Origin of the sequence: Streptomyces sp. ML-6 (assembly GCF_030116705.1) — a bacterium.
Classification (GTDB): Bacteria; Actinomycetota; Actinomycetes; order Streptomycetales; family Streptomycetaceae; genus Streptomyces.
This window is the reverse complement of the sequence record NZ_JAOTIK010000001.1, coordinates 1,445,001-1,500,746: the sequence shown is the minus strand read 5'-3', so window position 1 is coordinate 1,500,746 and position 55,746 is coordinate 1,445,001. Positions and strand designations below refer to the sequence as shown.

Annotated in this window: 56 protein-coding genes and 2 pseudogenes (2 of these 58 running past the window's edge); 35 read left to right on the top strand and 23 right to left on the bottom strand. The window is 72.1% G+C overall.

The window, feature by feature from the left end; all coding sequences use genetic code 11:
• From OCT49_RS06635 to OCT49_RS06625, 3 genes are all read left to right on the top strand, one after another.
• A protein-coding gene (locus tag OCT49_RS06635) for a class II aldolase/adducin family protein (protein ID WP_283850956.1) crosses the window boundary here: on the top strand, positions 1-428 show its 3' portion. Its footprint begins 232 nt before the window's first position; 428 of the gene's 660 nt are visible here — the last part of the coding sequence; its start codon lies off the left edge, out of view; it ends in the stop codon at positions 426-428.
• A gap of 221 nt (positions 429-649) precedes the next feature.
• Entirely contained in the window at positions 650-1,777 is a 1,128-nt protein-coding gene (locus OCT49_RS06630; protein ID WP_283850955.1) for an alpha/beta hydrolase, read from the top strand.
• A 185-nt stretch (positions 1,778-1,962) separates the two neighbouring features.
• Complete coding sequence (locus OCT49_RS06625; protein WP_283855692.1) at positions 1,963-3,261, top strand: hypothetical protein; 1,299 nt, start codon at positions 1,963-1,965, stop codon at positions 3,259-3,261.
• Between the two features lie 100 nt (positions 3,262-3,361).
• Here OCT49_RS06625 and OCT49_RS06620 read toward each other — a convergent pair whose 3' ends face one another.
• Positions 3,362-3,775 carry a VOC family protein gene (locus OCT49_RS06620; protein ID WP_283850954.1) on the bottom strand — a complete coding sequence of 138 codons (414 nt, stop codon included), beginning with the start codon at positions 3,773-3,775 and terminating at the stop codon, positions 3,362-3,364.
• A 121-nt stretch (positions 3,776-3,896) separates the two neighbouring features.
• Positions 3,897-4,787 (bottom strand): KPN_02809 family neutral zinc metallopeptidase, encoded by an 891-nt coding sequence (ypfJ, locus tag OCT49_RS06615; RefSeq protein ID WP_283850953.1) that lies wholly within the window; start codon positions 4,785-4,787, stop codon positions 3,897-3,899.
• 266 nt (positions 4,788-5,053) lie between these two features.
• On the opposite strand from ypfJ, the gene OCT49_RS06610 reads away from it, so the two are divergent.
• The 3 genes from OCT49_RS06610 (at position 5,054) to OCT49_RS06600 (ending at position 8,156) form a co-directional block, all read left to right on the top strand.
• Positions 5,054-6,652, top strand: coding sequence for an ABC-F family ATP-binding cassette domain-containing protein (locus tag OCT49_RS06610; protein WP_283850952.1), 1,599 nt, complete (start codon positions 5,054-5,056; stop codon positions 6,650-6,652).
• 341 nt (positions 6,653-6,993) lie between these two features.
• On the top strand, positions 6,994-7,215 hold the full coding sequence (locus OCT49_RS06605; protein WP_018518904.1) for a helix-turn-helix domain-containing protein: 222 nt from the start codon (positions 6,994-6,996) through the stop codon (positions 7,213-7,215).
• 149 nt (positions 7,216-7,364) lie between these two features.
• Positions 7,365-8,156 (top strand): enoyl-CoA hydratase/isomerase family protein, encoded by a 792-nt coding sequence (locus OCT49_RS06600; protein ID WP_283850951.1) that lies wholly within the window; start codon positions 7,365-7,367, stop codon positions 8,154-8,156.
• A 123-nt stretch (positions 8,157-8,279) separates the two neighbouring features.
• Here OCT49_RS06600 and OCT49_RS06595 read toward each other — a convergent pair whose 3' ends face one another.
• A complete protein-coding gene (locus tag OCT49_RS06595; RefSeq protein ID WP_283850950.1) occupies positions 8,280-8,999 on the bottom strand; it encodes a hypothetical protein in 720 nt (239 codons plus the stop codon).
• A gap of 92 nt (positions 9,000-9,091) precedes the next feature.
• Here OCT49_RS06595 and OCT49_RS06590 point away from each other — a divergent pair, with 92 nt between their 5' ends.
• From OCT49_RS06590 to amaP, 5 genes are read left to right on the top strand one after another with little or no spacing between them, the layout of a single operon-like run.
• On the top strand, positions 9,092-9,568 hold the full coding sequence (locus OCT49_RS06590; protein WP_283850949.1) for an Asp23/Gls24 family envelope stress response protein: 477 nt from the start codon (positions 9,092-9,094) through the stop codon (positions 9,566-9,568).
• 32 nt (positions 9,569-9,600) lie between these two features.
• Complete coding sequence (locus OCT49_RS06585; protein WP_283850948.1) at positions 9,601-9,792, top strand: hypothetical protein; 192 nt, start codon at positions 9,601-9,603, stop codon at positions 9,790-9,792.
• Positions 9,789-10,151: a hypothetical protein gene (locus OCT49_RS06580; protein WP_391730204.1), complete on the top strand. Its 363-nt coding sequence runs from the start codon at positions 9,789-9,791 to the stop codon at positions 10,149-10,151. Before OCT49_RS06585 ends, OCT49_RS06580 begins: the two co-directional genes overlap by 4 nt.
• Positions 10,148-10,834 carry a DUF6286 domain-containing protein gene (locus OCT49_RS06575; RefSeq protein WP_283850947.1) on the top strand — a complete coding sequence of 229 codons (687 nt, stop codon included), beginning with the start codon at positions 10,148-10,150 and terminating at the stop codon, positions 10,832-10,834. The genes OCT49_RS06580 and OCT49_RS06575 overlap by 4 nt, the downstream gene beginning before the upstream one ends.
• A gap of 5 nt (positions 10,835-10,839) precedes the next feature.
• Complete coding sequence (gene amaP / locus OCT49_RS06570) at positions 10,840-11,418, top strand: alkaline shock response membrane anchor protein AmaP (RefSeq protein ID WP_502963449.1); 579 nt, start codon at positions 10,840-10,842, stop codon at positions 11,416-11,418.
• A gap of 178 nt (positions 11,419-11,596) precedes the next feature.
• Here the strand turns inward: amaP and OCT49_RS06565 are convergent, their stop codons facing one another.
• The 5 genes from OCT49_RS06565 to OCT49_RS06545 form a co-directional block, all read right to left on the bottom strand.
• Complete coding sequence (locus OCT49_RS06565; protein ID WP_283850945.1) at positions 11,597-12,352, bottom strand: SDR family oxidoreductase; 756 nt, start codon at positions 12,350-12,352, stop codon at positions 11,597-11,599.
• Between the two features lie 4 nt (positions 12,353-12,356).
• Entirely contained in the window at positions 12,357-14,156 is a 1,800-nt protein-coding gene (locus OCT49_RS06560; protein ID WP_283850944.1) for a glycoside hydrolase family 15 protein, read from the bottom strand.
• 111 nt (positions 14,157-14,267) lie between these two features.
• The gene (locus tag OCT49_RS06555; RefSeq protein WP_283850943.1) at positions 14,268-15,089 is read right to left on the bottom strand and encodes an SURF1 family cytochrome oxidase biogenesis protein; all 822 of its coding nucleotides are present in this window, start codon (positions 15,087-15,089) and stop codon (positions 14,268-14,270) included.
• Positions 15,090-15,191: 102 nt separating this feature from the next.
• A complete protein-coding gene (locus tag OCT49_RS06550) occupies positions 15,192-15,425 on the bottom strand; it encodes a metallothionein (RefSeq protein WP_078532401.1) in 234 nt (77 codons plus the stop codon).
• A 64-nt stretch (positions 15,426-15,489) separates the two neighbouring features.
• Complete coding sequence (locus OCT49_RS06545) at positions 15,490-16,488, bottom strand: DEDDh family exonuclease (protein WP_283850942.1); 999 nt, start codon at positions 16,486-16,488, stop codon at positions 15,490-15,492.
• A gap of 183 nt (positions 16,489-16,671) precedes the next feature.
• Between OCT49_RS06545 and OCT49_RS06540 the strand changes: the two genes are divergently transcribed.
• Positions 16,672-17,385 (top strand): VIT1/CCC1 transporter family protein, encoded by a 714-nt coding sequence (locus OCT49_RS06540; RefSeq protein WP_283850941.1) that lies wholly within the window; start codon positions 16,672-16,674, stop codon positions 17,383-17,385.
• Positions 17,386-17,399: 14 nt separating this feature from the next.
• On the opposite strand, the gene OCT49_RS06535 is transcribed toward OCT49_RS06540, so the two are convergent.
• Positions 17,400-20,495: an NACHT domain-containing protein gene (locus OCT49_RS06535; RefSeq protein WP_283850940.1), complete on the bottom strand. Its 3,096-nt coding sequence runs from the start codon at positions 20,493-20,495 to the stop codon at positions 17,400-17,402.
• Positions 20,496-20,643: 148 nt separating this feature from the next.
• On the opposite strand from OCT49_RS06535, the gene OCT49_RS06530 reads away from it, so the two are divergent.
• Both OCT49_RS06530 and OCT49_RS06525 read left to right on the top strand, forming a co-directional pair.
• Positions 20,644-21,555, top strand: a complete 912-nt coding sequence (locus tag OCT49_RS06530) for a sterol desaturase family protein (RefSeq protein ID WP_283850939.1) — start codon at positions 20,644-20,646, stop codon at positions 21,553-21,555.
• A complete protein-coding gene (locus OCT49_RS06525; protein WP_283850938.1) occupies positions 21,552-22,307 on the top strand; it encodes a lysoplasmalogenase in 756 nt (251 codons plus the stop codon). Before OCT49_RS06530 ends, OCT49_RS06525 begins: the two co-directional genes overlap by 4 nt.
• Positions 22,308-22,312: 5 nt before the next feature.
• Here the strand turns inward: OCT49_RS06525 and OCT49_RS06520 are convergent, their stop codons facing one another.
• A complete protein-coding gene (locus OCT49_RS06520) occupies positions 22,313-23,749 on the bottom strand; it encodes a CoA transferase (protein ID WP_283850937.1) in 1,437 nt (478 codons plus the stop codon).
• A 110-nt stretch (positions 23,750-23,859) separates the two neighbouring features.
• Complete coding sequence (locus OCT49_RS06515) at positions 23,860-25,395, bottom strand: S8 family peptidase (protein ID WP_283850936.1); 1,536 nt, start codon at positions 25,393-25,395, stop codon at positions 23,860-23,862.
• A gap of 308 nt (positions 25,396-25,703) precedes the next feature.
• On the opposite strand from OCT49_RS06515, the gene OCT49_RS06510 reads away from it, so the two are divergent.
• The 3 genes from OCT49_RS06510 (at position 25,704) to moaA (ending at position 28,872) form a co-directional block, all read left to right on the top strand.
• On the top strand, positions 25,704-26,072 hold the full coding sequence (locus tag OCT49_RS06510; protein WP_283850935.1) for a DUF485 domain-containing protein: 369 nt from the start codon (positions 25,704-25,706) through the stop codon (positions 26,070-26,072).
• Positions 26,069-27,709 (top strand): monocarboxylic acid transporter, encoded by a 1,641-nt coding sequence (locus OCT49_RS06505; RefSeq protein WP_283850934.1) that lies wholly within the window; start codon positions 26,069-26,071, stop codon positions 27,707-27,709. Before OCT49_RS06510 ends, OCT49_RS06505 begins: the two co-directional genes overlap by 4 nt.
• A 173-nt stretch (positions 27,710-27,882) precedes the next feature.
• Positions 27,883-28,872, top strand: coding sequence for a GTP 3',8-cyclase MoaA (gene moaA / locus OCT49_RS06500; protein WP_283850933.1), 990 nt, complete (start codon positions 27,883-27,885; stop codon positions 28,870-28,872).
• Positions 28,873-28,924: 52 nt separating this feature from the next.
• On the opposite strand, the gene OCT49_RS06495 is transcribed toward moaA, so the two are convergent.
• Together OCT49_RS06495 and OCT49_RS06490 are read right to left on the bottom strand one after the other, a co-directional pair.
• Entirely contained in the window at positions 28,925-29,182 is a 258-nt protein-coding gene (locus tag OCT49_RS06495; RefSeq protein WP_283850932.1) for a hypothetical protein, read from the bottom strand.
• A 240-nt stretch (positions 29,183-29,422) separates the two neighbouring features.
• A complete protein-coding gene (locus OCT49_RS06490) occupies positions 29,423-29,788 on the bottom strand; it encodes a DUF3099 domain-containing protein (protein WP_283850931.1) in 366 nt (121 codons plus the stop codon).
• Between the two features lie 243 nt (positions 29,789-30,031).
• On the opposite strand from OCT49_RS06490, the gene OCT49_RS06485 reads away from it, so the two are divergent.
• Positions 30,032-30,307: a GlsB/YeaQ/YmgE family stress response membrane protein gene (locus OCT49_RS06485; RefSeq protein WP_283850930.1), complete on the top strand. Its 276-nt coding sequence runs from the start codon at positions 30,032-30,034 to the stop codon at positions 30,305-30,307.
• A gap of 74 nt (positions 30,308-30,381) precedes the next feature.
• Here OCT49_RS06485 and tyrS read toward each other — a convergent pair whose 3' ends face one another.
• The 3 genes from tyrS to OCT49_RS06470 all read right to left on the bottom strand — a co-directional run bounded on the left by tyrS (position 30,382) and on the right by OCT49_RS06470 (position 34,715).
• Positions 30,382-31,647 (bottom strand): tyrosine--tRNA ligase, encoded by a 1,266-nt coding sequence (tyrS, locus tag OCT49_RS06480; RefSeq protein ID WP_283850929.1) that lies wholly within the window; start codon positions 31,645-31,647, stop codon positions 30,382-30,384.
• A gap of 67 nt (positions 31,648-31,714) precedes the next feature.
• On the bottom strand, positions 31,715-33,109 hold the full coding sequence (locus tag OCT49_RS06475) for a metallopeptidase TldD-related protein (protein ID WP_283850928.1): 1,395 nt from the start codon (positions 33,107-33,109) through the stop codon (positions 31,715-31,717).
• Between the two features lie 82 nt (positions 33,110-33,191).
• On the bottom strand, positions 33,192-34,715 hold the full coding sequence (locus tag OCT49_RS06470; RefSeq protein WP_283850927.1) for a TldD/PmbA family protein: 1,524 nt from the start codon (positions 34,713-34,715) through the stop codon (positions 33,192-33,194).
• Positions 34,716-34,956: 241 nt separating this feature from the next.
• Here OCT49_RS06470 and fabG point away from each other — a divergent pair, with 241 nt between their 5' ends.
• From fabG to OCT49_RS06455, 3 genes are all read left to right on the top strand, one after another.
• The gene (gene fabG, locus OCT49_RS06465) at positions 34,957-35,676 is read left to right on the top strand and encodes a 3-oxoacyl-[acyl-carrier-protein] reductase (RefSeq protein ID WP_283850926.1); all 720 of its coding nucleotides are present in this window, start codon (positions 34,957-34,959) and stop codon (positions 35,674-35,676) included.
• Positions 35,677-35,681: 5 nt separating this feature from the next.
• Positions 35,682-36,449 carry an enoyl-ACP reductase FabI gene (gene fabI, locus OCT49_RS06460; RefSeq protein ID WP_283850925.1) on the top strand — a complete coding sequence of 256 codons (768 nt, stop codon included), beginning with the start codon at positions 35,682-35,684 and terminating at the stop codon, positions 36,447-36,449.
• Positions 36,450-36,634: 185 nt separating this feature from the next.
• Positions 36,635-37,012, top strand: a complete 378-nt coding sequence (locus OCT49_RS06455) for a hypothetical protein (protein WP_283850924.1) — start codon at positions 36,635-36,637, stop codon at positions 37,010-37,012.
• 121 nt (positions 37,013-37,133) lie between these two features.
• Here OCT49_RS06455 and OCT49_RS06450 read toward each other — a convergent pair whose 3' ends face one another.
• Positions 37,134-37,808: a FadR/GntR family transcriptional regulator gene (locus tag OCT49_RS06450; RefSeq protein WP_283850923.1), complete on the bottom strand. Its 675-nt coding sequence runs from the start codon at positions 37,806-37,808 to the stop codon at positions 37,134-37,136.
• Between the two features lie 278 nt (positions 37,809-38,086).
• Here OCT49_RS06450 and OCT49_RS06445 point away from each other — a divergent pair, with 278 nt between their 5' ends.
• From OCT49_RS06445 to OCT49_RS06430, 4 genes are all read left to right on the top strand, one after another.
• Positions 38,087-39,397: a CynX/NimT family MFS transporter gene (locus tag OCT49_RS06445; protein ID WP_502963340.1), complete on the top strand. Its 1,311-nt coding sequence runs from the start codon at positions 38,087-38,089 to the stop codon at positions 39,395-39,397.
• Positions 39,398-39,423: 26 nt separating this feature from the next.
• Positions 39,424-39,534: an SGM_5486 family transporter-associated protein gene (locus OCT49_RS06440; RefSeq protein ID WP_283855689.1), complete on the top strand. Its 111-nt coding sequence runs from the start codon at positions 39,424-39,426 to the stop codon at positions 39,532-39,534.
• Between the two features lie 174 nt (positions 39,535-39,708).
• The gene (locus tag OCT49_RS06435; protein ID WP_283850922.1) at positions 39,709-39,921 is read left to right on the top strand and encodes a hypothetical protein; all 213 of its coding nucleotides are present in this window, start codon (positions 39,709-39,711) and stop codon (positions 39,919-39,921) included.
• A gap of 140 nt (positions 39,922-40,061) precedes the next feature.
• On the top strand, positions 40,062-40,580 hold the full coding sequence (locus OCT49_RS06430; RefSeq protein WP_283850921.1) for a SixA phosphatase family protein: 519 nt from the start codon (positions 40,062-40,064) through the stop codon (positions 40,578-40,580).
• 243 nt (positions 40,581-40,823) lie between these two features.
• Here OCT49_RS06430 and serB read toward each other — a convergent pair whose 3' ends face one another.
• The gene (serB, locus tag OCT49_RS06425; protein ID WP_283850920.1) at positions 40,824-42,080 is read right to left on the bottom strand and encodes a phosphoserine phosphatase SerB; all 1,257 of its coding nucleotides are present in this window, start codon (positions 42,078-42,080) and stop codon (positions 40,824-40,826) included.
• Positions 42,081-42,532: 452 nt separating this feature from the next.
• Between serB and OCT49_RS06420 the strand changes: the two genes are divergently transcribed.
• Positions 42,533-45,109, top strand: coding sequence for an ABC transporter ATP-binding protein/permease (locus tag OCT49_RS06420; RefSeq protein WP_283850919.1), 2,577 nt, complete (start codon positions 42,533-42,535; stop codon positions 45,107-45,109).
• A 99-nt stretch (positions 45,110-45,208) separates the two neighbouring features.
• On the opposite strand, the gene OCT49_RS06415 is transcribed toward OCT49_RS06420, so the two are convergent.
• Complete coding sequence (locus OCT49_RS06415) at positions 45,209-46,006, bottom strand: transglycosylase SLT domain-containing protein (protein WP_283850918.1); 798 nt, start codon at positions 46,004-46,006, stop codon at positions 45,209-45,211.
• Positions 46,007-46,567: 561 nt separating this feature from the next.
• On the opposite strand from OCT49_RS06415, the gene OCT49_RS06410 reads away from it, so the two are divergent.
• From OCT49_RS06410 to OCT49_RS39805, 3 genes and pseudogenes are all read left to right on the top strand, one after another.
• Positions 46,568-47,713 (top strand): GAF domain-containing sensor histidine kinase, encoded by a 1,146-nt coding sequence (locus OCT49_RS06410; RefSeq protein WP_283850917.1) that lies wholly within the window; start codon positions 46,568-46,570, stop codon positions 47,711-47,713.
• Complete coding sequence (locus tag OCT49_RS06405; protein ID WP_283850916.1) at positions 47,706-48,350, top strand: response regulator; 645 nt, start codon at positions 47,706-47,708, stop codon at positions 48,348-48,350. Before OCT49_RS06410 ends, OCT49_RS06405 begins: the two co-directional genes overlap by 8 nt.
• Positions 48,351-48,360: 10 nt before the next feature.
• Positions 48,361-48,614, top strand: a pseudogene (locus OCT49_RS39805) (chaplin).
• Positions 48,615-48,776: 162 nt separating this feature from the next.
• Here OCT49_RS39805 and OCT49_RS06395 read toward each other — a convergent pair.
• Positions 48,777-49,568, bottom strand: coding sequence for an Rv1486c family protein (locus OCT49_RS06395; protein ID WP_283850915.1), 792 nt, complete (start codon positions 49,566-49,568; stop codon positions 48,777-48,779).
• Positions 49,569-49,711: 143 nt separating this feature from the next.
• Here OCT49_RS06395 and OCT49_RS06390 point away from each other — a divergent pair, with 143 nt between their 5' ends.
• From OCT49_RS06390 to OCT49_RS06375, 4 genes are all read left to right on the top strand, one after another.
• The gene (locus OCT49_RS06390) at positions 49,712-50,509 is read left to right on the top strand and encodes an ABC transporter ATP-binding protein (protein WP_283850914.1); all 798 of its coding nucleotides are present in this window, start codon (positions 49,712-49,714) and stop codon (positions 50,507-50,509) included.
• 189 nt (positions 50,510-50,698) lie between these two features.
• Positions 50,699-51,127, top strand: a complete 429-nt coding sequence (locus tag OCT49_RS06385) for an NfeD family protein (RefSeq protein ID WP_283850913.1) — start codon at positions 50,699-50,701, stop codon at positions 51,125-51,127.
• A 145-nt stretch (positions 51,128-51,272) separates the two neighbouring features.
• On the top strand, positions 51,273-52,208 hold the full coding sequence (locus OCT49_RS06380; RefSeq protein WP_283850912.1) for an SPFH domain-containing protein: 936 nt from the start codon (positions 51,273-51,275) through the stop codon (positions 52,206-52,208).
• 93 nt (positions 52,209-52,301) lie between these two features.
• Positions 52,302-53,069: a sulfite exporter TauE/SafE family protein gene (locus OCT49_RS06375; protein ID WP_283850911.1), complete on the top strand. Its 768-nt coding sequence runs from the start codon at positions 52,302-52,304 to the stop codon at positions 53,067-53,069.
• Positions 53,070-53,141: 72 nt separating this feature from the next.
• Here OCT49_RS06375 and OCT49_RS06370 read toward each other — a convergent pair whose 3' ends face one another.
• The 3 genes from OCT49_RS06370 to OCT49_RS06360 all read right to left on the bottom strand — a co-directional run bounded on the left by OCT49_RS06370 (position 53,142) and on the right by OCT49_RS06360 (position 55,183).
• Entirely contained in the window at positions 53,142-53,648 is a 507-nt protein-coding gene (locus tag OCT49_RS06370; RefSeq protein ID WP_283850910.1) for an HNH endonuclease, read from the bottom strand.
• Between the two features lie 146 nt (positions 53,649-53,794).
• Positions 53,795-54,334, bottom strand: a complete 540-nt coding sequence (locus OCT49_RS06365; RefSeq protein WP_283850909.1) for a YbhB/YbcL family Raf kinase inhibitor-like protein — start codon at positions 54,332-54,334, stop codon at positions 53,795-53,797.
• 66 nt (positions 54,335-54,400) lie between these two features.
• Positions 54,401-55,183 (bottom strand): sporulation protein, encoded by a 783-nt coding sequence (locus OCT49_RS06360; RefSeq protein WP_283850908.1) that lies wholly within the window; start codon positions 55,181-55,183, stop codon positions 54,401-54,403.
• A gap of 75 nt (positions 55,184-55,258) precedes the next feature.
• On the opposite strand from OCT49_RS06360, the pseudogene OCT49_RS06355 reads away from it, so the two are divergent.
• Both OCT49_RS06355 and OCT49_RS06350 read left to right on the top strand, forming a co-directional pair.
• Positions 55,259-55,516: pseudogene (locus tag OCT49_RS06355) on the top strand (DNA-3-methyladenine glycosylase); the annotation flags it as partial.
• A 14-nt stretch (positions 55,517-55,530) separates the two neighbouring features.
• Positions 55,531-55,746, top strand: partial view of a DNA-3-methyladenine glycosylase gene (locus OCT49_RS06350; protein WP_283850907.1) — the start only. 396 nt of this gene lie beyond the right edge of the window; 216 of the gene's 612 nt are visible here — the first part of the coding sequence; it begins with the start codon at positions 55,531-55,533; its stop codon lies off the right edge, out of view.

Genomic DNA, 55,746 nt, shown 5'->3' with positions numbered 1-55,746 from the left:
CCAGCGAACTCCCGCTCCACCTCGCGGTCTACCGGAACACCGACGCGTCCGCCGTCGTGCACACCCACGCGGTGCACGCCACGGCCGTCTCCACCCTGGTCCCCGAGGTCCCGCCGGTCCACTACGCCGCCGCCATGCTCGGCGGGACCGTCCGGGTCGCGGCCTACGCGCGCTACGGCACCGACGAACTGGCCGCGAACATGCTCACCGCGCTGCGGGACCGCACGGGCTGCCTGCTCCAGAACCACGGCACGGTCACCCACGGCGCCACCCTGGACGAGGCCTACGACCGCACCGCCCAGCTGGAATGGCTCTGCCGGCTCTGGCTCGCCGCGAGCTCCGTGCCCGGCCGCACCCCGAGCCTGCTCTCCCCGGCCCAGCTGAGCGACGTCCAGGAGGCGCTCAAGGGATACGGACAGCCGGGCTGACCCGCCGCGCCCGACCCGCCACGCCCCTGCCCACTCGCCCAACCCGCCACGCCCCTGCCCACTCGCCCGACCCGCCACGCCCGGCCTACTCGTCCGGACCCGTCCGGCCCCCTCCGCGCCCTGCCCGCTCGCCCGAACCGGGCCCGCCCGGACCGGGCCCGCCCGGACCCGGACGGCCCCGTCCGCTGGCACGGTGCCGCGCCCCCCACGACACTGGAGCGGTGCGCCCGGCAACAGTTACGGCAGCAGCCGTCACCACCATCCTCGGCATCGGTGCGGCAGCGGTCGCGGCCGGCCGGTACGCCAGCGACGCCGCCCTCAGGGCGCCGTCCGGACGGCCCCTGCCCGCCGACCGCAGACTCACCGTGCACGCCACGGCGGCCGGACAGGTCACCCTGACCCGTTCCTTCGCCGCGCTGCGCCCCGGCACGTACGGCCTGGTGGGCAAGGACGTCCATGCCGTCGTCGGCCCGGTGCTCGAGAACGCCCACCACGCCCCCGACACCGTCGTCCGTCGGCTGGAACGCGTCAGCCGGGGCAGCCTGGAACCCGGCATCAAGGTCCGGATCACCCCACAGCTGCACAGCGGCGACCCCCGGTCCGCCCTCGGTCTCGGCCACGACGAGGTCGAGATCCCCGGCGAACTCGGCGCCCTGCCCGCCTGGTTCCTGCCCGGCCACCGCGACACCTGGGTCATCACCGTGCACGGCCTCGGCACCACCAGGGAACACCCCATGAACCTCATGAGGTTCCTGCACGGCCTGCGCCTGCCCGTCCTCGACCTGGCCTACCGCGGCGACGCCGGAGCCCCGCGGCCCCCCGACGGCCTCGCCCATCTCGGCGAATCCGAGTGGCGCGACCTGGACGCCGCGATCCGCTTCGCCGTGCGGTACGGAGCCGAGAAGGTCGTCCTGCACGGCTGGTCCACCGGCGCCTCCATGGCCCTGCACGCGGCCGTCAACTCCGCGCTCCGCGACCGGATCTGCGGCCTCGTCCTCGACTCACCGGTCCTGGACTGGGCCACCACGCTGCGCGCCCTCGCCGTCGCCCGCGGGGTCCCCGCCGCGCTGCTGCCGCTCGCCGTCCGCGCCGCCCAGGGGCAGACCGGACTGCACGGCGCCCGGCTCCTCGACGGCTCCCTGGCCGCCGCCCTGCGCGCCCCGGCCGTGATCTTCCACGGACCGGACGACCGGCTGGCCCCCTGGCAGCCGTCCCGCGACCTCGCCGCCCGCCGCCCCGAGCTGATCGCCCTGCACACCGTGGAGCAGGCTCCGCACGCGGCGATGTGGAACGCCGACCCGGACCGCTACGAGGAGACGCTGCGCCGTTTCCTGACGCCCCTGATGTGACCCGATGGGAGGGATCGGGCGTTTGGTTCCCGATCCGGCCCGTCACCTCCTCCACCGGGAATCCGGACTCCGTTTGGGCTTTCGGGCGGTCAGGAGCAAGACTGCTCCCCGTGACGTCCCGTACCCCGCGCGACTCCAGGCTGCGACTTGTCCGCCCGCGACCCCTTGCCACTGCGCGCAAGGCCGTGACCACCCGGCGCACCAGGCCGGCCCCCCGACCACCGGAGGGCACCCCGCCCCGGTCCGAACTGGCCCGCCAGGCCAGGACGGTTCTCGCCGATGCCGTACGGATCGCCCGCTGGGCGGCCGACGGCGCGATTCCCGGCGCGCCACCGCTCGCCGCCCAGGCTCTCGAACGGGCCGCGACGGCCCTGGAGTTGTCCCCGGCCCAGATCCGCTCCGGCTGGGACCGGGCCAGACTCGCCGGCCTGGTCGAACTGCACGGCGACACCGCGCGCCCCGGCTGGCGGCTGCGCGCCTGGGACCGCGACGACTCCGCCGTCCTGCGCGGCTGGGTGGCGCTGTTCGACGCCTGGTCGCTCGTCCACCCGGCGCCCGAGGACATCGAGTCCACCGCGGTCGCCGAGGCCGTCGAGGCCGTGCCGCAGGTGCTCTCCCTCCTCCAGCTCTCGGCGGGCCCGGTCACCGTGCCCGCCCTGCTGGACCTGCTCGGCCAGCGCGTCGCGGAACTCCGCGAGGAACGCTGCGAGGTGCCGTACGGGCCGCAGCCGCTGCCCGCACCGGCCGAGCCCGCCCCGCCCGCCGACCCCGCCGCCCTGCTGGACTGGGCCCTGGAGGGACTGGCCGCCGTCGGCGCCCTCACCCTCGGCACCGGGCACGCCACCCTCACCCCGCTCGGCAACTGGGCGGTCTGGGTCAAGCTGGAGCAGATCTGCGTCGCGGCCCAGAGCCCGGCCGGGAACATCGAGCAGTCCGCCGCCGACATGCTGCTCGGCTGCGCCCGGCTCACCCCCGGACCGGCCCGCGACGAGTACCGGGCCTGGCTGGCCGCCCGCCCCGTAGGCAGCGCCGTCGCCGAACTCCTCGCCGTCGCCCGCGGCGAGGACGCGCTGCTGCGGGGACTCGCCTTCGAGGCGCTCCGGGTCGTCGGCGCCCCCGCCGAGCCCGAGGTGCGCGCCGTCGCGGACGACCCCTCGCTGCGCCCCTACGCGCTGCTCTGGCTGGCCGAGTACGACGGGGCCGACCCCGAGGACGCCCAGGACGTCCTCAGCCGGGAGGAGGCCACCTGGCTCTGGGTCGACACCGCGGCGGCCGTCGCCGACCACGGCGAGACCGGACTGCTGGTCCGGCACCTCGACTCGGCCGTCCAGGGCACGGTCCCGGCCCTGCTGGACGAGGTACGGGCCGTCGGCCACCCGCGCACCGTGCAGGTGCTGGTGGCGCTGGCCGCCGCGCACCCGGACCCCGCACTGGCCAAGGCGGTGCGCCGGGCCGCGTTCCAGGTGCACACCGGGGGCGCGTGACCCGGCGCGTGCCGCGCCCGGCCCGTGTTCCACGGGAGCGGGTGCGGCACGGGCCGGCCCGGCAGCGGCCCCGTCCCGCTCCCGGAGGCCCGCCCGGCGGTCAGTCCGCCGACCCCGGCGCGTACGTCCCGAAGGTCCACACGTTGCCCTCGGCGTCCCGCGCCGTGTAGTCGCGCGAGCCGTAGTCCTGGTCGGTGGGCGGCATCAGGATCTCCACCCCGTGCTCCACGGCACGCGCGTGGTGCGCGTCGACCTCGTCCACCACGACGTAGACCCCGACCGGGCCCGCATCCCGCAGCGCCTCCGCGAAGACGCCCGAACGGCCCTTGGAGCCCAGCATCACCCTGCCGTTCCCGCAGGACAGTTCGGCGTGCAGGACCTGGCCGCCCGCGCCCTCGTACACCGCCTCCTCGGTGAAGCCGAGCCCCTCCGTCAGGGTTCTGATCGCCGCTCTCGCGTCGTCGTACAGAATCGCCGGATAGATCGTCGGAACTCCGGCCGGTGCGCCAGCCATGACGTTCACCCCTTTCCGTGCCCTCTGCCCCGATTTCTGTGATCCGTGTCTCAGTCTTCCACCGGCCACCGGCAGCGGCCCGGCCACCGGTGGCGCCCCGTCCCGACGGCCCGCCCGGGGCTCAGCGGAAGGTGTTGCAGTCGGCCATGTCGCCGCTGCGGAAACCGGTGGTGAACCACTGCTGCCGCTGCGCCGCCGAGCCGTGCGTCCAGGACTCCGGCGTGACCCGGCCCTGGAACTTCTCCTGGATCCGGTCGTCGCCGACGGCGGCCGCCGCGTCCAGCCCGTCCCGGATGTCCGCCTGTGTCAGCGAGGTGATCGGCGGCCGCCCGGTCGACTCGTCCGGGGTGGTCGTCGCGTGGTGCGCCCAGACCCCGGCGTAGCAGTCCGCCTGCAGCTCGACCCGGACCGCGTTGCTGTCCGCGCCGGTCCGCCCGTCCTGCGACCGCTTCAGCGTCCCCATCAGGTCCTGCACGTGGTGCCCGGACTCGTGGGCCACGACGTACGCCTGGGCGAACGGGCCGCCACTGGAGCCGAACTCCGTCCGCAGCTCGTCGAAGAACCCCAGGTCCAGGTAGACCTTCCGGTCACCGGGGCAGCAGAACGGCTCGACCGCCGAGGTCGCGGAGCCGCAGGCGGTGCCGATCCGGTCGGCGAACAGGATCGTCCGCGAGGGCGTGTACGTGCCCTGCCGCCGCCGGAACTCCTGCTCCCAGTAGTCCTGCACGCTGTTGACCACGGCGACCGTCCGGCAGTCCTCCCGGGTGTTCGCGTCCTGCCCGGTCCGGCAGTCCTCCTCCACCTGCGCCGCCGACGAGGCGGCCGGCGTCGCGTCGGGGTCGCCGGACGACAGGCCGAGCTGTTCGGGACCCACGCCGAGGAACAGCCCCAGGGCCGGCGCGATGAGGCCGACGATGCCGCCGCCCACGGTGGCCCTGCCGCCCGGGATGCGACTGCCGCGCACGTCCTGGACCTCGGACGTGTCCAGATCGGCGTCGTCGTCGAACTGCATGGGCACCGCCCTCCGCTCCGGCCGCGGCGGCCTCACCACCTCCGTCGAGTATCGGGCGGTTCGTCCGGCAATGCCCTTTTACGTCGCGCGGTGGAGTGGGGCGGTGACGCCGCGCGAGACGGCGGCGAGGGGACGGGCGCGGGCGGAAAAGCAGTTGCACACCCCCAGTAGAATGGCCCGTATGGCAATTCTCCCTGTGCATTGAGCGGCGTCGAGACACCTCCGCCCTCGTCCCGTCCGCCGTCCTACCGCCCCGGAGTTTTACCGTGATCACCGCTTCCGGCATCGAGCTGCGCGCCGGCGCCCGCATCCTCATCGAGTCCGCCTCCTTCCGTATCGCCAAGGGCGACCGCATCGGCCTCGTCGGCCGCAACGGAGCGGGCAAGACCACCCTCACCAAGTGCCTCGCGGGCGAGGGCAATCCGGCCGGTGGCACCATCACCCGCTCCGGCGAGGTGGGCTACCTCCCGCAGGACCCCCGCACCGGCGACCTCGACGTGCTCGCCCGCGACCGCATCCTCTCCGCCCGCGGCCTCGACGAGATCCTGCGCAAGATGCGGGAGAACGAGGACCGGATGGCGAACGGCAAGGGCGCCACCCGCGAGAAGGCGATGAAGAAGTACGAGCGCCTGGAGACGGAGTTCCTCACCAAGGGCGGATACGCCGCCGAGGCCGAGGCCGCCACCATCGCCGCCGCGCTCAGCCTGCCCGACCGGGTGCTCGGACAGCCGCTCCACACGCTCTCCGGCGGTCAGCGCCGCCGCGTCGAGCTGGCCCGCATCCTGTTCTCGGACGCCGACATCCTGCTGCTCGACGAGCCGACGAACCACCTGGACGCCGACTCGATCGTCTGGCTGCGCGAGTACCTCAAGACCTACCGCGGCGGCTTCATCGTGATCTCCCACGACGTCGAACTCGTCGAGACGGTCGTCAACAAGGTCTTCTACCTCGACGCCAACCGCTCGCAGATCGACGTCTACAACATGGGCTGGAAGCTCTACCAGCAGCAGCGCGAGGCCGACGAGAAGCGCCGCAAGCGCGAGCGGCAGAACGCCGAGAAGAAGGCCGCGGCCCTCAACTCGCAGGCCGACAAGATGCGCGCCAAGGCCACCAAGACCGTCGCCGCCCAGAACATGGCCAAGCGTGCCGAGCGGCTGCTCTCCGGCCTGGAGGCGGCCCGCGTCGCCGACAAGGTCGCCAAGCTGCGCTTCCCCGAGCCCGCGCCGTGCGGGAAGACCCCCCTGATGGCGGAGGGTCTCTCCAAGTCCTACGGCTCGCTCGAGATCTTCACCGACGTCGACCTCGCCATCGACAAGGGCTCCCGGGTCGTCATCCTCGGCCTCAACGGCGCGGGCAAGACCACCCTGCTCCGGCTCCTCGGCGGCGCCGAGGAACCCGACACCGGCCAGATCATCCAGGGTCACGGACTCAAGCTCGGCTACTACGCCCAGGAGCACGAGACCCTGGACCCGGACCGCACGGTCCTGGAGAACATGCGCTCCGCGGCGCCCGACCTCGACCTCGTCGACGTCCGCAAGACCCTGGGCTCCTTCCTCTTCTCCGGCGACGACGTCGACAAGCCCGCCGGGGTCCTCTCCGGCGGCGAGAAGACCCGTCTCGCGCTGGCGACCCTGGTGGTCTCCTCCGCCAATGTGCTGCTCCTGGACGAGCCGACGAACAACCTCGACCCGGCCAGCCGCGAGGAGATCCTCGGCGCGCTGCGCACGTACAAGGGCGCCGTCGTCCTCGTGACGCACGACGAGGGAGCCGTCGAGGCACTCCAGCCGGAGCGCATCATCCTGCTGCCGGACGGCGTCGAGGACCTCTGGGGCGCGGACTACCAGGACCTGGTCGCCCTGGCCTGAACCGGCCCGGCGCATGTTTGATCCACTCCGTCTGGATCATTCGGCCCATGCGCGCTCCGTCATCTGTGTGACGGCGTCTCGTACCCCGGCACGGTGCCCGGCAGATGCCTGCCGGGCACACCCATTCGGCCCCCGGAAAACCCGTGCGGCCCTGACCTGCTGATTCGCCCCGCACCCCGCCCCACCCGCCCCCGCAGCCCCACGGAACAACGGATTCCGGAGGCCCGATCCCGTTCCCCGGGCGGCAATCCGGTTGCACGGACCTTGCCGAATGGGTGGCCAGGAAGCTGCCGAGGGGTGATCATGAGAGTCCAGAGCGCACTTCCCATGAGGAGGCACGGGTGGCCGAGACTCTGAAGAAGGGCAGCCGGGTGACCGGCGCCGCGCGCGACAAGCTCGCGGCAGACCTGAAGAAGAAGTACGACTCCGGTGCGAGCATCCGGGCGCTGGCCGAGGAAACCGGCCGCTCCTACGGATTCGTCCACCGGATGCTCAGCGAGTCCGGAGTCACGCTGCGGGGACGCGGCGGAGCGACACGGGGCAAGAAGGCCGCCACGGCCTGACGGCCACCGGCGGTCGGGACGGGTCGTGCGGCTGTCCCGAGGTTCACCGTTCCCGACGGTGGCCACCCGGTCGACCACCCGGTCGACCGGGTGGTTACTGTTCAGTCACTTAGCTCCACGTGCTGACTGAACGGACCCGGAGGCGCCCCATGACCTCGCTCGACCCCGTACTCGACAAGGACGGCGTACGACTCACCGTCGACGACGCGGTCGCCATGGTGACCCTCACCAACCCGGCCAGGCGCAACGCCCAGTCTCCCGCTCTGTGGCGGGCGTTGACGGAAGCCGGACGGGCACTGCCCGGCAGCGTGCGGGTCGTCGTGCTCCGCGGCGAGGGCAAGTCGTTCTCCGCCGGCCTCGACCGGCAGGCGTTCACCCCCGAGGGATTCGACGGCGAGCCGTCCTTCCTCGACATGGCGCGCGGCCCGCAGGACGAGCTCGACGCGATCATCGCCGAGTACCAGGAGGCGTTCACCTGGTGGCGCCGCAACGACATCGTGTCGATCGCGGCCGTCCAGGGGCACGCGATCGGTGCCGGTTTCCAGCTGGCCCTCGCCTGCGATCTGCGGATCGTCGCCGAGGACGTGCAGTTCGCCATGCGTGAGACCAGTCTCGGACTGGTCCCCGACCTCACCGGCACGCACCCCCTGGTGCACCTGGTGGGGTACGCCCGCGCGCTCGAGATCTGTGCCACGGGCCGCTTCGTCCACGCCGAGGAGGCCGAACGCACCGGCCTGGCCAACCTCGTGGTCCCCGCCGACGAGCTGGACGGCGCGGCCCGCGACCTGGCCGGCGCGCTGCTGGCCGCCCCGCGCGACGCGGTCGTGGAGACCAAGGCGCTGCTGCGCGGTGCGGTCTCGCGCGGCTACGAGGAACAGCGCGCCGCCGAACGCGCCGCGCAGGGCCGCCGGCTGCGCGACCTGGCGGGCATCACCGACTGATCCCGGGCGCTCGCGGCCCCGTGGGCGGAACCGGCCGGTCCGGTCCCGCCCACGGGTTCCGGGCGCCCGCGAACGCCCGGGCCGCCGTCGGCGGGAGGCGCACCGGTCCCGCCCGGCCCCCGTTCAGTCGAGTCCCGTCACCCGGTCGCGTTCCACCACTGCGGTGATCAGCACCGCGACCGAGGGGCGCCCCTCCACCGCGTCCGTCACCGCGCCCCGCACGGCGCGCGCCACGTCGAGCGCCCGGTGCGCGGGGTCCGTCGCCAGCTCGATCCGCACCCGCCCCGGGCCCGTGTGCACCGGGTGTCCCAGCGCCCGGGTCAGCGCCACCACGCCCGGAACCCCGGCGGCGGCCCGCCCCGCGTCCTCCGTCGCCCGCGCCCCGTGCACCTCGGGCGGTGCGGGAGGCGTCCGTTCGGGCGGTGCGTCCAGCAGCTCCGTCACCCGTACGTCCACCTCCGCCACCACCAGGCCCAGCCGGTCCCCGGCCGCCGTGAACAGGGCCGAACGCAGTGCGTCGGCGGCGGTCGGCAGCGGCCGGCCGGACAGGGCCGACATGGCCGCCTCGATCCGCAACGGCCCCGGCGGCAGGGCGCTCGGCGGCGGTTCCACCTCCGGTTCCGGGGCCGAATCCGGAGCGGCCACCGCGATCCTGAGCCGCCCGAGCAGCGCGCCCGGCTCCTGCCCCGCCACCGCCCCGCGCAGCACCGCGACCGCCGCCCGCTCGGCGATCCAGGCCCCGTCGGCCGGACCGCCCAGCGGGAGCAGCCGTCCGAGGCCGAGCCTCTGCCTGACCGCCGCCGCCCATTCGCCCGCCCGCTGCGGGCCCTCACCCGTCGTCATCCCCCCAGCCTGCCGTATTCACGGCGCAGGACGCGGCAACCCCGCCTAATGTGGGCAAAGAGGGGCGAATCATCCCGAAGGGAAGAGTGGCGATGACCGACACCACACAGCGGAACCGGCCCGAGAGCTCCGACCGGGAATCGAGTCCGCTCGTCAAGCGTGGCGGGGGAGCCCCCGCCACCCGCGGCCGCACCACCATCGCCGATGGCGTGGTCGAGAAGATCGCGGGAATGGCGGCCCGTGACGTGGTCGGCGTCCACGCGATGGGCAGCGGCCTGTCGCGCACGTTCGGCGCGGTGCGCGACCGGGTGCCCGGCGGGGGCGGGGGCAAGGCCGTCACCCGCGGGGTGAAGGCGGAGGTCGGCGAGTCCCAGACCGCCCTCGACCTGGAGATCGTCGTCGACTACGGCGTCTCGATCGCCGACGTCGCCCGCGACGTGCGGGAGAACGTGGTCGCGGCGGTCGAGCGGATGACCGGTCTGGAGGTCGTCGAGGTCAACATCGCGGTGAGCGACGTGAAGCTGCCCGACGAGGTCGACGACGAGCAGCCCGAACCGCGGCTCCAGTAGGTCTTGGGCACGAGGCAGGCGAGGAGCACACGATGAGCATGGCTGTGATCGGCATGGTGGCCGGCATGGCGCTCGGATTCGCCGGGTACTTCGGCGGATTCGGGGCCTTCCTGCTGGTGGCCGCGTTGGGGGCGGTCGGCTTCGTCGCCGGCCGCTTCGTGGAGGGCGACCTGGAACCCGGCGACTTCTTCCGGAGTCGCGAGCGCGGCGACCGACGCCGGTGACGACGGTGTCGGGGGTGAGCCGCAAGATCGCCGCCGGTGAACGCGGGGAGACCCGGATCGCCGACCGGGTGGTCGCGAAGATCGCCGCCCAGGCGGCGAAGGAGGCGATCGAGGAACCGCCGGAGGAGGGCGGCGCCCCGCGCGCCACGGTCACGGTGCACCGGGACGTCGCCCGGGTACGGGTGAGCCTGGAACTCCGCTACCCCTCCGACATCGGCCGCCAGTGCGGCGGGGTGCGCCGCCGGGTCGCCGAGCGGGTGAGGGAGCTGGCGGGGATGGACGTGCCCGAGGTGGCCGTACAGGTCGAACGACTGCATCCGGTCGGAGCGGGCGCCGGGACAGGGGTGAGGACCCGATGAGCGAACCCCTGGAACCGGAGCACGGGACGCGGCCGCTGCCCGCCACCGGCCCCACCGGGCACGGGGACGTGCTCGCACCCGACCGGTCCTCCTCGTCCCTCGCACCGGGCCCGGCACCCGCCCGGCGGCACGGCGGCCCCCGGGCGGGCCGCTTCTGGTCCGCGCGCCGCATCCCCGCGGCGGTCCTCGCCCTGCTGGTCCTCGGCGCCGCCGCCCTGCTGCTCTACGACGTGGCGGCGGTACGGGCCGACCGCCAGGCGATGCGGTGGCGCCGGGAGCTGGCCGGTGAACTGGCCGCCCGCCCGCTGGAGAACACCTGGGTCCTCGCCCTCGCCGCCCTCGCCGTGCTGATCGGCCTCTGGCTGCTCGTGCTGGCCCTCACCCCCGGACTGCGCGCCCTGCTGCCGATGCGCCGAGACCGCCCCGGCGTCCGGGCCGCCCTCGACCGGTCCGCGGCCGCCCTGGTCCTGCGCGACCGCGCCGTCGAGGTGGCCGGGGTGCAGTCGGTACGGGTCCGGGCGGGCCGCAGCCGGGCGGTGGTGCGCGCCGTGTCGCACTTCCGGGAACTCGACGACGTACGGGCCGACCTGGACACCGTGCTCGAGGACGCCGTCGGGGAACTGGGGCTGGCCCGGCCGCCGAGTCTGTCCGTGCATGTCCGCCGACCCACGAAGAAGGGGTGAGCCCGTTGCTCGGGACCGTCAACCGGGTACTGCTCGGCCTGGCCGGACTGGTGCTGCTCTGCGTCGGCGGTGCGGTGCTCGCCGCCGGGCTCGGCCTCTCCGTGCCGTCCTGGTGGCCCTGGTACGGCAGGACGGACGTGCTGCTCAGCGCGGCCGACCGGGAACGCTGGCGGGACCAGGGCTGGTGGTGGCCGACGGTCATCGCGGCCCTGGCCGTCATGGTCGTCCTGGCCCTGTGGTGGTTCCTGGCCCAGCTGCGCCGCGCCCGGCTCGCCGAGGTGCTGGTGGACAGCGGCGACGGCGAGGGGGCCCGACTGCGGGGCCGGGCCCTGGAAGGGGTGCTCGCCGACGAGGCGGGGAACCTGGACGGGGTGGCCCGTGCCCGGGTCGCGCTGACCGGCCGGCGCTCCGCGCCGCGCGTCCGGATCCGGCTGCGGATGGAGCCGCACGCGGCACCCGACGAGACGCTCGGCCGCCTCACCGACGAGGCGCTGGCCCACGCGCGGGAATCGGCGGGACTGGCCGAACTGCCGGCCGAGGTACGGCTGAGGGCGGTCGGGCACCGGGCGGAGCGGGTGAGCTGACGGCCCCGGGCCGGGCCCGGGCACTCTCCCGCAGCATGCCCGTGGGCGTGCTGCGGGAGCCCGGACGCCACCCGGCCGCCGGACGCCGGACGGTCGCGGCCCGGACGCCGGGAACGGAAAACGGAACCAGGAACGGAACCAGGAACCGAACCGGGCCCGGAAACCGTTCGGGAACCGCTCAGAAACCGTGCCGGTAACCGCCGTCGACCGGCACCATGATGCCCGTCAGGTACGAGGCCGCCGGCGACAGCAGGAACGCCGCGGTCCGCCCGAACTCCTCCGGCGTGCCGTAGCGCCGCAGCGGGATGCGCGCCTCGTTGGCGGCGCGGGAGGCCTCCGCGTCGCCCGAGAGCGCGTCCAGTTCGCGGACCCGGTCCGTGTCGATCCGGGCCGGCAGCACCCCCACCACCCGGATGCCCCGGGGCCCCAGCTCGTCGGCCAGGGACTTGGCGAAGCCCGCCAGACCGGGGCGCAGCCCGTTGGAGATGGTCAGCCCGGCGATCGGCTCGTGCACGGAACCGGAGAGCACGAAGCCGATGACCCCGCCCTCGCCGAGCGCGGCCGCCGTGGTCCTGGCCAGCCGCACCGCGCCCAGGAACACCGACTCGAAGGCCGACCGCCACTGCTCGTCGGTGTTGTCGGCGACGAAACCGGGCGCGGGCCCGCCGACGCTGATGAGGATGCCGTCGAGCCGCCCGAACCGCTCGTGCGCCGCGTCCACCAGACGCCGGGCGGACTCGGGGTCGGCGTTGTCGGCGACGAGGCCGAGCGCGTCCGGCCCCAGCTCGGCGGCGGCCTTCTCGACGCGCTTCTCGTCCCGCCCGGTGATGATCACCCGTGCGCCGTCGGCGGCCAGTGCCGCGGCGGTGGCGTTGCCCAGCCCGCGGGTCGCCCCGGTGACGATGTACACACGGTCCTTCAGTCCAAGATCCATGGCCCTATCCTGCCGTGTCGGTCTCCAGGGTGCCCTGCCCGGCCAGCGCCATGGCGGTGCCCACCAGGCCGATGTGGCTGAACGCCTGCGGGAAGTTGCCGAGTTGCCGCCGCTTGCCGGTGTCGTACTCCTCGGCGAGCAGCCCCACGTCGTTGCGGAGCGCCAGCAGCTGCCGGAAGATTTCCTCCGCCTCCTCGGCGCGCCCGGTCAGGCGCAGGGCGTCGGCCAGCCAGAACGAGCAGGCCAGGAAGGCCCCTTCGGTACCGGGCAGCCCGTCGACCGAGAAGCCGTCCGTGCTGTAGCGGCGGACCAGGCAGCCGCTGCCCAGCTCGGCCCGGACCGCGTCGACCGTCCCGATCACCCGGGGGTCGTCCGGCGGCAGGAACCCGGTGCGGGCGATCAGCAGCGTCGCGGCGTCCAGCTCCCGGGAGCCGTAGGACTGGGTGAAGGTGTTCCGCACCGGGTCGAACCCCTTCTCGCACACCTCCCGGTGCACGGCGTCCCGCATGGCCCGCCACCGGTCGGCGTCCCCGGCCAGCGAGGGGTTCTCCTCCAGGGTGCGCACGGCACGGTCCGCGGCGACCCAGGACATGACCTTGGAGTGCACGAAGTGGCGGCGCCGGCCGCGGATCTCCCAGAGTCCCTCGTCCGGCTCGCGCCAGGTGGACTCCAGGAAGCCGAGCAGGCTCAGCTGGAGGTTCCAGGCGTGCGGCTTGTCGTCCAGGCCCGCCTCGCGCGCGAGCCGCAGGGAGTCGATGACCTCGCCGTAGACGTCGAGCTGACGCTGGCGGACCGCCGCGTTGCCGATCCGGACCGGGGTGGAGTTCTCGTACCCGCGCAGCCATGGCAGCTCCGCCTCGGGCAGCCGCCGCTCGCCCGCGAGGCCGTACATGATCTGGAGGTCGGCGGGGTCGCCGGCGACCGCCCGCAACAGCCAGTCCCGCCAGGCCGCGGCCTCCTCCAGGTACCCGGCCGAGACCAGGGCGTCGAGGGTCAGCGTGGAGTCCCGCAGCCAGCAGAAGCGGTAGTCCCAGTTCCGTACGCCGCCGATCTCCTCCGGCAGCGAGGTGGTGGGGGCCGCGACGATGCCGCCGGTCGGCGCGAAGGTGAGCGCCTTCAGCGTGATCAGCGAACGGATCACCGCCTCCCGGTACGGGCCCCGGTACCTGCACCGCGAGGACCACTCGGCCCAGTCGGACAGGGTGGTCTCCAGGGCCAGGTGCGGGTCGACGAGGTCGGGGCGGGGCGAGTGCGAGGGGTGCCAGGTCAGGACGAACGCCACCTTCTCGCCCGCCGCGACGGTGAACGACGAGCAGGTGGAGAACTGCTGGCCCCAGGTCTTGACCGGCGGTTCGCTGCGCAGCCAGACCGAGTCCGGTCCCGCGACCGCCACCCGGTGCCCCTGCGAGCGGCGCACCCACGGCACGACGGAGCCGAAGTCGAAGCGCAGCCGGAGCACCGAACTCATGTCGACGCTGCCGCTGACGCCCTCGACGATCCGCATGACATCGGGTTCCCGGTCGCGCTGCGGCATGAAGTCGACGACCTTGACCGTGCCGGTACGGGTCTCCCAGACCGTCTCCAGGACGAGGGAGTCGCCCATGTAGCCGCGCCGGGTGCAGTTCTCCGCCCCCTTCGGGGCGATCCGCCAGTGGCCGTTCTCCTCGTCGCCGAGCAGGGCGGCGAAGCAGGCACCCGAGTCGAAGCGGGGCAGACAGAGCCAGTCGACGGAACCGTTCCTGCCGACCAGGGCGGCCGTCTGGAGATCGCCGATGAGGGCGTAGTCCTCGATGCGTGGGGTCACGTTCTGGCGTGTTCCCGGGCCGGGGCCCCGTTAAGCAACACCGGCACGCGGGTCGCCCGGTGGCGGACCGCCCCGCCCGGTGGCGCCCTCTCCCCGCCCGCGGACCCGGCGTCAGGCCGTCGCGGGCTCCGGCTTCCCGGGCCTGCCGGGCTCCTCCGGGTCGGAGCCGGACGCCTCCTCGGCCGCCGCCTGGGCCCGGTCGCGCTTCTCCCGGCGGGCGAGGACCACGTACCCGACCGGGACAGCGGCGGCGAACAGCCACCACTGCACGGCGTACGCCATGTGCGGGCCGATCGAACCGGAGTCGGGGGAGCCGATCAGCTCCGGGGAGCCGTCGACCGGCTCGGGTGCGGTCTGCTCGATGTAGCCGCCGAGCACCGGACGGGAGAGCCGCTCGGCCTCCTGGGCGCTGCTGATCAGCATCACCTGGCGGTCCGGCAGGTCCGAGATGTTCTTGATGCCGCTGGCGTCCGTCGTCTCGTCGGCCTTGAGCCGTCCGGTGACGGTCACCTCGCCCCGGGGCACGGGCGGCACGTCGGGGAAGTCGCGCTGGCTCGCGGCGGCGGGCACCCAGCCGCGGTTGACCAGGACCGTGCCGCCGCCCTTGAGGTCGAGCGGGATCAGCACGTGGAAGCCGACCCGGTCGTCGGAGGAGGTCCTGCGGCGCACGACCACCTGGTGCTCGGGGTCGTACGTGCCGGTGGCCGTCACCGTCCGCCAGTAGTCGGAGCGCGGCACCGTGTGACCCGGGGAGGTGAGCGAGGCGACCGGGACCGGCTTCGCCTTGAGGTTGCGGGAGATCAGGGCGTTCTGTTCGACCCTGTGCTCATGCCGGTGGAACTGCCAGAAACCCAGCTCGACCATCGTGGGAATCAGGACGAGGGCGAGGAGGGCGAGGAGAAGCCACTGCCGGGTCAACAGGAAGCGGTACACCCCACGACGGTACAACCGGGGTCGTGGGGTGCATCGCGCAGGGGTGGGGTGCATCGTGCCGGGGGCGGGTGGTGCAGGGGGAGGAAGTGCGGCGGCCGGCGGTCAGACCTTGTCGATGATGCCCACCTTCCCCTCGGCGCGGGCGCAGTGACCGCCGCAGAACCAGTGCCCCTCGACCTCGACGCCCTGGCCGATGATCTGGACCCGGCAGTGCTCACAGATGGGCGCCATGCGGTGGATGGCGCAGGAAAAGCAGTCGAAGACGTGCACCGCGCCCTGCGCGTGCACCTCGAAGGACATGCCGTAGTCGTTTCCGCAAACCTCGCAACGTGCCATGCGCCACAGGGTCGGACGCGAGGGCACCGGCGGGCGAGCGGTGGGCGGGCGAGTCGCCGCCGGTTCACTCCGATGACGGCGCGGCCGGCCGCACCGTCGCGGGGGCCACGTCGCGCAGCAGATGGGTGAAGGCGCTCTCGTCCAGGATCGGGGTGCCGAACGACTTGGCCTTCACCGTCTTCGACGTCGCCGAGTCCGGGTCGTTGGTCACCAGCAGGCTGGTGAGCCGGGACACACTGGTCGCCACGTGCAGCCCGGCCTCCACGGCCCGGTCCTCCAGCAGCTCGCGGTCGATGGAGGTGTCGCCGGAGAACGCCACCCGCATCCCCTGCTTGAGCGGCTTGTCCTTCTCGTACCGCCCCGGGTTCGGATACGGGCACGCCGGGCGCTTGCGCGGGGCCCGCCAGGAGCTCTGGCCGTACGAGGACCGGGGGCCGGACCGCGGGGTGACCGGGGAGTCCGACCACTCGGTCAGGGGCCGGCACTCCAGCAGCGGCAGCCGCACCCCGCCCCGCGCCGCCGCGTGCAGGCTCGGCCGGAACGCCTCGGCCAGGACCCGGGCGTCGTCCAGCGCGTGGTGGGCGCGCTGTTGCACGACCCCGAAGTGCGCGGCCAGCGACTCCAGCTTGTGGTTGGGCAGCGGGAGCCGCAGCTCCTTGGAGAGCGCGATGGTGCACAGCCGCTGCTGGACGGGGGCGAGGACCGAGGCCCGCGCGTACTCCCGGGCCAGCATCGACCAGTCGAAGGCCGCGTTGTGCGCGACCAGGACGCGGCCCGTGAGCCGCTCGGACAGCTGGGCGGCGATCTCCGGGAAGAGCGGGGCGCCTTCGAGGACGTCGCTGGTCAGGCCGTGGATCCAGACCGGACCGGGATCACGCTCCGGGTTGACGAGGGTGTACCAGTGGTCCTCGACGTCGCCCCGGGCGTCCAGACGGTAGACGGCGGCGGACACTATCCGGTCGTCCCGGGCGAGCCCGGTGGTCTCCACGTCGACGACCGCGTACCCCGGTGGGTAGGAGGTCGGCCATGGTGCTGCGGTCTGGCGGTCGTCGAGCATGGTCACAGAGAATACGGGCCGCGACTGACAGTCTCCTATTCCGGCCGTCCCCGGACTCCTCTCTTCCGGCCGGCTCCGGAGTCTCCTGTTCCGGCCGTTCCCGGACCCCCTCCTCCGGCCGTCCCCGGTTTCCCGTACACCCTGGTGTTTCCGCACGTCTGTGAGGGGGCGGGGTGAGACCATCCCCGGGTGACGGATTCCCGGACGCACCACGAACCGCACGGCAACGGGCTCGGCACCCGGCTGAACTGGCTGCGCGCCGCCGTCCTCGGCGCCAACGACGGGGTGGTCTCCACCGCGGGCCTGGTCGTCGGCGTGGCCGGTGCCACCGCGGACCGCGGCACCCTGCTCACGGCCGGCCTGGCGGGACTGCTGGCCGGGTCCATGTCGATGGCGGCGGGCGAGTACGTGTCGGTCTCCACCCAGCGCGATTCGGAGATGGCCGCGCTGGCGACGGAGAAGCAGGAGCTGATGGAGGCCCCGGAGGAGGAACTCGAGGAGCTGACCGGCCTGCTGGAGGGCAAGGGGCTGAGCCGCGAGGTCGCCCGCGAGGCCGCCGTCCAGCTCACCGAACGCGACGCGCTGCGCGCCCACGCGGCGGTCGAGCTGGGCATCGACCCGGACGAACTGACGAACCCGTGGCACGCGGCGGGCGCCAGCTTCCTGGCGTTCACGGTCGGCGCACTGCTGCCGCTGCTGGCGATCGTGCTGCCCCCGACGACGCTGCGGCTGCCGGTGACCGTGCTGTCGGTGCTCGCCGCCCTCGCCCTGACGGGCTGGTGGAGCGCCCGCCTGGGCGAGGCGGCGGCCGGGCCCGCGGTGCTGCGGAACATGGGCGGGGGAGCGCTGGCGATGGCGGTCACCTACGGGGCGGGGCAGCTGCTGGGGGCGGCGGGGGTGTGAGCGCTCCGGTCCCTTCAGCCGAGCCGTACGATCCGCTCGGGCGGGAAGAGCTCGGTGCCGGTGGCCACCGTCTGGCTGCCCATGTGGATCGTGAGGTTGTCGAGGTCGGCCAGGGGGGTCAGGTCGTAGGGGCCGTTCCCGGGCCGGGCGTGCAGCTGGAGTCGAGTCAGCGCGGGCAGTTCCCGCAGCGGTTCCAGTCCGTGCCGCAGGCGGCAGGAGATGAGCACGAGGGTGGGCAGGGTGGTCAGACCGGCGAGCCGGGCCAGTTCCAGGTCATCCAGCAACCCGAGGGTGAGCCGACGGAGGCGACGGAAGAACGGGGTCCGGCACACGTACTGAAGCTGCGAGAGACTTTCGACGCGGAGGTCTTCCAGCTCGGTCCACTGCTCGACCCCGTCCAGGCTCAGTTCGCGGGCATCCCTGATCAGGGAGAGTGACCTGAGCCGGCTGCTCAGCGCCAGTTCGCCGATGCTGTCGACGGCGAAGCGGTGGCCCAGGTGCAGGTCGCGGACCTCCGTGAAGGGCTCCAGCTGCTCCACCGGCACATCGGGATGCAGTTGGTTCAGGGACAACCAGGTGAGCGGAAGGTCCGACAGCGGGCTCAGATCGCGGACTTCGGGACACAGACTGAGCCCCACTTCCGTGAGCGATCGCATCGAGGCCAGCGGGGAGACATCGGTCAGTGCTTTGTTGTCGAAGACGAAGAGCCTCTCCAGTCCATGGCGCCGGACCAGCGGGGACAGGTCCGGGTGGTCACCCTCCAAGCGAATCCCCCGGGCCTCGGGCACATACCGCAGGGCCGCCAGCTCATCGGAGTTCGCCACGGAGACGCTGACTTCGGCCCAGGTCTGCGCCGCAAGCACCTCCCGGGCGTAGTCATCGGTGTCGAACGCCCCCCACGCGTTGGTCAGCTGGGCCGCCACCCACTCCCGCTCGTCGTCCCGGTAGCTCTTGACCACCTCGTACGCGGCCTCGCCGCCGATGAGTGCGGCTGTCAGCACCACGTCCCCCGCCGCGTACTCGTCCTCCACCTCCTTTGGCCCCGGCAGCAGTTCCAGCACCAGTTCGCCGACCTCGGCCAGCGCCTCCGCCTCCGCCCTGCCGCGCGGCGGCAGCAGCTCCGCCGTCCGCTCCTGGACCTCGGCACGCACCGCCGGGTCCAGTTCCGGCGCGTGTTCCAGACTCGCCGCCGCGAGCAGCACGAGCCGGTGCCGGTGCTTGCGGGTCTGGTCCGCGCGCTTGAGCAACCGCCGCAGCAGCCGGGCCCGTTCGTCGGGTCGGGCGTGGCCCACCGCCATCTGGACCACGTCGTGCCACTGGTCGTCGTGCGCGTGCTTGGCCAGGACGCCGAAGTCACGGGCCTCCACCGCGGCCTTCGCGCCCAGGTAGTCCTGGAAGGTCCGGTGCACGAACCCCACCGCGCCCGGGGCGGGTTCGCGCAGCAGACCGCTCCTTATCAGCAGGTGCGCGAACACCTGCTCCGGCGTCCCCCGCACCTGGGGCATCGCCGTCAGCCACTCGGCGACCATCGCCCCTGCCTCGTCGCGGTCCGCCTCCACCTGGCCGTTGCGGATCAGCCAGTACGCCAGCCGCTGGAGCAGCGCCGTCTGCTCCTCGCGGGTCAGGTCCACGCCCTCGACCCCGGTGATCTCGCGCTCCGTGTCCCGGCGCACCAGCAGCATGTCCAGCGCCGCGTCGTACAACTCCTTCCGGGCGCGCGGGAGCTGCATCCTGCGGTCCCGGTTGAGCGCGCACAGCAGGGCGCACATCAGCGGATTCGTCGCGAGCCGCGCCAGGTCGCGGCGCATGCCCACCGCGCGCCGCAGCGAGGCCTCGTACACGTCCAGTTGCTCGCGCTCCTCGGGGCCGTCGCACTCGGAGCGGGCCGCCGCGTGCCAGTGGTCGATGAACGAGCGGATGTCCCTCTGGTTCATCGGCAGCAGCGAGTGCGCCTCGAAGCCGGAGCCGGACAGCCAGCTCTCCGGCACCGCGGACGGGCGGGTCGTCACCACGTAACGGGCCCGCGGGTAGGCCGTGATCAGGTCCTTGAGCCAGCGCTCGGTCCGGTTGCGCAGCCGCGTCGGGACCTCGTCCACCCCGTCGACCAGGACCAGCGCCCGGCCCTCGGTCAGCAGCCGGTCCGCCCAGCCGGCGGGCGCCGCGCCGTGCAGCGGCACCCCGGCCGCGCGCAGGAACTCCTCGGGCGTGGGCAGGGCCCCGTGCGCGGTGAACGCGCGCAGCCGCAGGACGAACGGCACACAGCGGTTCCAGTCCGCCAGGCCGGTGCCGAACGTACGGCGGGCGGCGTTCACCGCGAGCCACTGCACCAGCGTGCTCTTGCCCGACCCGGCCGGGCCCCGCAGCAGCAGCCGGTCCGTCCCCGACAGCGCCTGCTCGACGGAGACCGTCACCGTGGCCGGATGCTCCGGCCCGCCCTGCCGGGCACCGCTCCCGCTCACCGTCAGGCTGATGTAGGCCGTCTCCAGCGGCCACTCGGCCGCCGACCGGCCCAGCGTCAGCCCGAACAGCCCCATCCGGCCGTGGGCCGCGGCCACGAACTCCGCGTACCGCTGCTCGAAGGCCGACGCCGCCGCGTCCGGGCGCGGGCCCACCCGCGCCTGCACCTCCGCCACCAGCTCCCGGGTCCGCTCCGTCGCGCGGGTCTGCTCCACGGCGGCCCGGGCCGCGAACGACGGATGGGCGGTCAGCTGCTCCACGGCATGCGCGCAGCACCGGCCGAGCAGCTCCTCGTACAGCTCGGCCGCACGCTCCGAGAGGCCCGCCGCAGGTGCCGACAGTGCGGCGCGCAGCCGCTCGGGCTCCAGGCCGACGGCGAACAGCCGGTCCGCCGTCAGCTCGCCCGTCGCCGCGAAGGTGTCCCGCACCGCCTCCACGGCGGCCAGCCGCTCGTGCTCGGGCAGCCCGGCGTACGACTCCGTCAGCCGTCCGCCGAGCACCTTCGCCAGCCGGTCCGGTTTCGCCGGGCGGGGGAGCGGGCGCACCGGGTCCCCGACCAGGCCCGCTCCCGGCCGCGGCGCGACCAGTGACCTGGCCACCGTGCCGATGACCGTCGTCGCCAGCCGGACCAGCGCAACTTCCAGACCCTGCACGACATTTCCTCCCCGGGACGGCTCAGATCACAGGGATCGTACGACGAGCGCATTGGTGGAAGTCACCAAAGACTGCTGACAACGTGTCTTGCATACTTGTTGGTAACAACGTCTGGTCCCGGCCCGCCCGCGGCCCTACGGTGCTGCCATGCCGACGAACCTGCCCGATGTAGTGCTCTGGTCCATACCGGCCTTCGTCCTGCTCACCGTCCTGGAAATGGCCCTCCACCACTTCCACCCCGACGAGGAGGCCGCCGGGTACGAGACGAAGGACACCGTCACCAGCATCAGCATGGGGCTGGGCAGCCTGGCCTTCGACCTGTTGTGGAAAGTGCCCGTCGTCGCGATCTACACCGCCGTCTACGAACTGACCCCGCTGCGCGTCCCCGTGCTGTGGTGGACCGTGCTGCTGATGCTGCTCGCGCAGGACTTCTTCTACTACTGGTCGCACCGCGGTCACCACGTCATCCGGATCCTCTGGGCCTGCCACGTGGTCCACCACTCCAGCCGGAAGTTCAACCTCTCCACCGCGCTGCGCCAGCCCTGGACCTCGCTGACCGTCTGGCCGTTCTACCTGCCGATGATCGCCTGCGGGGTCCACCCGGCCGCGCTCGCCTTCTGCTCGTCGGCCAACCTCGTCTACCAGTTCTGGGTGCACACCGAGCGCGTCGACAAGCTGCCCAGGCCCTTCGAGTACGTGCTGAACACGCCCTCCCACCACCGGGTGCACCACGCGTCGCAGGGCGGCTACCTGGACCGGAACTTCGGCGGCATCCTGATCGTCTGGGACCGGCTCTTCGGGTCCTTCACGGCCGAGACGGAGCGCCCCGTCTTCGGCCTCACCAAGAACATCGACACGTTCAACCCCCTGCGGGTCGCCACCCACGAGTACGTCGCCATCGCCCGTGACGTACGGGCGGCGAGCAGTTGGAGCGAGCGCGCCGGGCGGATCTTCCGCGGGCCCGGCTGGCAGTCGGCGGCGGCCCCCACGGCCCCCGCCACCCCTGCCGCCCCCGCGACCACGCCCATGACCCTTCCCACCGAGGAGCGCGCCGGATGAGCGCCGAAGCCGACCGGGACCGCCGGACGAACACCGCCCCCGGCCGGGACCCCCGCAGCACGGACCGGACGAACGCCGACGCCGAGGCCGGCGCGGGCCGCCGGGACCGCCTCGTGCGCCCGCTGCTCCTCGCGTTCCTCGGGGCCTGCGCCGTCGACCTCATCGGCGTGCTCGCCGGGATCGAGCTCGCCCACCAGATCGCGAAACCCCTGCTGATGCCGCTGCTGGCGGGGTACGCCCTCGCCCGGCGCGGGCCCCGGCTGCTCGTCGCGGCGCTGCTGTTCGGCTGGGGCGGCGACACCTTCCTGCTGCTCGACTCCGACCCGGCCTTCCTGGTCGGGATGGGCTCCTTCGCCGTCGGCCACGTCTGCTACCTGTGGCTCTTCGGGCGGGCCCACAGCTCACCGGTGGCCGCGCTCGGGTACGCGGTGGCCCTGACCGTCTTCGTCGCGCTGCTCTGGAACGGGCTGCCCGCGGACCTGCGGGTGCCGATGGCCGGCTACAGCATGCTGCTCACGGCGATGGCGTGCCGGGCCGGCGCCCTCGGTACGCGGGCGGCCGTCGGCGGAGGGCTGTTCCTGCTCTCCGACGGGCTGATCGCCACCGGGATCGCCGACTGGCCGCAGCTGCCCGCCCCCGACTTCTGGGTCATGCTCACCTACCTCGCGGCGCAGTACCTGCTGACCACCGGGGCACTCGCCCCCGCCCCGGAGCGGGCGGGCCGCACCACGGCGGACGGGCCCCGGGGCTAGGGCGCTCACCGGGCCGCGAGCCAGTCCGGACGGTCCGCCCCCAGCGGGCCGGGCGGGCGCGACCAGTTCGCGGGGGAGCCGTCGAAGGCGACCGCCGGCAGCGCGTGCCGCAGCCGGCCCAGCGGACCGTCCGTCTCCGTGAGCCACTTCTCCGGGTCGTACGAATCGTGAGCCCCGTCGGCGCCGGAGTCGGGGCCTTCCGGGGCCGGGGCGGGCAGTTCGTCGAGCAGCCAGGCGGCGGTACGGGCCAGCGAGAGCGTGACCAGCCGGGAGCCGCCCTCGTCGTGTTGCTCGGTCAGGGCCCGCAGCACGGCGGCGGCCAGCAGATAGCCGGTGCCGTGGTCCAGCGCCTGCGCGGGCAGCGCACCCGGCGTGCCCTCCGGGCCGGCCTGGACCGAGGCGATGCCCGTGGCCACCTGCACCAGACTGTCGAAGCCGCGCCGCTCCGCCCACGGGCCGGCAAACCCCCAGGCCGACAACCGTCCGACGACCAGCCCCGGCCTGCGCGCGGCCAGGGACCGGGGCGTCAGCCCGAACCGGTCCAGCGCCCCCGGCCGGTACCCGACCACGACCACGTCCGCCTCGTCCAGCAACGCGTCGAGAGCGGCCCGGCCGGAAGGGCGGTCGAGGTCCAGGTCCGCCGACCGCTTCCCGAAACCGGTGTCGCCGTGCGCGTCCGGACTCTCCGGCAGCCTCGGCGAGTCGATCCGCAGCACGTCCGCGCCGAGCAGCGCCAGGGTCCGGGTGGCGACGGGCCCGGCGATGACCCGGGTGAGGTCCAGTACGCGCAACCCGGCGGCGGGCAGCACCGGTTCGCCGCCGGGCGCCGCCGTCCGGCGCACCGGCGCGTCGTCGAGCCGTTTCCCGGCCACCAGCGGCGTGCCCGCCAGGGCGGCGCCCTGCGGGTCGGCCGCCCACTGCGCCGGGGTGCGGGCGGCCACGGCCAGGCCGCCCGCCGCGTACACCGTCCGCTCGATCTCCTCGCTCCGGCGCCCGGCGAACGAGGCGGCCACCGCCGCCACCGCGACGTCGTCCGGGGTGTCCCCGGGCAGCCCCAGCGTGGCCAGCAACCGGACCCGGTGATGCGGGTAGTTGGCATGCGTACGGACCCAGCCGTCCGCCGAGCGCCAGAACCTGGACAACGGGGCGAAGGTGGTCGCCGCCCGCCCGTCGATCCGCAGATGACGCTCACCGGTGAACGCCGTCGCCACCGCGCCGTCGTCGATCCGGACCCGGGGCACCGGGCCACCGGTCCGGCGGGCGGCCAGTTCGGCGGCGGCCAGCGAGCAGACCGCCACGGTGGACCGGGCCAGCTCCATGACGGGCAGCCGCGCGGGGAGCGCCCCGCCGCGACCGGCCGTCCCGATGCGGGCGAGCAGCGCGGGATCGCCGCCCAGCGCCGCCCACGCCTGTTCGATGCCGGATGCACGTACCTGGTTCATCCCCGCACTATGGCACCGGGTGCCACCACGGGGGAAGGGCTCCGGGCCCCGGTGAACGGCGGGAGGGCCCGGTCGAAGACCCCGGACCCTCCCCCTCGTGCCGCTTCCCGCTACCAGCGGACCGCGTTCAGCGCGTTCACCACACCGGCGCCGTAGAAGCCGTTGCGGTTCTTGCCGCCCTCGCAGACGGCGTCGATCGTGCCGTCGCCGTCGATGTCGTACGGCTCGCCGCACGCGGTGGCGTCGGCCTGCGCGAGCAGCAGCGCCTTCACCGCGGCCGCCGGCGCGTACGGGTGCTTCGACTTGATCAGGGCCGCGACACCCGCGACGTGCGGGGAGGCCATCGACGTACCGGCCTTGTAGCCGTACTTGCCGCCCGGCAGCGTGGACAGGATCAGACCGCTCGTGGCCGGCGGGGCGGGCGTCTGGTAGACCGTGGAGTCACCGCCCGGGGCCGCCACGTCGATGACGCCGTTCCCGTAGTTCGAGTACGAGGACTTCAGGCCCTTGGCACCGGTCGCGGAGACCGTCACCACGCCCGGCAGCATCGCCGGGATGTCGAGGCACTCGCTCGGGTCGATCGTGCGGGTGACCGCCTCGGTGTCGTTCGGGCTGGTCGTGTCCTCGATCGCGTCGGAGGCCAGGTCGAAGGCGCTGTTGCCGGCCGAGGCTACGTTGACCGCGCCCTTGCGCTCCGCGTACCGCGTGGCCCGGGCGACGGCCTCGACCAGGGCGCCCTGGTCCTCGTCCTCCTTGCAGTTGAACATCCACGGGTCGGTGTAATAGCTGTTGTTGGTGACGTCGACCCCGTGCTCGGCGGCCCAGACGAAGCTGCAGACGATCGACTCGGTGTAGAAGAAGCCGTCCGGGTTCGCCACCTTGATGCCGGCGACCTTCACCCCCGGCGCCACGCCCGTCACGCCGACGCCGTTCTTCGCGGCGGCGATGGTGCCCGCCACGTGCGTGCCGTGGTCGCTCTCGCCGGCCTTCGGGCGCCAGGCGCCGTCCGTGGTGTCCGGTGCCCCGGAGACACAGCTCGCCGAGGCCCCGCGGTCGAAGTTCGGCGCCAGGTCCGGGTGGGTGTCGTCGACGCCCGTGTCGATGACCGCGACCGTGACCTTGCTGCTGCCCAGCGTCTTCTTGTGCGCCTGGTCCGCCTTGATGGCGGGCAGGTCCCACTGCAGGGGCTCCATCGGGTCCTGGCCCGCCGTCGCCCGCGCCGCCGCGCCCTTCGCCTGGGCGGCGGTGAGCGGCTGCTCGTCCCCGGTGTCCGTGGTGGCCTGCGGGACGATGGGGTTGGTGCGGGTGGCCCCCGCCGAATCCACGCCCTTGACCCGGCGGATCGTCTTCGCGAAGTCCGGGTTCTGCGAGTGGGCGACGATGACGCCGATCTGCTCGTAGGCGACCACCACCGTGCCACCGGCCCGGACTATCGCCTTCTTCACCTGCTTGACCGTGCCGTGGTTGCCCCGCGTGTTGACCACGTAGGAGAGCTTCGGGCCGTCCGTCGACACCGTCGCCGAGGGCTGCGCGTCCACCGGTGCGGCGGAGGCGGCACCCGCGGGGAGGAAGCCGAGCGAGGCGGTGAGGGCCAGCCCGACGGGCAATGTCAGTGCGCGCGTCCGTCTGGATCCCAGCTGAGCCATGGGGTCTCCACATCATCCGTGCCGGGCGACCGGCACGGATGTGGCCGGTCGCGTACATGACGTGTGAAGTTATCGCTGATCATCCCCGCTCATCAATGAGTTCGTGGTAACGGATTCGACCGGACGGCGGCAGGAAGCGGCAGGAGAAGTACGCGTACGCGGTGAACCGCCCCGCGGCACCCTCCGTGCCCATGACCGGGAGAGCGCTCCCGCCCCTGCCGGGAAGGGACTTCGCACCCCGGCACCCGGCCTTCCCGATGAGACCGACCGTCACCCACCCCACCGCACCCGCGTCGCGAGGAGATTCCGTGGCTACCGATGCACCGCCGCCGCCCGAGGGCAGTACGGACACCCGCCCCACCCGGCCCACGACCGAGGCGTTCCTCGAGACGCAGGAGAGCGCGGAGTTCGGCGAACTGCGCCGCACCCACCGCTCGTTCGCCTTCCCGCTGACCGTCGCCTTCGTCCTCTGGTACCTGCTGTACGTGCTGCTGTCCAACTACGCGGGCGGCTTCATGGGCACCAAGGTGTACGGCAACATCAACGTGGCCTTCGTGTTCGGTCTCGCCCAGTTCGCCACCACCTTCCTCATCGCCTGGTTCTACGCGCGCCACGCCGCGGCGAAGCTCGACCCGAAGGCCGAGGCGATCAAGTCCCGCATGGAGGCCGACGCATGAGCACCGCGTACCCCTCGCACCACGTCCTCCAGCTGGCCGCCTCGTCCACCACCGAGCACCGGCCGCTGATCATCACGCTCTTCGCCGTGTTCGTCGCCGCGACCCTGGGCATCACCGTCTGGGCCGGACGCCAGACCAGGAGCGCCGCCGACTTCTACGCGGGCGGCCGCCAGTTCACCGCCTTCCAGAACGGACTCGCGGTCTCCGGCGACTACATGTCGGCGGCCTCGTTCCTCGGCATCGCCGGCGCCATCGCCCTCTTCGGCTACGACGGCTTCCTGTACTCCATCGGCTTCCTCGTCGCCTGGCTGGTGGCCCTGCTGCTGGTCGCCGAACCACTGCGCAACTCGGGCCGCTACACGATGGGCGACGTCCTCGCCTACCGGATGCGCCAGCGCCCGGTCCGCACCGCCGCCGGGGTCTCCACCATCGTCGTCTCGATCTTCTACCTGCTGGCGCAGATGGCGGGCGCGGGCGTCCTGGTCGCCCTCCTCCTCGGCATCACCAGCGACGCCGGCAAGATCCTCATCGTCTCCCTGGTCGGCGTACTGATGATCGTGTACGTCACCATCGGCGGCATGAAGGGCACCACCTGGGTGCAGATGGTGAAGGCCGTCCTGCTGATCGCGGGCGCCCTGCTGATGACCTTCCTGGTGCTGCTGAAGTTCGACTTCAACATCTCCGACCTGCTGGGCACGGCCGCCGCGAAGAGCGGCCACGGAGCGGCATTCCTGGAACCCGGCCTCAAGTACGGCGTCACCGGCACTTCGAAGCTGGACTTCCTCTCCCTCGGCATCGCACTCGTCCTCGGCACCGCCGGCCTGCCGCACATCCTGATCCGCTTCTACACGGTGCCGACCGCCAAGGCCGCCCGGAAGTCCGTCAACTGGGCCATCGGCATCATCGGCGCGTTCTACCTGATGACGATCGCGCTCGGCTTCGGCGCCGCGGCCCTGATCGGCCCGGCCGAGATCAAGGCCAAGAACCCGGCCGGCAACGCCGCAGCCCCGCAACTCGCCGAATACCTCGGCGGGGTCGGCTCCACCGGCGGCGCCGTGCTGCTCGCCGTGATCTCCGCCGTCGCCTTCGCCACCATCCTCGCCGTCGTCGCCGGGCTCACCCTCGCCTCCTCGTCCTCCTTCGCCCACGACATCTACGCCAACGTCATCCGCGGGGGGAAGGCCACCGAGAAGGAGGAGATGCGGGCCGCCCGCTGGGCCACCGTCCTCATCGGCGCGGTCGCGATCGTCCTGGGCGCCTTCGCCCGCGACATGAACGTCGCCGGGCTCGTGGCACTGGCCTTCGCCGTCGCCGCCTCCGCCAACCTGCCGACCATCCTCTACAGCCTCTTCTGGAAACGGTTCACCACCCAGGGCGCACTGTGGTCGATCTACGGCGGTCTGGCGAGCTCGGTGATCCTGGTGCTGTTCTCACCGGTCGTCTCCGGCAACCCGAAGACCTCGATGTTCAAGGGCGTCGACTTCGCCTGGTTCCCGCTGGAGAACCCCGGCCTGATCTCCATCCCGCTGGGCTTCCTGCTCGGCTGGATCGGCTCCCTCCTCTCGAAGGAGGAACCGGACAAGGGCAAGTACGCCGAGCTGGAGGTCAAGTCCCTCACCGGCGTCGGAGCACACTGAACGAACACCGCGCACGGCCGTGTCGTAGGACCCTACGACACGGCCGTGCCGCTCCTCGTGGCTTACGGGCCCCCTCGATGTCACCGCTCTCGCGTAGGCTCGGAGGAGCCGGCCGGAACCGCCGCCCGGACACCCGGGAACGGCACCGGAAAGCCACCGGGGGAGGGGGTCACATGCTCATCGACACCTACGGCAGGGTCGCCACCGACCTGCGCGTCTCACTGACCGACCGGTGCAACCTCCGATGCACGTACTGCATGCCCGAGGAGGGCCTGCAGTGGCTGGCCAAGCCCGACCTGCTCAGCGACGACGAGATCGTCCGGCTGATCCGCATCGCCGTCACCCGGCTGGGCATCACCGAGGTCCGGTTCACCGGCGGCGAGCCGCTGCTGCGCCCCGGCCTGGTCTCCGTCGTCGAGCGGTGCGCGGCCCTGGACCCGCGCCCCAGGATGTCGCTCACCACCAACGGCATCGGACTGAAGCGCACCGCCGCCGCGCTCAGGGCGGCGGGACTCGACCGGGTCAACGTCTCGCTGGACACCCTGCGCCCCGAGACCTTCAAGGCGCTCACCCGCCGCGACCGCCTCCACGACGTACTGGCCGGCCTCGAAGCCGCCCGCGACGCCGGACTCGCCCCGGTCAAGGTCAACACCGTCCTCATGCCGGGACTCAACGACGACGAGGCCCCCGAGCTGCTCGCCTGGGCCGTCGAGCACGACTACGAGCTCCGCTTCATCGAGCAGATGCCGCTCGACGCCCAGCACGGCTGGAAACGCGACGGCATGATCACGGCGGGTGACATCCTCCAGTCGCTGCGCACCCGCTTCACCCTCACCGAGGAGGGCGCCACGGAGCGCGGCTCCGCCCCCGCGGAGCGCTGGATCGTCGACGGCGGACCGCACCGGGTCGGGGTCATCGCCTCCGTCACCCGCCCCTTCTGCCGGGCCTGCGACCGGACCAGACTCACCGCCGACGGACAGGTCCGCACCTGCCTCTTCGCCCGGGAGGAGACGGACCTGCGCGGCGCCCTGCGCTCGGGCGCGCCCGACGAGGAGATCGCCCGGATCTGGACGGAGGCGATGTGGGGGAAGAAAGCCGGATCGGGACTGGACGACCCCTCTTTCCTCCAGCCGGACCGGCCCATGTCGGCGATCGGCGGATAACCCCTCCGCCGGGAGCGGCGCCACCCGCCCGGACCGTGCGGCGGGCGGGAAACTAGCCCCGGGCGCCACCCGATTCCGGTCCGCCGGACTCCCACTCCGCCAGCGTCACCACATCCTTGAGGAAACCGCGGACGCCGAGGAACGAGGAGAGGTGCTCCCGGTGCTCCTCGCAGGCCAGCCAGGTCTTGCGACGCTCCGGGGTGTGCAGCTTCGGGTTGTTCCAGGCGAGCACCCACACGGCGTCGGCCCGGCAGCCCTTGGCGGAACAGATGGGCGCGGCATCATCGGCCGCGGTGTCAGGGGAGTTCACGGACTCAACCCTAGGCGGTGCCGCCGGACCGCCGTTCCCCGGCCGTCCATGTCACCCCGTGCCGGAGAAAAGCGACGCCGAGCAGCCACGGGGGGAGCTGCCCGGCGTCGGTCTGTCGCTCCGACGGGGGATGCGGAGCGCCTACGCAGTATGTCACGCACACCGGGGTGCGGTGCACCGGAACTTCATGATTGATCTGAGGTTCTCTTGAGGATTCGGTGAGACCCGCCCCGGCCGGGCTCACGCCGATCCGGCACCACGGGGCGTTTCATCACTTTTCGGGCCGGGGGCCGTGCCGCCGGACACCGGCGCCGCGTCGAGGACCGGCCGCATCGGCGTCGGTACGAAGGTCGAGGGGAGCGAAGGGGTGTTCTCCCGCCCCGCGTTGGCGATGACCACCGCCACGTAGGGGAGCAGGACACCGAGCACCAGGGCCACGATCGCGACGTACCGTTCGACGTTCCACAGCACGGCGGCCAGGATCACCGAAACCGTCCGCACGGACATCGAGATCACATAGCGCCGCTGCCTGCCGCGCACATCGTCCGCGAGTCCCTGCCGGGCCCCCGTGATCCGGAAGACCTCGTCGCCGCTCCGCTTCCGCATCACGTCTCCACCCTTCCCCCGACACCGGCGGACCGGGGCACCTCATTTCCCGCACCGGCCGCTCCCGGACCGGACCACATCCACGGTACGCCCGGCCCGCGACGGCTTCGAGACCGGGGCACGCCCCGTTCGTGCATACCGGTGCCCGTGCCGCACGTCCGGGCTCCCCCGAGGTGCGGGCGGCGCCCCGCAGGCCGACACTGGGCGGGACATGCGCGACATCGCGTCGCACGAGGAGGCGACATGGGCTGGCTGTGGGCAATCATCGTGGGGCTGGTGCTCGGTCTGATCGCGAAGGCGATCCTGCCCGGCAAACAGAACATCCCCCTCTGGCTGACAACCATCTTCGGCATCATCGGCAGCGTCCTCGGCAACGCGGTCGCCACCTGGCTCGGTGTGAACGAAACCAAGGGCATCGACTGGATGCGCCACCTGTTCCAGCTGATCGGCGCCGTGGTCGTCGTCGGGGTCGGCGACATGCTGTGGACCTCGATCCGCGGCACCAGACGGAAGGCCTGAACCACCCGTACGACGCACCGCGGCCGGACACGCTCGCACGAGCGTGTCCGGCCGCGGTGCCGATCGGATCCGGATCAGCCGGTGACCTCGATGGCGGCGAGGTTCTTCTTGCCCCGGCGCAGCACCAGCCACCGCCCCTGCAGCAGCTCCTCACGGGCCGGCGCGCTCTCGCCGTCGGTGACCTTGACGTTGTTCACGTACGCGCCGCCCTCCTTCACCGTGCGCCGGGCGCCCGACTTGCTCGGCGCCAGACCGACCTCCACCAGCAGGTCCACCAGCGGGCCGAGCTCGGTGACCCGGGCGTGCGGCACCTCGGACAGCGCGGCGGCCAGCGTCGCCTCGTCCAGCTCGCCGAGCTCGCCCTGACCGAAGAGCGCCTTCGACGCCGCGATGACCGCGGCGCACTGGTCGGCGCCGTGCACCAGCGTCGTCAGCTCCTCGGCCAGCGCGCGCTGCGCCGTCCGGGCCTGCGGGCGCTCCTCGGTGATCTTCTCCAGCTCCTCCAGCTCGGCGGGGCTGCGGAAGCTGAGGACGCGCATGTACCGGGAGACGTCCCGGTCGTCCACGTTCAGCCAGAACTGGTAGAACGCGTACGGCGTCGTCATCGTCGGGTCGAGCCAGACGGCCCCGCCCTCGGACTTGCCGAACTTCGTCCCGTCCGCCTTCGTCATCAGCGGGGTCGCCAGCGCGTGCACCTCGGCGCCCGGCTCCAGGCGGTGGATCAGGTCGAGACCCGCGGTCAGGTTGCCCCACTGGTCGCTGCCGCCCTGCTGGAGGGTGCAGCCGTAGCGCCGGTACAGCTCCAGGAAGTCCATGCTCTGGAGCAGCTGGTAGCTGAACTCGGTGTAGCTGATGCCCTCGTCGGACTCCAGCCGGCGGGCGATGGAGTCCTTGGTCAGCATCTTGTTGACCCGGAAGTGCTTGCCGATGTCCCGGAGGAACTCGATCGCGGACATGCCCGAGGTCCAGTCCAGGTTGTTCACCATGACCGCCGCGTTCTCGCCCTCGAAGGACAGGAACGGCTCGATCTGGGCCCGCAGCCGCGTCACCCAGCCGGCGACCGTCTCCGGGTCGTTCAGCGTGCGCTCCGCGGTCGGGCGCGGGTCACCGATCTGGCCGGTGGCCCCGCCCACCAGGGCGAGCGGACGCAGACCGGCCTGCTGGAGCCGGCGCATGGTGAGCACCTGCACCAGATGGCCGACGTGCAGGCTCGCCGCGGTGGGGTCGTAACCGCAATAGAAGGTGACGGGACCGTCCGCGAGAGCCTTGCGCAGTGCGTCCTCATCGGTGGACTGGGCGAACAGCCCGCGCCACTTCAGCTCGTCGACGATGTCCGTCACGGTGGTGTGTCTCCTCGTTCACGGTGTGGGGTCGCAACATCGGGTTGCAACGTCTCAGTCTAGGCGGTCATACACCCGGGCTGACCGAGCTCATGTTGAAGTCGGGGATGCGCAGCGCGGGCATCGCGGCCCGGGTGAACCAGTCGCCCCACTCGCGCGGCAGCGTCTTCCCGGTACGGCCCGCCTCGGTGGCCCGGGACAGCAGATCCACCGGCGACTCGTTGAACCGGAAGTTGTTCACCTCGCCGACGACCTCGCCGCCCTCGACGAGGTACACCCCGTCGCGGGTCAGCCCGGTCAGCAGCAGCGTCGCCGGATCGACCTCCCGGATGTACCACAGGCAGGTCAGCAGCAGCCCCCGGCCGGTCGTCGCGGCCACCATCTCCTCCAGGGACCGCTCGCCGCCGCCGTCCAGCACCAGGTTGTCGATCGCCGGCGCGACCGGCAGCCCGGTCAGCCCCGCCGTGTGCCGGGTGGTCGTCAGGTGCGCCAGCTCGCCGCCCCGGACCCAGTCGGTCGGCGCCAGGGGCAGACCGTTGTCGAAGACGGAGGCGCTGTCCCCGGAGGAGTGGGCGATCACGAACGGCGCCGACTCGAGCCCCGGCGCGTGCGGGTCGCTGCGCAGCGTCAGCGGCAGCTCGGACAGCCGCTCGCCGAGCCTGGTCCCGCCGCCCGGCCGGGAGAACACCGTCCGGCCCTCCACGGCGTCCCGCGCCGTCGACGACCACAGCTGGTAGATCAGCAGATCGGCCACCGCGGTCGGCGGCAGCAGCGTCTCGTACCGCCCGGCGGGCAGCTCGATCCGGCGCTCCGACCAGCGCAGCCGCCGTGCCAGCTCCGCGTCGAGCCCGGCCGGGTCGACGTCCTTGAAGTCGCGCGTGGAACGGCCCGCCCAGGTCGAGCGGGTCCGGTCGGGCGACTTCGCGTTGAGCTCCAGCGTCCCGTTCGGCTGGTCGTGGCGCAGCCGCAGCCCCGTCGACGTGCCGAGGTAGGTGGAGGTCATCTCGTGGTTGGCGAAGCCGTACAGTTCACGGCCGCCGGAACGGGCCCGGGCGAAGGCGTCCCCGAGCGCCGGGGCGAACTCGGCGAAGACTTCCGAGCCCGTCTCGGCCGGCGCGTCCGTGAAGCCGGGCGACACGGGCACCCCGGCGACCAGCGGCTGGGCGTCCTCGGCGGGACCGGCCCCGCGCGCGGCGGCCTCGGCGGCCCGCACCAGCGGCTCCAGGTCGTCCGCGGTGACGGCCGACCGCGACACCACCCCGGACGCGGTGCCCTGCGCACCGTCCACGGTCGCGATGACGGTCAGGGTCCGCCCCCGCGTCACCCCGTTCGTCGTGAGGGCGTTGCCGGCCCAGCGCAGGTTCGCCGACGACTCCTCGTCGGCGATGACCACGCACCCGTCCGCGGTGGACAGTTCGAGCGCCCGCTCGACGATCTCGTGCGGCTTGCTGACGCGGCTCATCGTCCGGCCTCCTGCGTCGTGTTGAGACTGTGCTGTCCCGGGTGTCGACCCCCGGACCCCCGGCCGGTTCCGTGGTGACCGTTCATCGTCCGGCCTCCTGCGTCGTGTTGAGGATGTTCACGCCCCGGAAGAGGGCGGAGGGGCAGCCGTGCGAGACGGCCGCGACCTGGCCGGGCTGGGCCTTGCCGCAGTTGAAGGCGCCGCCCAGGACGTACGTCTGCGGGCCGCCGACCTTCTCCATCGAGCCCCAGAAGTCCGTCGTCGTCGCCTGGTAGGCCACGTCGCGCAGCTGACCGGCCAGCCGCCCGTTCTCGATCCGGAAGAACCGCTGACCGGTAAATTGAAAGTTGTACCTTTGCATGTCGATCGACCAGGACCGGTCGCCGACCACGTAGATCCCGCGCTCCACCCCGCCGATCAGGTCCTCCGTGGACAGCCCGCCCGGCTCCGGCCGCAGCGACACGTTCGCCATCCGCTGGACGGGGACGTGCCCCGGCGAGTCCGCGTAGGCGCAGCCGTTGGACCGGCCCAGCCCCGTGAGCTTCGCGATCCGCCGGTCCAGCTGGTACCCGACCAGCGTCCCGTTCCTGATCAGGTCCCAGGACTGCGCCTCGACGCCCTCGTCGTCGTACCCGATGGTCGCGAGCCCGTGCTCGGCGGTGCGGTCACCGGTCACGTTCATCACGGAGGAGCCGTACGCCAGCTTCCCCAGCTGGTCGAAGGTGGCGAACGAGGTCCCGGCGTACGCCGCCTCGTAGCCCAGCGCCCGGTCCAGCTCCGTGGCGTGGCCGATCGACTCGTGGATGGTCAGCCAGAGGTTGGACGGGTCGACGACCAGGTCGTACGTCCCCGCCTCGACGCTCGGCGCCCGCATCTTCTCGGCCAGCAGGCCGGGAATCCGCGCCAGCTCGTCGTCCCAGTCCCAGCCGGTCCCGGTCATGTACTCCCAGCCGCGGCCCACCGGCGGGGCGATCGTCCGCATCGAGTCGAACTCGCCGGTCGTCCCGTCCACGGCCACCGCGGTGAACTCCGGGTGCAGCCGGACCCGCTGCTGGGTGGTCACGGTGCCCGCCGTGTCCGCGTAGAACTTGTTCTCGTGCACGGCCGTCAGCGAGGCGTCGACATGTGCGACGCCCTCGGCGCCCAGGAGCCGGGAACTCCACTCGGCGAGCAGCCCCGCCTTCTCCTCGTCCGGCACGGCGAAGGGATCGACCTCGTACGCCGAGACCCAGGTCCGCTCGCCGTGCGACGGCTCGTCCGCCAGCTCGACCCGCTCGTCCGACCCGGCCGCCGCGATCACCTTCGCCGACAGCTTCGCCATGGCCACGGCCTGCGAGGCGACCTTCGCCGCCGCGTCCATCGTCAGGTCCACCCCGGACGCGAACCCCCACGCCCCGCCGTGCACCACCCGTACCGCGTACCCGAGATCGGTGGTGTCCGAGGAGCCCGCGGGCCGGGCGTCCCGCAGCCGCCAGGACGCGCTGCGCACCCGTTCGAACCGGAAGTCGGCATGCACGGCGCCCAGCGCCCGCGCGCGGGCGAGCGCCGCGTCGGCGAGGGCGCGCAGGGGCAGGGCCAGAAAAGACTGATCTACCTCATGGGGCACAGGGAATTCCCTTCTCGATACACCACGGCAGTGAATCACGCCGCACGGCGACCGCACCCGGGGATGTCCGGTGCCGCCCCTCGGGGCTTGCCGGGGCCCACCGGGATGCGCCTCCCCGGGTGATCGTCTGTAGGAACCCCACAGTGCCCGGCCAAAGGCGCTGTCAGGGGCCGATTCCTCGCCGGGCGGGTGGTACCGATAGGTTTTCGATGTACCAGACCGCTATCGAAAGGGTGATCCGTTGAGCCGCTCGGTTCTCGTCACCGGAGGAAACCGGGGCATCGGCCTCGCCATCGCCCGCGCTTTCGCCGACAACGGCGACAAGGTCGCGATCACCTACCGCTCCGGCGAGCCGCCCCAAGTCCTCACCGAAGCGGGCTGCCTGGCGGTCCGTTGCGACATCACGGACACCGAACAGGTGGAGCAGGCCTACAAGGAGATCGAGGAGAAGCACGGCCCCGTCGAGGTACTGGTCGCCAACGCCGGTATCACCAAGGACCAGTTGCTGATGCGGATGTCGGAGGACGACTTCACGTCCGTGCTCGACACCAACCTCACCGGTACCTTCCGGGTCGTCAAGCGCGCCAACCGCGGCATGCTGCGCGCCAAGAAGGGCCGGGTCGTCCTCATCTCCTCCGTCGTCGGGCTCCTCGGCTCCGCAGGGCAGGCGAACTACGCCGCCTCGAAGGCGGGTCTGGTCGGTTTCGCCCGTTCCCTGGCCCGGGAACTCGGCTCGCGGAACATCACCTTCAACGTCGTCGCACCCGGCTTCGTCGACACCGACATGACGCAGGTGCTCACCGAGGAGCAGCGCAAGGGCATTGTGTCCCAGGTGCCGCTCGGCCGCTACGCGCAGCCCGAGGAGATCGCCGCCGCGGTGCGCTTCCTCGCCTCCGACGACGCGTCGTACATCACTGGAGCCGTCATCCCCGTTGACGGCGGATTGGGCATGGGTCACTGATCACCATGAGCGGAATCCTCGACGGCAAGCGCATCCTCGTCACCGGTGTGCTGATGGAGTCGTCCATCGCCTTCCACACCGCCAAGGTGGCGCAGGAGCAGGGCGCCGAGATCATCCTGACCGCGTTCCCCCGGCCCACCCTGACCGAGCGCATCGCGAAGAAGCTGCCGAAGCCCGCCAAGGTCATCGAGCTGGACGTGACCAACACCGAGCACCTGGACCGCCTCGCCGGCCTGGTCCGCGAGGAGCTCGGCTCGCTCGACGGCGTCGTCCACTCCATCGGCTTCGCGCCGCAGGACGCGCTCGGCGGCAACTTCCTGAACACCCCCTTCGAGTCCGTCGCCACGGCGATGCACGTCTCGGCGTTCTCGCTGAAGGCCCTCGCCATGGCCTGCAAGCCGCTGATGACCAACGGCGGCTCGATCGTCGGTCTCACCTTCGACGCGCAGTACGCCTGGCCGCAGTACGACTGGATGGGCCCGGCCAAGGCCGCGCTGGAGGCCACCTCCCGCTACCTCGCCCGCGACCTGGGCAAGGACGACATCCGCTGCAACCTGATCTCCGCCGGGCCGATCGGCTCCATGGCCGCCAAGTCCATCCCGGGCTTCATCGAGCTCGCGGACGTGTGGAACACCCGCTCCCCGCTGGCCTGGGACATGGCGGACCCGGAGCCGGCCGGACGCGGTGTCGTCGCCCTGCTCTCGGACTTCTTCCCGAAGACCACGGGCGAGATCATCCACGTCGACGGTGGCGTGCACATGATGGGTTCCTGATCCCGCGCCACAGGCTGTGACACGGCCGCGCACCGCCCCGGACCGGGGGGTGCGCGGCCGTCGCGCGTCCGAGCCCGGCCCGGTCGGGATCCACCCCCGGGCCGCTCAAGTCGAAAAGAAGGTCGATCCACCGCAGAATGTGGTGAACCGGACTTCTGGTCAGGCTGCGGGGGAGGGAGGACGCCATGCGCTCCACGTGTCGCCGGACCTGGGCCCTGCTGACGGCCTCCATAGCCGTTGCCGCACTGGCCGCCCCGATGGGGATATCCATGGCGGGCCGGGCCGGCGCTCCGGCCCCGGCCCCAGCCGCCACCGGCCCGGAACCCGCCGGAGCCGAATGCCGTACCTCCGTGCTGGGCTCCCGGGTCGTGGCCTACTGCTACAACCCGTACCCCTCCGCCGACCGCGTGCAGCTGCACACCGAGTGCCGCCGCTGGTGGGACATCGACGCCGACGCGGCCCCGGTCGACGTGGCTCCGGGGCGGACCGTACGGCTGGACGACCGCTGCTGGAAGGAAGTCGGCGCGGCCTGGGTCACGCACCAGGTGCAGGACGCGCTCTGAGCGCCGCCCCGGAACGCGGGGCCGCGGCCGGCCCCCGGGAGTACGGGACGTGCTCCGAGTACCGCCCCGGACGCGGGGCCGCGGGCGCCGTTCCGTGCGAGCGGTCCTGCGGGGCGACCCGTCAGACCCGGTCCCCCTGGCAGCTCAACGCATGACTCACGGCCTCGGCGGCCGCCGTCTCCGCGTCCCCCGACCGGATCGCCTCGACCAGCCGACCGTGGTCCAGGTGGTTCTCCGGCCGCAGCTCGTGACCGATGTCGTCCCTGAGGTGGTGGCGCAGCAGATCGCCCAGGTCGGCGTAGAGGCCGGTCAGCACGTCGTTGTGCGAGGCGGCGACCACGGCCAGGTGCAGCGTCGAGTCGGCCTCGACGAACGCCTCGGCGTCGCCCGCGGCCCAGGCCCCCTCCCGCCGCGCCATGAGCGCGTCCAACTGCTTCAGATCCCGCTCGGTGCGCCGCGCGGCGGCCAGCCGGGCCGCCGACGACTCCAGGGTGGAGCGCAGCTCGGCGACGTGGCGGGGATCGGCGGAGGCGAAGCGGCGGTGCATCACCCCGGCCAGCTCGCTGGTGGCGACGACATAGGTGCCCGAGCCCTGCCGGATGTCGAGCAGGCCGTTGTGCGCCAGGGCGCGCACCGCCTCCCGGACGGTGTTGCGGGCCACCCCCAGCTGCTCCACCAGCTCGGGCTCGGTGGGAATCCGGGAACCCACGGGCCATTCGCCGGAGGTGATCTGATTCCTCAGCTGGGCAATCACCTGGTCGGCGAGTGCCGAACGCCGCGGGGACGTCAGCGTCATGGTGCTCCTTGGTCGGGTTGCGGAGAGTCGGGTACGGATGGTCGGGGTGCGGAGACACGTGGTGCGGAGATACGTGGGGTGGGGCGGGGTGGTTCGAGGTGCTCCGGTTGCTCTACTTGCTGCTTGCTCTACTTGTTCAACGCGCGCGGGTCGCTCCGGGTGTCCGGGGTAGCGGGAACGATCCGCGCCGTCCCGCGCACACCTCGCGGTTCCCCGGGGCCCTCGGATGTTCTCAGAGGATTGGACAATCAATCATCCCATGATTCTATGATGGAGTCATGTCCGACGAGCACCAGCCCCAGACCCGGGCCCTCAGCCCCGCCGCCACGGCGGAAGCCCCCATGGATTCCCCGGCCCCGCGCGCCCCGCAGGGCCCGGGGGCGGCCCGGCCCGCTTCCGGGCCCGCGCCCTGGCTGCTCCGGCTGGTCGCCGTCGGGCTGGTCCTCACCGCCCTCAACCTCCGCCCCGCCATCACCAGCCTCGGCTCCCTCCTCGAGGAGGTGCGGGACGGCCTGCACATGAGCGGCAGCGTGGCCGGTGTCCTCACCTCCGTGCCGCCGCTCTGCTTCGCGGTCTTCGGGATCATGGCGCCCCGCCTCGCCCGCCGTTTCGGGCCGGGCGCCGTCGTCTGCGCCGGAATGATCGCCATCACCGCCGGCCTGGGCATCCGCCCCCTCGTCGGCGGCACCGCGGGCTTCCTCGCCGCGAGCGCACTGGCCCTCATGGGCATCGCCGTCAGCAACGTCCTGATGCCGGTGATCGTCAAGCACTGGTTCCCGGACCGCGTGGGCTCCATGACCGGCCTCTACTCGATGGCCCTGGCCCTCGGCACCTCGCTCGCCGCCGCCGTGACCGTGCCCATGACCAGCGCGCTGGGCGGCAGCTGGCGGCTCGGCCTCGGCGTCTGGGCCGTGCTCGCCGCCGTCGCGATCCTGCCCTGGCTCCCGGTGGTACGGGACCGGCGCGGCCCCTCGGCCCGGCCGGCCGGCCACGGACAGGACGCCCCGGCCCTCCGGATCACCCGCAGCCGCACCGCCTGGGCCCTCGCCTGCTTCTTCGGCCTGCAGGCCACCGCCGCGTACATCACCATGGGATGGATGCCGCAGATCTTCCGCGACGCGGGGGTCTCGGCCGGCACCTCGGGCGTGCTGCTCGCCGTGACCATGGCGATGGGGGTGCCCCTCGCGTTCGTCATCCCGAAGGTCGCCTCCCGGATGCGGAACCAGGGCCCGATCGTCCTGTTCCTCGGCGGCTGCGGCCTCGTCGGATACGCGGGCCTCTACCTCGCACCGGCCGGCGGGGCCTGGGCCTGGGCGCTGCTCCTGGGGATCTCGAACTGCTCCTTCCCGCTGGCCCTGACGATGATCGGCATGCGCTCGCGCACCGGTGCCGGAGTCGTGCGGCTGTCCGCCTTCGCCCAGTCCGTCGGCTACCTGATCTCGATCCCCGGACCGCTGCTGATCGGCGTGCTCTACCAGCACACCGGCGGCTGGGAGGTGCCGATCGCCCTGATGGCGGGCCTCATGGTGCCCCAGATGGTGGCCGGGGTCCTGGCGGGGCGGGCCCGGACGATCGAGGACGAATGCTGAGGTGGGAGACTGTGCCCATGTCTCCTGTGCTCGACCCGAATCCCCAGAACGGCCAGAAGAAGCTCCTCCTCGTGCTCGGGGCGATGCTCCTGATCACCGTGGTGGTCGGAGTGATCGCCTCGGTCGCCTCCCCCTGATCCGGCCCGGCGCCGCGGCCGGGGGTGGGGCTGCCCCCACCATCCCCTAGGGGGCTGGGGTCAGGGTGAAGTGGGTGGGTCCCCGGATGGGAACGGTGCCCCCGGATCCGTAAGTTCTCCGGTATCGGAACCGGCAACCACCGGATTCGGCACCGAAGCCCCACGGAGGCGGACATGGCGGCCCCTACGCACCACCACCCCCGGACCACCCACCCCGCCACGGGCGGCGTCGAGGTCCGGCTGCCGTGGTGGGCCGTGGCGCTGCCCGCGCTCGCGTTCGCCGCGCTGATGCTGCTGATCATCGGCACCGGTGACGCGCAGGCTGCGACCGCCGATCCCGCGATCGACCGACTTCTCGCACGTGTCATGGCCCTGGTGAGCTCCTGACCCCGTCCGCCCGCGGCCCCGACGGCCGGCCCACGCCCTCCGGCCCCGCCCCCGGCAACCGGTCCGAGCCCTCCGCGTTCGTCGCACGAGGACGTCAACACCCTGCGCCGGGCGCGCCATTTCGTGCGAAGCTGAGGTGTATGAGCGTCGATACACCTCGCAGGATCGTCCTTCTCAGGCATGCAAAGGCGGAATGGTCGCAGGACTCCGACCACGAGCGGCCCCTCGCGGAGCGCGGCCGCAAGGACGCCCCCGTCGCAGGCCGCAAACTCGTCGACTCCGGGATCGTCCTCGATCTGGCCCTCTGCTCCACCGCCGCCAGGACCCGCGAAACGTGGAAGCTGGCGGTGCACGAGATGCCGCACCGTCCGAGGACCGTGTACGAGGAGCGCCTGTACGAGGCGTCCCTCGGTGAGCTCATCGCCCTGATCAACGAGACCCCCGACGACGTGCGCGACCTTCTCGTCATCGGCCACAACCCCGGCATGCACGCGGTCGCCGACGCCCTCTCCAACTCGGCCGAGGGCGACGCCCTGGCCCGGATGTCCCGGGGCGGCTTCCCGACCGCGGCGTTCGCCGTCGTCGAGTTCAACGGCTCCTGGAAGGGCGTGGAACACGGAGTGGGCAAGCTGGTCGAGTACTGGACACCCAACGACTGATCCCGCCGAGCCCTCCGCGTCCGCTGGGCATGCCGCGCCCGCACACTCGCCGCGGTGCGGTGCCGGTGTGCACGCGGGGGAACAGAGCGGGCACGTGGGAGGGCCCTGGTGCGATCCGATCGCACCAGGGCCCTCCCCATGTCACGGGGGCGTCCGCCCGGGAACCCCCACCACCGGACCTCGTCCCGGGGCCGCTGCCGCAGGAACGTTCCTACAGGGCCGCCGTACGGGACCGGGACCGCGTCAGTCGGCGAGACCGTCGGCGGCCTCGACCTCCTCGCGGGTGATGCCGAGCAGGTACAACACGGTGTCCAGGAACGGCACGTTCACCGCGGTGTGCGCGGCCTCGCGGACCACCGGCTTGGCGTTGAACGCCACCCCGAGACCGGCCGTGTTCAGCATGTCCAGGTCGTTCGCACCGTCACCGATCGCCACGGTCTGCGCCAGCGGCACTCCGGCCTGCTTGGCGAAACTGCGCAGCAGCCGCGCCTTGCCGGCCCGGTCGACGATGTCGCCGACGACCCGGCCGGTGAACTTCCCGTCGACCATCTCCAGCGTGTTGGCGGAGGCGAAGTCGAGCCCGAGCCGCTCCTTCAGGTCGTCGGTGACCTGGGTGAACCCGCCCGAGACCACGCCCACTTGGTAGCCGAGCCGCTTCAGCGTACGGATCAGGGTGCGGGCGCCGGGCGTCAGCCGCACCTCGGCGCGCACCTTGTCCACCACCGAGGCGTCGAGCCCCGCCAGCAGCGCCACCCGCGCGTGCAGCGACTGCTCGAAGTCGAGTTCGCCGCGCATCGCCTGCTCGGTGACCTCGGCCACCTTGTCCTCGCAGCCCGCGTGGGCGGCGAAGAGCTCGATGACCTCGTCCTGGATCAGCGTCGAGTCGACGTCCATGACGACCAGCCGCTGCGCCCGTCGGCTCAGCCCGGCGGACACCACCGCCACGTCGACACCGATCCCGGCCGCCTCCGTGGCCAGGGCCGTGCGCAGCTCCGCGGTGCCGGTGCCCGACACCGCGAACTCGACCGCCGTGACCGGGTACTTGGCCAGCCGGAAGATGCGGTCGATGTTGCCGCCGGTGGAGGTGATCGTGGCCGCTATGGCGGCGGTCGACTCCGCGGTCAGCGGGTGCCCGAGCACCGTCACGTGGGAACGCCCGTAGCCGCGCGGCCGGTTGTCGCCCGTGCCGGAGATGATCTCGGCCTGGAGCTTCAGGGAATCGGCCCAGCTGTGCACGGTCGCCCGCAGGTCGCCCTCGGTGGTGCCGCCCGCGGCCGGGGCGGTGACCAGCGCGCACAGGACGATGCGGCCACGGGTGACGACCTGCTCGATGTCGATGACGTCGACCGAGTAGGCGGCGAGGGTGTCGAAGAGCCCGGCGGTGATGCCGGGACGGTCCTTCCCGAAGATCTTCACGAGAAGGGTGGGTGTGTCCGCGCCCCGGAGGGACTCGGAGGGCTCAGGAGACCGGGAGGACTGAGGGGGCTGAGATGCGCTCATGGTGCTTCCACCGTATCGGTCCCTCCCGCGGCACCGAAGTTCCGTCCCGAGTGCCGGACAGTGCGTCGCCCCCGCTTCCCGCCCGGGCCGTGCGCCGGTCGCGGGCCGCGGACGGCCGGGTACGAGGCGTCCCCGGAACGCCGGGTGACGACCGGGTGGCCCCCCGGTGACCGGGGGGCGTACCCGGACGGTGACGGAGCGTGGATGCCACGGATCGTCCCCCGCTCAGGGGTGAATGACGTAGTTCGCCCCGCTTGCAAGCGATCTGATGCCGTTCTTCGCGACTTGCGGCTCCCGTCCCCGGTTTTTCGTGCCGACACCGTAACGATGCAGGCCTCGGCAGGGTCTTCACCCCGTCCGACTTTCGTATCCGGGACCGCTCCTGGAATAGTTCCCCACGATGTTCAGCATCCCTAGGCTCCCTGTGATGGGGGTAACTCGGGGGACAACTAGTGGGGCGCGGAGTGCCGGAACTCGTACTGGAATTGAATGGAAGGACCTGGACCCTCGATCCGTCCAGGTCGTACACCCTCGGGCGCGATCCGCAGGGCGACCTGACGATCGACGACGCAAGGGTCTCGTGGCGGCATGCCACGATCAGCTGGAACGGCCGTAGCTGGTTCATCGAGGACCACGGCAGCACCAACGGCACCTATGTGCAGGGACGCCGGATCCAGCAGCTGGAGATCGGTGCCGGCTCCGCCGTGCATCTCGGCAACGCCACCGACGGACCGCTGCTGAGCCTGGGCGTCCCGGCGGGCGCCGCGTACAACGGCCAGGGCGCGGGTGCTCCGCAGGCCCCCGTGCAGCAGCCGCAGCAGCAGGGCGGCGCAGGCTGGCCCGCCCCGCAGGACCCCGCCGCGCAGCAGCAGGGCTGGCAGCAGGCCCCCCAGGGGCAGCCCCAGCAGCCCGTGCAGTCACAGCAGCCCGTGCAGCCGCAGCCCCAGGTCCCGCACCAGCAGGGCAAGCCGAACACACCCGGCGCGGGCGGTGCCGCGGGGGCCCCGCCGGTGTACGGGGACCGCAGCCCCACCACGTTCCACCAGCTGGCCCTCGGCCGCGTCATGCGCATCGGTCGTGCGCTGGAGAACGAGCTGGTCGTCTCCGACCTCCAGGTCTCGCGCCACCACGCCGAATTCCACGCGACCCCCGACGGCCGCTTCGAGATCCGCGACCTCGGATCCCACAACGGCACGTACCTCAACGGTCAGCCGCTCTCCAAGTCCGGCTCCGCGCTCATCGGCCCCAACGACATCGTCGGCGTCGGCCACTCGACCTTCCGCCTGGTCGGCGACCGGCTCGAGGAGTTCGTCGACACCGGTGAGGTCTCCTTCTCCGCCCGTCACCTCACGGTGACGGTCGACGGCGGGAAGCAGATCCTCAAGGACGTCTCCTTCGGCGTCCCGGAGAAGTCGCTCATCGCGGTCATCGGCCCGTCCGGCTCCGGCAAGTCCACCCTGCTCAAGGCGCTCACCGGCTACCGGCCCGCCAACCAGGGCGACGTCCTCTACGACAACCGGAACCTCTACAAGCAGTTCGCCGAGCTGCGCCAGCGCATCGGTCTGGTCCCGCAGGATGACATCCTGCACAAGGAACTCACCGTCATCAAGGCGCTCAAGTACGCGGCCAAGCTCCGCTTCCCCGCGGACACCACCGAGGCCGAGCGCCAGGCCCGGATCCTCGAAGTCCTCGCCGAGCTCAAGCTCGACATCCACAAGGACAAGAAGGTCACCTCGCTCTCCGGCGGTCAGCGCAAGCGCGTCTCCGTCGCACTCGAACTGCTCACCAAGCCGTCGCTGATCTTCCTCGACGAGCCGACCTCCGGCCTCGACCCGGGCATGGACCGCGACGTCATGCAGCTGCTGCGCGGCCTGGCCGACGACGGCCGCACGGTCCTGGTCGTCACGCACTCCGTCGCCGAGCTGGCCATCTGCGACAAGCTGCTCGTCATGGCACCGGGCGGTTCCGTCGCCTACTTCGGTCCGCCGGAGGAAGCGCTCAACTTCTTCGGCTACACCACCTGGGCCGACGTCTTCTCCGCGTTCGAGAACTACCGTGACTACGACTGGGCGGGCCGCTGGCGCGGTTCGCAGCACTACCAGATGTACGCCGCGGACATCGACGCCGTCGCCGCACAGCCCGTGCACATGCCGCCCCCGCAGCAGATGCGCCCGCCGAAGCCGCAGAGCTGGTCCGCCCAGCTGTGGACGCTGATGCGCCGCTACGTCTCGGTGATCGCGTCCGACAAGGGCTTCATGGGCCTGATGGTGATCCTGCCCGCCGTGCTCGGCGTCGTCAGCGTGGTCATCCCGGCCGACTTCGGCCTGGCCCCGCCGAAGCCGCCGGCCCGGTTCAACGGGGACGCCGGAACGATCATGCTGATCCTGGTGATCGGGATGACGTTCTCCGCCGCGGCCAACTCCGTACGAGAACTGATCAAGGAACGCGTCATCTACGAACGGGAACGGGCCACCGGTCTGTCCCGCTCGGCCTATCTGATGTCCAAGGTGATCGTCCTCGGCGTGATCACCGCCTTCCAGGGCGTCATCATCTGCGGCATCGGCTTCGCCACCCGCGACCTGCCCGAAGAGGGCCTGATCATGCCGCCGGCCGTCGAGCTCTGCGTGACGATCATCGCGCTCGGCTTCACCTCGATGATGTTCGGCCTGGTCATCTCCTCGCTGGTGAAGACCGCCGAGAAGACCATGCCACTGCTGGTCATGTTCGCGATCGTCCAGGTCGTTTTCACCGGCATCCTCTTCCAGGTGTACGGCTCGCCCGGCCTGGAGCAGTTCGCCTGGCTGATGCCGTCCCGCTGGGCCATCGCGGGAGCGGGCACCACCCTCGACCTGGCGCACCTGATGCCGCCGTGGGACCCGAAGAACCCGACCGACCTGGACCCGCTGTGGGAGCACACGGTCGGTCAGTGGGGCATCAACATCACGGTGCTCCTGTTCCTCGGCGTCGTCTGCGGCTTCGCGGTCGCACGACTGCTGCGCCGTCACGAGCCGGAGGTCATGCGCAAGTGATCACGGGTACCGGGGCGGGCGCGCCGGTACCGGACGCCGAAGGGCGGCACCCGCGGGGTGCCGCCCTTCGGCGTGTGCGTGCGGCGTCCGGGCGCCGGCTCAGTAGGCGCCGTTGACGTTGTCGATCGAGCCGTACTTGTCGGCCGCGTAGTTGGCGGCGGCCGTGATGTTGGCGACCGGGTCGTAGATGTTCGACGAGGTGCCGGGCACGTGGTACGCGTTGAACGTCGGCCGGATGACCTGCAGCAGACCACAGGACGGGGTGCCGTTCTGGGCGTTGATGTCCCAGCCGTTGACCGCGTTCGGATTGCCGGTCGACTCGCGCATGATGTTGCGGTGCAGCCCCTCGTACGAGCCGGGGATGCCGTGGGCGCGCATGACGTCCAGGGCCTGGCGGATCCAGCCGTCCAGGTTGTTGGCGTACACCGGGGTGCGGGCCTGGGAACGGCTGGCGGCACGCGTCTCGGTGCGCTCGGCGACGGCCTTCGCCTTCACCCGGGCGGCAGCCTTCGCCTTGGCCTCGGCGGCGGCCTTCGCCCTGGCTTCGGCTGCGGCCTTCTTCTTCGCCACGGCCTCGGCCTCGGCGGCCGCCTTCTTCTTGGCGGCGGCGGCCTTCTTGGCCCTGGCGAGGTCGGCGGCCTTCACCAGCTTCTCGGCGGTGGAGTGCTGCTCGATGATGCCGGCCTGCACGGTCCTGGCCTGCGGGGCACCGACGGCCGACGAGAGGACCACGGGGGCGGCGGAGACGGGAGCCTCGGCCTCGGTCTTGGTCTCGGCGTTGGCGGGGACGAGCGAGAACGAGAGCGCGGCGACCGCAGCGGCGGAAACACCCGCGACGGAGAACTTCTGGGCCTTGTTCAGGCGACGGCGACGGCCGATGGTGCTGGACGCGGACATGCAGACGTACCTCTTCGAATCGCGGAAGTCCTCACGGAGGACGAAGACGGGAAGCGCGTTTCGCATCTCCGTCGGGGACGGGAGCAATTCTTAGCGGCGGCAAAATCGGGTGGCAAAGATGTGACGTACGACCCCGGGTAGTGGATCGGCGTCCCGCTCGGTCGTGCAGGACCCCGCTCATGCCCACTGATGCTGCGCTTATGTCTCCACTAGCCGACTTCGTAAGTGATGTGGGTCCTATGTGCGGCCTCACACCGGGGGAGTGCCGGTTTCACCAACCGTTGCTTCCGCAATTCGGAGTGTCATGATCCGGCCCGGTGGAGGGCGCCTCGTCCGCTCCCGAACACCCCGCGGCGCGCCTCAGGGCATATGGGGACCGAGTAGTGGGGCATGCGGAGCCGGGGCTGCCGGGCATACGGGGCCGGGGCCGCCGGGCATGCGGGGGCACGGGCGGAGGACCCGCCGTGCGCCCACGGGCCGGGCGGCCTAGTCCCACGGTCCTAATACGGGGCCGTCCACAGGCCGATACGGCGTGCGCGCCCCGCCGGTACGGTGAGGCCCATGAGCCATCGCACGCCATCGGGCCTGGCGGCCGTGAGCGCCGCGCTGCTCGCCATGAGCCGACACCTCGAAGTGCGTGACGTCCTGAAGACGATCGTCGCCTCGGCCCGCGAGCTGCTGGACGCCGAGTACGCCGCGCTGGGCGTCCCCGACGACCACGGCGGCTTCGCCCAGTTCGTCGTCGACGGCGTCAGCGACGAACAGTGGAAGGCCATCGGCCCCCTGCCCAGACAGCACGGCATCCTCGCCGCGATGCTCCACGAGGCGAAGTGCGAGCGCCTCGCCGACGTCCGCAAGGACCCCCGCTTCGAGGGCTGGCCCGAGGCCCACCCCGACATGTCCGACTTCCTCGGCCTGCCCATCAGGGACGGCGACGAGGTCATGGGCGCGCTCTTCCTCGCCAACAAGCGCTGCCCCAAGCCCGAGGGCAGCTGCGGCTTCACCGCCGAGGACGAGGACCTGCTGGCCATCCTCGCCCAGCACGCCGCGATCGCCCTCACCAACGCCCGGCTGTACGAACGCAGCCGCGAGCTCACCATCGCCGAGGAACGCTCCCGGCTCGCCCACGAGCTGCACGACGCGGTCAGCCAGAAGCTCTTCTCCCTGCGGCTGACGGCCCAGGCCGCCACCGCCCTGGTCGACCGCGACCCGGCCCGCGCCAAGGGCGAGCTGCAACAGGTCGCGGTGCTCGCCGCCGAAGCCGTGGACGAGCTGCGGGCCGCCGTCGTCGAGCTGCGCCCCGCCGCGCTCGACGAGGACGGTCTCGTCGCCACGCTCCGCACCCAGGTCCAGGTCCTGGACCGGGCCCACACGGCCCGGGTGACCTTCGAGAGCCTGGGCGTACGGGCCCTGCCGGCCGCCCAGGAGGAAGCACTGCTCCGGGTCGCCCAGGAAGCCCTGCACAACGCGCTGCGCCACTCCGGCGCGGAACACGTCGCGGTCACCCTGGCCCGGCGCGGTGGCGGCACGCTGCTGCGGATCACCGACGACGGCAGCGGCTTCGAGCCCGCGGCGACCCGGCAGGCGGGCCGGCACCTGGGCCTGGTGTCGATGCGCGACCGGGCCGGCGGCGTCGGCGGCAGGCTCACCGTTCAATCGGCGCCCGGCGAGGGCACCACGATCGAGATGGAGGTCCCCGGTGGCTGACAAGATCATCAGGGTGCTGCTGGTCGACGACCACCAGGTGGTCCGCCGCGGTCTGCGCACGTTCCTGGAGATCCAGGACGACATAGAGGTGGTCGGGGAGGCGGCCGACGGCGCCGAGGGCGTGGCCAGGACGGAGGAGCTCCGCCCCGATGTCGTCCTGATGGACATCAAGATGCCCGGCACCGACGGCATCGAGGCGCTGCGCACGCTGCGCGAACTCCAGAACCCGGCCAGGATCCTCATCGTCACCAGCTTCACCGAGCAGCGCACCGTGGTCCCCGCCCTGCGCGCCGGGGCTTCCGGCTACGTGTACAAGGACGTCGATCCGGACGCCCTGGCCGGCGCGATCCGTTCCGTGTACGCGGGACACGTCCTGCTCCAGCCGGAGGTCGCGGAGGCCCTGCTCGCCCAGGAGGAACCGGGCGGGGGAACGGGCCGGGGGAACACCCTCACCGAGCGGGAGCGGGAGGTGCTGGGCCTGATCGCCGACGGCCGCTCCAACCGCGAGATCGCGCGGGCGCTGGTCCTCTCCGAGAAGACCGTCAAGACGCACGTCTCGAACATACTGATGAAGCTGGACCTCTCGGACCGGACCCAGGCGGCCCTGTGGGCCGTCCGGCATGGAGCGGCGAGCTGACCACCGGTGAATCCGGCCACCGCTGGAGCCGGGCGCCGGTGGAGTCATCGCCACCGGCGCGGGCGCGGCCTCCGCGACCGGTCACGGCGCGGGCCCCGATGGCACCGCCACCCACTCCCCGGGCGGTCAGCGGCAAAACACCGTCCAGGCCCCGGTGCACGTCCCGGTCGCCGCAGTCGGCAACACGGCCGATGTGACCGGCCTCTCACCCCGGCCTTCGGCAGTTCCGCTCCGAACCTCCGCCCCGGCCGACCGGCCGAATGAACCGACCGGCCGAATAACCGATCAGTCGGAGGGAACCGTCTCGCCCCGTGGTCGTACGCCGTGGGGCGGCACGGACACGAGACACCTGTCCCACCCCACCCCACGGCACCGCACAGTGCGCGGGCCGCTCCGGACGCACCGTCCCGCGGACCCCGGGCGGGACTACCGCCCCCGTTCCCTCTCCCGCTCCTCCACGTACGCGTTGTACGCGGCGACCTGAGCCCGCCGGGCCACCCGCTCCACCGGCCGCAGCGCTTCGCCCCGGGCCGCGATCTCCGAAGCGCTCACCGCTCCGCCGTGCCCGTTCTCGTACGCCACCGAGATCAGCAGCCCCACCCGCTGCGCCAGCTCCAGCACCCGCACCGCCCGCGGCGGATACCCCGGGGCCAGCGCCTCGCGCCCCCGCTCCGCCCGTGCCCGGTACGCGTCCACGGCTGCCTCGGCCACCGGGCCCGAACCCGCCACGTCCAGCCGCGCCAGCACCGCCGTCGCGTCCCGCAGCGCCTCGGCCAGCTCCCGCTCCGCCTCGCCCAGCGACGGCACGTCGGCCGGCGGCGCCTCCCGCACCGGCAGACACCGCCACACCACCTCGACGTGCAGATCCCCCGCCGGCCCCGCCTCGCGCACCTCGGGGACCAGCCCGTACGGTGCGCCGAAGGCCACCACCGCCTCCCCGGCCTCCAGTGCCCGCGCGTTGAAGTCCGGCGGCCCGCTCAGCCCCAGCGGATGGCCGGGGGCCGGAAGCGCCACCCGGAACCCCGTCACTCCCAGCCCCCGCAACCGCCCGAGCGCCAGCGTGAGCCCGACCGGCCCCGCCTCGCCCGGCAGTCCCTCGACGCGGTGCACCGCGTCCTTTCCGACAATGGCGTGCACCGCGTCGTCCGGCGAGACGAGTCCCGCCAGAAGCGCGTTTCCCCAAGCGGCCAACAGCCCTGAGCGTGGTTCCGAAAGCATGGCGACAGCCTAGGGAACCGGCCGGGGCCCCGGGGTCACACGGGCCCAGCGCCGGGAGCACTCGCGCGGTGGCGTAGATTTCCCTGGGAGCTGTGCCCACAGGCACGCGACGATCTCGACACTGCATGGGGAGACAACGCGCCATGAGCGATGTACTGGAGCTGGTGGACGTATCCGTGGTCCGCGACGGACGCGCTCTGGTGGACGACGTCTCATGGTCGGTCAAGGAGGGGGAGCGCTGGGTCATCCTCGGCCCGAACGGCGCCGGCAAGACCACCCTCCTCAACATCGCGTCCAGCTACCTCTTCCCGACCACCGGCACCGCCACGGTCCTCGGCGAGCAGCTCGGCGGCGTCGGCACCGACGTCTTCGAGCTCCGCCCCCGCATCGGCATCGCGGGCATCGCCATGGCCGAGAAGCTGCCCCGGCGCCAGACCGTCCTGCAGACCGTGCTCACCGCCGCGTACGGCATGACCGCCACCTGGCACGAGGACTACGAGGCCGTCGACGAGGAGCGCGCCCGCGCCTTCCTCGACCGGCTCGGCATGACCGAGTACCTCGACCGCAAGTTCGGCACCCTGTCCGAGGGCGAGCGCAAGCGCACCCTGATCGCCCGCGCCATGATGACCGACCCCGAGCTGCTGCTCCTCGACGAGCCGGCGGCGGGACTCGACCTCGGAGGCCGCGAGGACCTGGTCCGCCGCCTCGGCCGACTGGCCCGCGACCCGTATGCCCCTTCCATGATCATGGTCACCCACCACGTCGAGGAGATCGCCCCCGGCTTCACGCACGTCCTGATGATCCGTCAGGGCAAGGTGCTCGCCGCCGGCCCCATGGAGACCGAGCTCACCTCCCGCAACCTCTCCCTCTGCTTCGGCCTGCCGCTCGTCGTGGAACACACCGGCGACCGGTACACCGCCCACGGCCTGCCGCTCTCCTGAGGACCCCGCTCCCGCGGGGCCTTCACCGACCACGGGGCCGGAGCGGGCCCCGGGCACGAACGAACACGAGGACGGGCGTAAACGAATACGGCGAACCCGGCGCGCGCCGCGGACCCGGCCGGCGCGACGGGCCAGGGCTGCCCGATTGTGCCCTGTCCGTGAGGGCCTTCGCGGTCCTACCATGACCACGTGGACATCGATGCGTGGGTGTGGTGGCTGATCGGCGCGGTGGGACTGGGCATCCCACTCGTCCTGACCGCGATGCCCGAGTTCGGCATGTTCGCCGTCGGAGCGGTCGCCGCGGCGGTCGTCGCGGCACTCGGCGGCGGCGTCGTGGCCCAGGTGCTGGTGTTCGTGGTGGTCTCCGTGGCGCTCATCGCCGTGGTCCGCCCGATCGCCGCCAGACACCGCAACGACCGGCCCCAACTCTCCACCGGCATCGACGCGCTGAAGGGCCGTCAGGCCGTCGTCCTGGAGCGGGTCGACGGCAGCGGCGGCCGGATCAAGCTGGCCGGGGAGATCTGGTCCGCCCGTTCCTTCGACGGGGACCAGAGCTTCGATCCGGGGCAACAGGTCGATGTCGTCGACATCGACGGAGCAACGGCAGTCGTCATGTGACCGAACCGCCCACAAGGTAGGGCTTGTTCTGCCAGACTCGATGTGGATCATCATTGAGACCGGGGCCGTCACGACAGCCGGCCCCTCCCGCGATCTCGACCTCGATCATCGCGATCCGTCGGCAACCGAAGGGCAACGAGGAACGATGCAACCGATCATCATCGTCCTGATCATTCTGGTGGTGCTCGTCTTCATCGCCCTGATCAAGACGATCCAGGTCATCCCGCAGGCCAGCGCCGCCATCGTGGAGCGCTTCGGCCGCTACACCCGTACGCTCAACGCGGGCCTGAACATCGTCGTCCCGTTCATCGACTCGATCCGCAACCGCATCGACCTCCGCGAACAGGTCGTGCCGTTCCCGCCGCAGCCGGTGATCACCCAGGACAACCTGGTCGTCAACATCGACACCGTCATCTACTACCAGGTGACCGACGCACGGGCCGCGACCTACGAGGTCGCCAGCTACATCCAGGCGATCGAACAGCTCACCGTCACCACCCTCCGCAACATCATCGGTGGCATGGACCTGGAGCGGACCCTGACCTCCCGCGAGGAGATCAACGCGGCCCTCCGCGGCGTCCTCGACGAGGCCACCGGCAAGTGGGGCATCCGCGTCAACCGCGTCGAGCTCAAGGCGATCGAGCCGCCCACCTCCATCCAGGACTCGATGGAGAAGCAGATGCGCGCCGACCGTGACAAGCGCGCCGCGATCCTCCAGGCCGAAGGCACGCGCCAGTCCGCGATCCTCACCGCGGAGGGCGAGAAGCAGTCCGCGATCCTGCGCGCCGAGGGTGAGGCCAAGGCCTCGGCCCTGCGCGCCGAGGGCGAGGCCCAGGCCATCCGCACGGTCTTCGAGTCCATCCACGCCGGGGACCCGGACCAGAAGCTCCTCTCGTACCAGTACCTCCAGATGCTCCCGAAGATCGCCGAGGGCGACGCCAACAAGCTCTGGATCGTGCCCAGCGAGATCGGCGACGCGCTCAAGGGCCTCAGCGGCGCCTTCGGCAACCTCGGCAACGGCGCCCCCGGGTTCGACACCGGCAACAGCAAGGAACGCCGCGAAGAGCCCCCGGTCGACTGAGGGCCGGCACGGCACCCCCCAGCCGACTGACGTGTACACACCCTCGTGCATGATCAGTGCATCAAGCACCGATCCTGCCCGGGGGGACACGCAATGAACATCTGGGAGATGCTCGCCGTCTTCGTCGCGGGCATCAGCGCCGGAACGATCAACACGATCGTCGGCTCGGGAACGCTGATCACCTTCCCCGTGCTGCTCGCCACCGGACTGCCACCGGTCACCGCCACCGTCTCCAACGCCCTGGGCCTGATCCCCGGCTCCATCAGCGGCGCCATCGGCTACCGCGCGGAACTCACCGGGCAGCGCCCCCGCGTGCTCAGACTCTCCGTCGCCGCCCTCGTCGGCGGCTTCACCGGCGCCGTCCTGCTGCTGGCCCTGCCCTCCACGGCCTTCGAGACGATCGTGCCGATCCTGGTGGCGCTGGCCCTCGTCCTGGTCATCCTGCAACCACGCATCAGCAAAGCCGTCCAGCGCCGGCGCGACCGCGACGGCGCCCCCGCCCACCCCGACGGCGGCCCGCTCCTCTTCGTCGGGCTGATGCTCGCCAGCGTCTACGGCGGCTACTTCACCGCCGCCCAGGGGATCATCTACCTCTCCCTCATGGGCATGCTGCTCGACGACACCATGCAGCGCCTCAACGCGGTCAAGAACGTACTGGCCGCCATCGTCAACAGCATTGCCGCGCTCTTCTTCCTCTTCGTCGCGGACTTCGACTGGACGGCCGTCGTGCTGATCGCCGTCGGCTCCGCGATCGGCGGCCAGATCGGCGCGAAGGTAGGCCGCCGCCTCAGCCCCACCGTCCTGCGCGTCCTCATCGTCGCGGTCGGCACGGTCGCCATCGTCCAGCTGCTGCTCCGCTGACCGACGCACGGAAGCCTGCCCCCGGAGGGACGGGCCTCCGTCACGACGGAACGCGTACGCCGCGTACGCCGCTCACGCCGCAGCACCGTCCAGCCAGTCCGGCAGCTCCGAGCCCGCGTCGGCCCCCAGCGCCAGCAGCATCGCCTGCGCGGGGGAGGGGACGAACGGCTGGCGCAGCAGCGGCATCCCCGCCTGCTCGGGCGTCCGGGCCGCCTTGCGGTGGTTGTCCTCGGCGCAGGAGGCCACCGTGTTGAGCCAGGTGTCCTGACCGCCCTGGGCCCGCGGGACGACGTGGTCCACGGTGCTCGCCCGCCGTCCGCAGTACGCGCACCGGTGCTGGTCCCGTACCAGCACCCCCCTCCTGGACCACGGGGCGTGTCTTCGGAACGGGACCCGTACGTACCGGCAGAGCCTGATCACCCGGGGCACCGGAATGTCCACGGCGGCGCCACGCATGCGGAGGTCGGGGTGCGACTGTTCGACGACGGCCTTGTCCTGCAGGATCAGCACCACCGCACGGTTCAGCGTCACCGTCGACAGCGGCTCGAAGCTCGCGTTCAGTACCAGCGTGTCCCGCATCTCGCCCACCTCCCGTGTGCCGCCCGCCCCCTGGCAGGCCCGGGTCAACTCTGGCGGGGCGGGCCGGGATGGACAACGCAATAAAAAATGCCCTGCCCCGGTCTCTTCGGGACCAGGGCAGGGCGAACAACGGGGAAACTCTCGGCTCACGCCTCCTGGGCGGGGGACGCGTACTCGCCGATCAGCTGGGCGCGGCCCAGCGTGTGGAAACGCAGGTTGAATCCGACGACCGCGGGCGACGCGTCGCTGTCGACCCCCAGCTTCTCGGTGTCCACCGCGTACACGGTGAAGACGTAGCGGTGGTTCTCCCCGGCCGGCGGCGCGGCGCCACCGAAATTCTTCGAGCCGTAGTCGTTGCGGACCTGCACGGCACCGGCGGGCAGCCCTTCGAACTTTCCGCTGCCCGCACCGGCCGGAAGCTCCGTGACCGACGCCGGGATGTCGAAGACCACCCAGTGCCAGAACCCGCTGCCCGTCGGGGCGTCGGGGTCGAAACAGGTCACGGCGAAGCTCTTGGTCTCCGCCGGGAAACCCTCCCACCGCAGATGCGGCGAGGTGTTCCCGCCCGCGAACACCTGGGCGTCCGCCAGCACGGCACCGGGGGCGAGATCATCGCTCACCACCGTGAACGACGGCACCTCGGGGTGGAAGTCGTGCGGCAGCGGCGCCCTCTTCGGCTCGGTCACGTCAGCACCTCTCCTGATCGCTTCGCTCTGTCACTGCTGTCAGCTGTCAGCCGGTCCCCACCGACCCTAGAGCCAGTTGCGCTGCCCGCCGACCTGGGCGAGCCACTGGTTGAGGTACGCCGCCCAGTCGGTCCCCTGGAAGTCGTTCAGCCCGACCTTGAACGAGCGGTACGAGTCGCTGCCCTCGCTGAAGAGCCCCGGCTTCTTGTCCATCTCCAGGACGACGTCCATCTCGCGGTCGTCCGCGACGAAGGACAGCTCGACCTGGTTCAGCCCGCGGTACTGCTGCGGCGGGAAGAACTCGATCTCCTGGTAGAACGGCAGCCGCTGGCGCGTGCCGCGGATGTGACCGCGCTCCATGTCCGCGCTGCGGAAACCGAAACCGAGCTGCCTGAAGGCGTCGAGGATGGCCTGCTGGGCCGGCAGCGGGTGCACGTTGATCGGGTCCAGGTCGCCCGAGTCCACCGCCCGCGCGATCTCCAGCTCCGTGGTCACACCGATGTTCATGCCGTGCAGGTGCTGCCCGGAGAACATCGTGATCGGCGTCTCCCAGGGGATCTCGAGCCCGAACGGCACGACGTGCACGGCACCGGCCTGCACCTCGAACGCCCCACCGAGCTGAAGCCTGGTGAACTCGATGTCCTGCTTGGTCTCGGTGTCCTGGCCCTCGACCTCGACCCGGGCCTGGAGCCCGACGGAGAGCCCCTCAATCTGCTGGACCACGGATCCGCCCTGGACCCGCACCTCGCCCTGGACGACCCCACCCGGTACGACATTGAGTTCGGTCAGCTCGGTCTCCACCGAAGCACCACCGGCACCCAGACTCGCGAGCAGCCGCTTGAAGCCCATGTTTACTCCTCCTTGGTCCTGACCCCACTACATACGCGTCACGACCGTAGTCGGTTCCCGGTACCCTCGACCGCCATGATCGAGGGCATGGACCGTACGCCACTGACACGCGACTTCTTCGACCGCCCCGTCCCGGCCGTGGCCCCCGGCCTCCTGGGCCGGACCCTGGTGCGCGCCACCCCCGAAGACCCGGCCGCACCCCGGCTCACCGAGGTGGCGGCGTACGCCGGAGAGACCGCCCCCGGCTCGCATGCCTTCAGGGGCCGCACCGCGCGCAACGGCGTCGTGTTCGGACCACCGGGACACGCGTACGTCCACTTCACCCACGGCATGCCGAGGCGGTCGGCATGAACGTCGACTTCCTCGCCCACCCCGCCGAAGAGGTCGCCCCCAAGCTGCTCGGGACCGTCCTCACCTGCAAGACCCCCGAGGGGGCCGTGAGCATCGCCATCACGGAGACCGAGGCGTACTCCGGCATGGCTGATCCGGCTTCCCACGCCTACCGGGGCCGGACCGCCCGCAACGCCACCATGTTCGGGCCCGCAGGACACCTCTACGTCTAC

Excerpts from the sequence above, each read along its gene's own strand:
- OCT49_RS06455 (WP_283850924.1), top strand. The coding sequence starts at position 36,635 with ATGCGCTCCACGTGTCGCCGGACCTGGGCCCTGCTGACGGCCTCCATA.
- OCT49_RS06520 (WP_283850937.1), bottom strand. The coding sequence starts at position 23,749 with ATGAACCAGGTACGTGCATCCGGCATCGAACAGGCGTGGGCGGCGCTG.
- OCT49_RS06370 (WP_283850910.1), bottom strand. The coding sequence starts at position 53,648 with ATGCGGGACACGCTGGTACTGAACGCGAGCTTCGAGCCGCTGTCGACG.
- OCT49_RS06415 (WP_283850918.1), bottom strand. The coding sequence starts at position 46,006 with ATGTCCGCGTCCAGCACCATCGGCCGTCGCCGTCGCCTGAACAAGGCC.
- OCT49_RS06585 (WP_283850948.1), top strand. The coding sequence starts at position 9,601 with ATGAGCATGGCTGTGATCGGCATGGTGGCCGGCATGGCGCTCGGATTC.
- OCT49_RS06620 (WP_283850954.1), bottom strand. The coding sequence starts at position 3,775 with ATGGCTGGCGCACCGGCCGGAGTTCCGACGATCTATCCGGCGATTCTG.
- OCT49_RS06445 (WP_502963340.1), top strand. The coding sequence starts at position 38,087 with ATGTCCGACGAGCACCAGCCCCAGACCCGGGCCCTCAGCCCCGCCGCC.
- serB (WP_283850920.1), bottom strand. The coding sequence starts at position 42,080 with ATGAGCGCATCTCAGCCCCCTCAGTCCTCCCGGTCTCCTGAGCCCTCC.
- ypfJ (WP_283850953.1), bottom strand. The coding sequence starts at position 4,787 with ATGCAGTTCGACGACGACGCCGATCTGGACACGTCCGAGGTCCAGGAC.
- OCT49_RS06450 (WP_283850923.1), bottom strand. The coding sequence starts at position 37,808 with ATGACGCTGACGTCCCCGCGGCGTTCGGCACTCGCCGACCAGGTGATT.
- OCT49_RS06490 (WP_283850931.1), bottom strand. The coding sequence starts at position 29,788 with ATGCGGAAGCGGAGCGGCGACGAGGTCTTCCGGATCACGGGGGCCCGG.
- OCT49_RS06595 (WP_283850950.1), bottom strand. The coding sequence starts at position 8,999 with ATGACGACGGGTGAGGGCCCGCAGCGGGCGGGCGAATGGGCGGCGGCG.
- OCT49_RS06475 (WP_283850928.1), bottom strand. The coding sequence starts at position 33,109 with ATGAGCCGCGTCAGCAAGCCGCACGAGATCGTCGAGCGGGCGCTCGAA.
- OCT49_RS06390 (WP_283850914.1), top strand. The coding sequence starts at position 49,712 with ATGAGCGATGTACTGGAGCTGGTGGACGTATCCGTGGTCCGCGACGGA.
- OCT49_RS06375 (WP_283850911.1), top strand. The coding sequence starts at position 52,302 with ATGAACATCTGGGAGATGCTCGCCGTCTTCGTCGCGGGCATCAGCGCC.
- OCT49_RS06505 (WP_283850934.1), top strand. The coding sequence starts at position 26,069 with ATGAGCACCGCGTACCCCTCGCACCACGTCCTCCAGCTGGCCGCCTCG.
- OCT49_RS06515 (WP_283850936.1), bottom strand. The coding sequence starts at position 25,395 with ATGGCTCAGCTGGGATCCAGACGGACGCGCGCACTGACATTGCCCGTC.
- OCT49_RS06435 (WP_283850922.1), top strand. The coding sequence starts at position 39,709 with ATGGCGGCCCCTACGCACCACCACCCCCGGACCACCCACCCCGCCACG.
- OCT49_RS06600 (WP_283850951.1), top strand. The coding sequence starts at position 7,365 with ATGACCTCGCTCGACCCCGTACTCGACAAGGACGGCGTACGACTCACC.
- OCT49_RS06590 (WP_283850949.1), top strand. The coding sequence starts at position 9,092 with ATGACCGACACCACACAGCGGAACCGGCCCGAGAGCTCCGACCGGGAA.
- OCT49_RS06550 (WP_078532401.1), bottom strand. The coding sequence starts at position 15,425 with ATGGCACGTTGCGAGGTTTGCGGAAACGACTACGGCATGTCCTTCGAG.
- fabI (WP_283850925.1), top strand. The coding sequence starts at position 35,682 with ATGAGCGGAATCCTCGACGGCAAGCGCATCCTCGTCACCGGTGTGCTG.
- OCT49_RS06530 (WP_283850939.1), top strand. The coding sequence starts at position 20,644 with ATGCCGACGAACCTGCCCGATGTAGTGCTCTGGTCCATACCGGCCTTC.
- OCT49_RS06565 (WP_283850945.1), bottom strand. The coding sequence starts at position 12,352 with ATGGATCTTGGACTGAAGGACCGTGTGTACATCGTCACCGGGGCGACC.
- OCT49_RS06360 (WP_283850908.1), bottom strand. The coding sequence starts at position 55,183 with ATGGGCTTCAAGCGGCTGCTCGCGAGTCTGGGTGCCGGTGGTGCTTCG.
- OCT49_RS06395 (WP_283850915.1), bottom strand. The coding sequence starts at position 49,568 with ATGCTTTCGGAACCACGCTCAGGGCTGTTGGCCGCTTGGGGAAACGCG.
- OCT49_RS06380 (WP_283850912.1), top strand. The coding sequence starts at position 51,273 with ATGCAACCGATCATCATCGTCCTGATCATTCTGGTGGTGCTCGTCTTC.
- OCT49_RS06430 (WP_283850921.1), top strand. The coding sequence starts at position 40,062 with ATGAGCGTCGATACACCTCGCAGGATCGTCCTTCTCAGGCATGCAAAG.
- OCT49_RS06410 (WP_283850917.1), top strand. The coding sequence starts at position 46,568 with ATGAGCCATCGCACGCCATCGGGCCTGGCGGCCGTGAGCGCCGCGCTG.
- OCT49_RS06525 (WP_283850938.1), top strand. The coding sequence starts at position 21,552 with ATGAGCGCCGAAGCCGACCGGGACCGCCGGACGAACACCGCCCCCGGC.
- moaA (WP_283850933.1), top strand. The coding sequence starts at position 27,883 with ATGCTCATCGACACCTACGGCAGGGTCGCCACCGACCTGCGCGTCTCA.
- OCT49_RS06575 (WP_283850947.1), top strand. The coding sequence starts at position 10,148 with ATGAGCGAACCCCTGGAACCGGAGCACGGGACGCGGCCGCTGCCCGCC.
- OCT49_RS06485 (WP_283850930.1), top strand. The coding sequence starts at position 30,032 with ATGGGCTGGCTGTGGGCAATCATCGTGGGGCTGGTGCTCGGTCTGATC.